At 60.9% G+C, this 56,342-nt stretch carries 52 protein-coding genes, 1 tRNA gene and 1 other annotated feature (1 of these 54 cut by a window edge); of the genes, 27 read left to right on the plus strand and 26 right to left on the minus strand.

What is annotated here, in order from left to right:
- Window positions 1-185: 185 nt before the first annotated feature.
- From N8A98_RS17420 to N8A98_RS17430, 3 genes are all read right to left on the minus strand, one after another.
- Window positions 186-809 (minus strand): transglutaminase-like cysteine peptidase, encoded by a 624-nt coding sequence (locus N8A98_RS17420; protein ID WP_262167183.1) that lies wholly within the window; start codon window positions 807-809, stop codon window positions 186-188.
- Window positions 810-1,144: 335 nt separating this feature from the next.
- On the minus strand, window positions 1,145-1,777 hold the full coding sequence (locus N8A98_RS17425) for a PilZ domain-containing protein (protein ID WP_113124051.1): 633 nt from the start codon (window positions 1,775-1,777) through the stop codon (window positions 1,145-1,147).
- Window positions 1,778-1,897: 120 nt separating this feature from the next.
- Window positions 1,898-2,554 carry a PAS domain-containing protein gene (locus N8A98_RS17430; protein ID WP_262167186.1) on the minus strand — a complete coding sequence of 219 codons (657 nt, stop codon included), beginning with the start codon at window positions 2,552-2,554 and terminating at the stop codon, window positions 1,898-1,900.
- Between the two features lie 186 nt (window positions 2,555-2,740).
- Between N8A98_RS17430 and N8A98_RS17435 the strand changes: the two genes are divergently transcribed.
- Both N8A98_RS17435 and N8A98_RS17440 read left to right on the plus strand, forming a co-directional pair.
- A complete protein-coding gene (locus N8A98_RS17435; protein ID WP_262167188.1) occupies window positions 2,741-3,469 on the plus strand; it encodes a rhomboid family intramembrane serine protease in 729 nt (242 codons plus the stop codon).
- Between the two features lie 195 nt (window positions 3,470-3,664).
- Window positions 3,665-3,823, plus strand: coding sequence for a hypothetical protein (locus tag N8A98_RS17440; protein WP_262167190.1), 159 nt, complete (start codon window positions 3,665-3,667; stop codon window positions 3,821-3,823).
- 255 nt (window positions 3,824-4,078) lie between these two features.
- On the opposite strand, the gene hisI is transcribed toward N8A98_RS17440, so the two are convergent.
- The 3 genes from hisI to folE all read right to left on the minus strand — a co-directional run bounded on the left by hisI (window position 4,079) and on the right by folE (window position 5,715).
- Complete coding sequence (gene hisI, locus N8A98_RS17445) at window positions 4,079-4,525, minus strand: phosphoribosyl-AMP cyclohydrolase (RefSeq protein WP_262167192.1); 447 nt, start codon at window positions 4,523-4,525, stop codon at window positions 4,079-4,081.
- A gap of 9 nt (window positions 4,526-4,534) precedes the next feature.
- Complete coding sequence (locus N8A98_RS17450) at window positions 4,535-4,975, minus strand: DUF1801 domain-containing protein (RefSeq protein WP_262167194.1); 441 nt, start codon at window positions 4,973-4,975, stop codon at window positions 4,535-4,537.
- A gap of 116 nt (window positions 4,976-5,091) precedes the next feature.
- Entirely contained in the window at window positions 5,092-5,715 is a 624-nt protein-coding gene (folE, locus tag N8A98_RS17455; protein WP_262167196.1) for a GTP cyclohydrolase I FolE, read from the minus strand.
- Between the two features lie 147 nt (window positions 5,716-5,862).
- On the opposite strand from folE, the gene N8A98_RS17460 reads away from it, so the two are divergent.
- Window positions 5,863-6,315 (plus strand): iron-sulfur cluster assembly scaffold protein, encoded by a 453-nt coding sequence (locus N8A98_RS17460; RefSeq protein WP_262167198.1) that lies wholly within the window; start codon window positions 5,863-5,865, stop codon window positions 6,313-6,315.
- Window positions 6,315-6,626: a membrane protein insertion efficiency factor YidD gene (gene yidD, locus N8A98_RS17465; RefSeq protein ID WP_262167200.1), complete on the plus strand. Its 312-nt coding sequence runs from the start codon at window positions 6,315-6,317 to the stop codon at window positions 6,624-6,626. Before N8A98_RS17460 ends, yidD begins: the two co-directional genes overlap by 1 nt.
- Window positions 6,627-6,634: 8 nt before the next feature.
- Here the strand turns inward: yidD and N8A98_RS17470 are convergent, their stop codons facing one another.
- A complete protein-coding gene (locus N8A98_RS17470; protein ID WP_262167202.1) occupies window positions 6,635-7,084 on the minus strand; it encodes an invasion associated locus B family protein in 450 nt (149 codons plus the stop codon).
- Between the two features lie 302 nt (window positions 7,085-7,386).
- Here N8A98_RS17470 and thrS point away from each other — a divergent pair, with 302 nt between their 5' ends.
- The 5 genes from thrS (at window position 7,387) to N8A98_RS17495 (ending at window position 12,578) form a co-directional block, all read left to right on the plus strand.
- Window positions 7,387-9,369, plus strand: a complete 1,983-nt coding sequence (thrS, locus tag N8A98_RS17475) for a threonine--tRNA ligase (RefSeq protein ID WP_262167204.1) — start codon at window positions 7,387-7,389, stop codon at window positions 9,367-9,369.
- Window positions 9,369-9,599, plus strand: coding sequence for a hypothetical protein (locus tag N8A98_RS17480; RefSeq protein ID WP_113124148.1), 231 nt, complete (start codon window positions 9,369-9,371; stop codon window positions 9,597-9,599). Before thrS ends, N8A98_RS17480 begins: the two co-directional genes overlap by 1 nt.
- Before the next feature lie 142 nt (window positions 9,600-9,741).
- Complete coding sequence (gene arfB / locus N8A98_RS17485) at window positions 9,742-10,179, plus strand: alternative ribosome rescue aminoacyl-tRNA hydrolase ArfB (RefSeq protein WP_262167206.1); 438 nt, start codon at window positions 9,742-9,744, stop codon at window positions 10,177-10,179.
- Window positions 10,169-11,179: an NAD-dependent epimerase/dehydratase family protein gene (locus N8A98_RS17490; RefSeq protein ID WP_262167208.1), complete on the plus strand. Its 1,011-nt coding sequence runs from the start codon at window positions 10,169-10,171 to the stop codon at window positions 11,177-11,179. The genes arfB and N8A98_RS17490 overlap by 11 nt, the downstream gene beginning before the upstream one ends.
- Before the next feature lie 16 nt (window positions 11,180-11,195).
- Entirely contained in the window at window positions 11,196-12,578 is a 1,383-nt protein-coding gene (locus N8A98_RS17495) for a phosphohexomutase domain-containing protein (RefSeq protein WP_262172052.1), read from the plus strand.
- A gap of 55 nt (window positions 12,579-12,633) precedes the next feature.
- On the opposite strand, the gene N8A98_RS17500 is transcribed toward N8A98_RS17495, so the two are convergent.
- Window positions 12,634-14,421 carry an aq_1923 C-terminal domain gene (locus tag N8A98_RS17500; RefSeq protein WP_262167210.1) on the minus strand — a complete coding sequence of 596 codons (1,788 nt, stop codon included), beginning with the start codon at window positions 14,419-14,421 and terminating at the stop codon, window positions 12,634-12,636.
- Between the two features lie 187 nt (window positions 14,422-14,608).
- Window positions 14,609-15,397, minus strand: a complete 789-nt coding sequence (locus N8A98_RS17505; protein ID WP_262167212.1) for a sugar transferase — start codon at window positions 15,395-15,397, stop codon at window positions 14,609-14,611.
- 456 nt (window positions 15,398-15,853) lie between these two features.
- On the opposite strand from N8A98_RS17505, the gene N8A98_RS17510 reads away from it, so the two are divergent.
- The 6 genes from N8A98_RS17510 (at window position 15,854) to N8A98_RS17535 (ending at window position 22,497) form a co-directional block, all read left to right on the plus strand.
- Window positions 15,854-17,305, plus strand: coding sequence for an oligosaccharide flippase family protein (locus N8A98_RS17510; protein ID WP_262167214.1), 1,452 nt, complete (start codon window positions 15,854-15,856; stop codon window positions 17,303-17,305).
- A gap of 202 nt (window positions 17,306-17,507) precedes the next feature.
- The gene (gene rfbF, locus N8A98_RS17515; RefSeq protein ID WP_262167216.1) at window positions 17,508-18,284 is read left to right on the plus strand and encodes a glucose-1-phosphate cytidylyltransferase; all 777 of its coding nucleotides are present in this window, start codon (window positions 17,508-17,510) and stop codon (window positions 18,282-18,284) included.
- A 90-nt stretch (window positions 18,285-18,374) separates the two neighbouring features.
- Entirely contained in the window at window positions 18,375-19,682 is a 1,308-nt protein-coding gene (locus tag N8A98_RS17520; protein WP_262167218.1) for an NAD(P)H-dependent oxidoreductase, read from the plus strand.
- A 14-nt stretch (window positions 19,683-19,696) separates the two neighbouring features.
- Window positions 19,697-20,245 carry a dTDP-4-dehydrorhamnose 3,5-epimerase gene (gene rfbC, locus N8A98_RS17525; RefSeq protein WP_262167220.1) on the plus strand — a complete coding sequence of 183 codons (549 nt, stop codon included), beginning with the start codon at window positions 19,697-19,699 and terminating at the stop codon, window positions 20,243-20,245.
- A 3-nt stretch (window positions 20,246-20,248) separates the two neighbouring features.
- Window positions 20,249-21,370: an NAD(P)/FAD-dependent oxidoreductase gene (locus N8A98_RS17530; protein ID WP_262167222.1), complete on the plus strand. Its 1,122-nt coding sequence runs from the start codon at window positions 20,249-20,251 to the stop codon at window positions 21,368-21,370.
- A gap of 83 nt (window positions 21,371-21,453) precedes the next feature.
- Window positions 21,454-22,497 (plus strand): NAD-dependent epimerase/dehydratase family protein, encoded by a 1,044-nt coding sequence (locus N8A98_RS17535; RefSeq protein WP_262172053.1) that lies wholly within the window; start codon window positions 21,454-21,456, stop codon window positions 22,495-22,497.
- Here the strand turns inward: N8A98_RS17535 and N8A98_RS17540 are convergent.
- Genes N8A98_RS17540 through N8A98_RS17555 form a run of 4 tightly spaced genes read right to left on the minus strand, consistent with a single transcriptional unit; the run spans window position 22,494 to window position 28,635 of the window.
- Complete coding sequence (locus tag N8A98_RS17540) at window positions 22,494-24,020, minus strand: oligosaccharide flippase family protein (protein ID WP_262167225.1); 1,527 nt, start codon at window positions 24,018-24,020, stop codon at window positions 22,494-22,496. The genes N8A98_RS17535 and N8A98_RS17540 overlap by 4 nt on opposite strands.
- A gap of 36 nt (window positions 24,021-24,056) precedes the next feature.
- Window positions 24,057-26,183, minus strand: a complete 2,127-nt coding sequence (locus N8A98_RS17545; protein ID WP_262167228.1) for a right-handed parallel beta-helix repeat-containing protein — start codon at window positions 26,181-26,183, stop codon at window positions 24,057-24,059.
- A gap of 42 nt (window positions 26,184-26,225) precedes the next feature.
- Window positions 26,226-26,630, minus strand: a complete 405-nt coding sequence (locus N8A98_RS17550) for a hypothetical protein (protein ID WP_262167230.1) — start codon at window positions 26,628-26,630, stop codon at window positions 26,226-26,228.
- Window positions 26,631-26,685: 55 nt separating this feature from the next.
- Window positions 26,686-28,635: a tetratricopeptide repeat protein gene (locus tag N8A98_RS17555; protein ID WP_262167232.1), complete on the minus strand. Its 1,950-nt coding sequence runs from the start codon at window positions 28,633-28,635 to the stop codon at window positions 26,686-26,688.
- A gap of 220 nt (window positions 28,636-28,855) precedes the next feature.
- Window positions 28,856-28,911, plus strand: a sequence feature (sul1 is cis-regulatory element that is thought to sense ions involved in sulfur or methionine metabolism; They are found in Alphaproteobacteria).
- A gap of 253 nt (window positions 28,912-29,164) precedes the next feature.
- Between N8A98_RS17555 and N8A98_RS17560 the strand changes: the two genes are divergently transcribed.
- Complete coding sequence (locus N8A98_RS17560; RefSeq protein WP_262167234.1) at window positions 29,165-30,130, plus strand: glycosyltransferase family A protein; 966 nt, start codon at window positions 29,165-29,167, stop codon at window positions 30,128-30,130.
- A 39-nt stretch (window positions 30,131-30,169) separates the two neighbouring features.
- Here the strand turns inward: N8A98_RS17560 and N8A98_RS17565 are convergent, their stop codons facing one another.
- The 4 genes from N8A98_RS17565 to N8A98_RS17580 all read right to left on the minus strand — a co-directional run bounded on the left by N8A98_RS17565 (window position 30,170) and on the right by N8A98_RS17580 (window position 36,386).
- Entirely contained in the window at window positions 30,170-31,585 is a 1,416-nt protein-coding gene (locus N8A98_RS17565) for an O-antigen ligase family protein (protein ID WP_262167236.1), read from the minus strand.
- A gap of 145 nt (window positions 31,586-31,730) precedes the next feature.
- Entirely contained in the window at window positions 31,731-33,908 is a 2,178-nt protein-coding gene (locus N8A98_RS17570) for a GumC family protein (protein ID WP_262167238.1), read from the minus strand.
- A gap of 419 nt (window positions 33,909-34,327) precedes the next feature.
- Complete coding sequence (locus N8A98_RS17575; RefSeq protein WP_262167240.1) at window positions 34,328-35,686, minus strand: O-antigen ligase family protein; 1,359 nt, start codon at window positions 35,684-35,686, stop codon at window positions 34,328-34,330.
- Window positions 35,676-36,386: a hypothetical protein gene (locus tag N8A98_RS17580; RefSeq protein ID WP_262167242.1), complete on the minus strand. Its 711-nt coding sequence runs from the start codon at window positions 36,384-36,386 to the stop codon at window positions 35,676-35,678. The genes N8A98_RS17575 and N8A98_RS17580 overlap by 11 nt, the downstream gene beginning before the upstream one ends.
- A 107-nt stretch (window positions 36,387-36,493) precedes the next feature.
- On the opposite strand from N8A98_RS17580, the gene N8A98_RS17585 reads away from it, so the two are divergent.
- Together N8A98_RS17585 and N8A98_RS17590 are read left to right on the plus strand one after the other, a co-directional pair.
- A complete protein-coding gene (locus N8A98_RS17585; protein ID WP_262167244.1) occupies window positions 36,494-37,036 on the plus strand; it encodes a transglutaminase-like cysteine peptidase in 543 nt (180 codons plus the stop codon).
- A 138-nt stretch (window positions 37,037-37,174) separates the two neighbouring features.
- The gene (locus N8A98_RS17590) at window positions 37,175-37,654 is read left to right on the plus strand and encodes a hypothetical protein (protein ID WP_262167246.1); all 480 of its coding nucleotides are present in this window, start codon (window positions 37,175-37,177) and stop codon (window positions 37,652-37,654) included.
- A gap of 16 nt (window positions 37,655-37,670) precedes the next feature.
- Here the strand turns inward: N8A98_RS17590 and N8A98_RS17595 are convergent, their stop codons facing one another.
- Window positions 37,671-38,147 (minus strand): hypothetical protein, encoded by a 477-nt coding sequence (locus N8A98_RS17595; protein ID WP_262167248.1) that lies wholly within the window; start codon window positions 38,145-38,147, stop codon window positions 37,671-37,673.
- Window positions 38,148-38,481: 334 nt separating this feature from the next.
- On the opposite strand from N8A98_RS17595, the gene N8A98_RS17600 reads away from it, so the two are divergent.
- Complete coding sequence (locus N8A98_RS17600) at window positions 38,482-39,729, plus strand: glycosyltransferase family 4 protein (RefSeq protein ID WP_262167250.1); 1,248 nt, start codon at window positions 38,482-38,484, stop codon at window positions 39,727-39,729.
- Here N8A98_RS17600 and N8A98_RS17605 read toward each other — a convergent pair.
- Window positions 39,719-40,831: a glycosyltransferase gene (locus N8A98_RS17605; protein ID WP_262167251.1), complete on the minus strand. Its 1,113-nt coding sequence runs from the start codon at window positions 40,829-40,831 to the stop codon at window positions 39,719-39,721. The two genes, N8A98_RS17600 and N8A98_RS17605, sit on opposite strands and share 11 nt — an antisense overlap.
- 577 nt (window positions 40,832-41,408) lie before the next feature.
- On the opposite strand from N8A98_RS17605, the gene N8A98_RS17610 reads away from it, so the two are divergent.
- The gene (locus N8A98_RS17610; RefSeq protein ID WP_262167252.1) at window positions 41,409-42,755 is read left to right on the plus strand and encodes a UDP-glucose dehydrogenase family protein; all 1,347 of its coding nucleotides are present in this window, start codon (window positions 41,409-41,411) and stop codon (window positions 42,753-42,755) included.
- A gap of 29 nt (window positions 42,756-42,784) precedes the next feature.
- On the opposite strand, the gene N8A98_RS17615 is transcribed toward N8A98_RS17610, so the two are convergent.
- Both N8A98_RS17615 and N8A98_RS17620 read right to left on the minus strand, forming a co-directional pair.
- Window positions 42,785-44,341 carry a GMC oxidoreductase gene (locus tag N8A98_RS17615; RefSeq protein ID WP_262167253.1) on the minus strand — a complete coding sequence of 519 codons (1,557 nt, stop codon included), beginning with the start codon at window positions 44,339-44,341 and terminating at the stop codon, window positions 42,785-42,787.
- A gap of 248 nt (window positions 44,342-44,589) precedes the next feature.
- Window positions 44,590-45,567, minus strand: a complete 978-nt coding sequence (locus N8A98_RS17620) for an RgsD C-terminal domain-containing protein (protein ID WP_262167255.1) — start codon at window positions 45,565-45,567, stop codon at window positions 44,590-44,592.
- Between the two features lie 215 nt (window positions 45,568-45,782).
- Here N8A98_RS17620 and N8A98_RS17625 point away from each other — a divergent pair, with 215 nt between their 5' ends.
- The 3 genes from N8A98_RS17625 to N8A98_RS17635 all read left to right on the plus strand — a co-directional run bounded on the left by N8A98_RS17625 (window position 45,783) and on the right by N8A98_RS17635 (window position 48,886).
- Window positions 45,783-46,367 carry a nitroreductase family protein gene (locus N8A98_RS17625; RefSeq protein WP_262167257.1) on the plus strand — a complete coding sequence of 195 codons (585 nt, stop codon included), beginning with the start codon at window positions 45,783-45,785 and terminating at the stop codon, window positions 46,365-46,367.
- Window positions 46,368-46,503: 136 nt separating this feature from the next.
- Window positions 46,504-47,235 carry a lysozyme family protein gene (locus N8A98_RS17630; RefSeq protein ID WP_262167259.1) on the plus strand — a complete coding sequence of 244 codons (732 nt, stop codon included), beginning with the start codon at window positions 46,504-46,506 and terminating at the stop codon, window positions 47,233-47,235.
- 460 nt (window positions 47,236-47,695) lie between these two features.
- Window positions 47,696-48,886 (plus strand): DUF2336 domain-containing protein, encoded by a 1,191-nt coding sequence (locus N8A98_RS17635; RefSeq protein WP_262167260.1) that lies wholly within the window; start codon window positions 47,696-47,698, stop codon window positions 48,884-48,886.
- Window positions 48,887-49,037: 151 nt separating this feature from the next.
- Here N8A98_RS17635 and N8A98_RS17640 read toward each other — a convergent pair whose 3' ends face one another.
- From N8A98_RS17640 to N8A98_RS17650, 3 genes are all read right to left on the minus strand, one after another.
- Window positions 49,038-49,811: an NAD kinase gene (locus N8A98_RS17640; protein ID WP_262167262.1), complete on the minus strand. Its 774-nt coding sequence runs from the start codon at window positions 49,809-49,811 to the stop codon at window positions 49,038-49,040.
- An 84-nt stretch (window positions 49,812-49,895) separates the two neighbouring features.
- Window positions 49,896-50,699, minus strand: coding sequence for a metallophosphoesterase family protein (locus N8A98_RS17645; RefSeq protein ID WP_262167263.1), 804 nt, complete (start codon window positions 50,697-50,699; stop codon window positions 49,896-49,898).
- A gap of 103 nt (window positions 50,700-50,802) precedes the next feature.
- On the minus strand, window positions 50,803-51,360 hold the full coding sequence (locus N8A98_RS17650) for a hypothetical protein (protein ID WP_262167264.1): 558 nt from the start codon (window positions 51,358-51,360) through the stop codon (window positions 50,803-50,805).
- Window positions 51,361-52,022: 662 nt separating this feature from the next.
- On the opposite strand from N8A98_RS17650, the gene N8A98_RS17655 reads away from it, so the two are divergent.
- The gene (locus N8A98_RS17655; protein WP_262167265.1) at window positions 52,023-52,355 is read left to right on the plus strand and encodes a hypothetical protein; all 333 of its coding nucleotides are present in this window, start codon (window positions 52,023-52,025) and stop codon (window positions 52,353-52,355) included.
- A gap of 3 nt (window positions 52,356-52,358) precedes the next feature.
- Here N8A98_RS17655 and N8A98_RS17660 read toward each other — a convergent pair whose 3' ends face one another.
- Together N8A98_RS17660 and N8A98_RS17665 are read right to left on the minus strand one after the other, a co-directional pair.
- A complete protein-coding gene (locus N8A98_RS17660) occupies window positions 52,359-53,318 on the minus strand; it encodes an endonuclease/exonuclease/phosphatase family protein (RefSeq protein WP_262167266.1) in 960 nt (319 codons plus the stop codon).
- A 471-nt stretch (window positions 53,319-53,789) separates the two neighbouring features.
- A tRNA-Thr gene (locus N8A98_RS17665) sits at window positions 53,790-53,865 on the minus strand.
- A 310-nt stretch (window positions 53,866-54,175) separates the two neighbouring features.
- On the opposite strand from N8A98_RS17665, the gene N8A98_RS17670 reads away from it, so the two are divergent.
- The 3 genes from N8A98_RS17670 to cysN all read left to right on the plus strand — a co-directional run.
- Window positions 54,176-55,036, plus strand: coding sequence for a WecB/TagA/CpsF family glycosyltransferase (locus tag N8A98_RS17670; protein ID WP_262167268.1), 861 nt, complete (start codon window positions 54,176-54,178; stop codon window positions 55,034-55,036).
- Between the two features lie 232 nt (window positions 55,037-55,268).
- Entirely contained in the window at window positions 55,269-56,177 is a 909-nt protein-coding gene (cysD, locus tag N8A98_RS17675) for a sulfate adenylyltransferase subunit CysD (protein ID WP_113121959.1), read from the plus strand.
- Window positions 56,178-56,191: 14 nt separating this feature from the next.
- A protein-coding gene (gene cysN, locus N8A98_RS17680; protein ID WP_262167270.1) for a sulfate adenylyltransferase subunit CysN crosses the window boundary here: on the plus strand, window positions 56,192-56,342 show its 5' portion. 1,724 nt of this gene lie beyond the right edge of the window; only the first 151 of its 1,875 coding nucleotides appear in the window; its start codon is at window positions 56,192-56,194; its stop codon lies off the right edge, out of view.

The raw sequence follows: 56,342 nt of genomic DNA on the forward strand, positions 1-56,342 counted from the left end.
ACCCGGATCGTGCCACGACCTCGTCCTTCGACAAGCTCAGGATGAGGTCTACTGAGGTGAGCGCCAGCTTTGCGATTGCCAAAAACAATGAAGCCAGCTTCTTGCGAAGCTGGCTTCATTCTTCAGACCCCTATCAGGGTTAGGCGTGGATCTTGCGATCCGGGGCGGGGTCCGGAAAGCGGTGATTAGTTGATGCCAGCGGTGGTGGCGACGACGATCTGGCGGCTGTCGATCATGTCGACCCACTGGCCGGCATTGGCCTGGGACTGGCGCTTGACATAGTGGTAGGGGGTGTCGCTCCAGAGGCGCACGGCGCCGTCCTGGTTGTCGAGCACGAGGTCGCCGCGGTCGGTGCGGACGATCAGTACGGCATGGCCTTCGCCATTGGCCTGCTTGACGATGGCCATCAGCAGGGTGCTGACCGGCCAGCCGGCATTGATCAGGTCGCGGCGCTTGGCCAGCGCGATATCTTCGCAATCGCCATAGCCATTGGGATAGGTCCAGAATTCGTCGACCTGGTAGAGGTCGAGGTCGGAGACCGGGGTGACGTTGCCGTTGACGTTGGCGTTGATCTGCAGCAGTTCGGACCAGCGGGCTTCGTCCAGCGGCACAGCGGACACGACATTGTCGTTGCGGCGGCATTCGGCGGGGCGGGCCTTGCAGAACTCGGCATGGCCGACCGGGATGCTGGCGGGGGCATCGACGACCTGCACGAAGGCGACATTGGTCAAGTCGAGGGCCTGGGCCGGGGCGGCGATGGCGGCGAGGGCGAGAAGTGCGCCGAATATTGCCTTGTTGGTGAAAAACATTGTGTGGTCTCCCTGATGGAAACCACGTTACGGACTGCCGATTTCGTCGATCCGAAAACTGCAATGCAGTTTTTATGCAAGTTTTATCGAATGGATTCAGGGGTGGTTTACTATGCGGGGGTGGTCCGCTGCATGGTGCCTGTGGCGGGCGCGGCACCCTCGCCCCGGCCCTCCCCACAAGGGGGAGGGAGAAGGGGCATTGAAGCATGGGAGGGGCTGGGCCATTCGAGCGTAGCTCTCATGGCCTTCTCACCTCAAATCGCTCCACTGGAGCGATTTGCCCTGCGGGACGGATCGAAGTCCCACAAGGGGCGAGGGGAGGTTCAGTGCAAGCCCTAGTTCATCCGCAGGTTTTGCTGGACGACGGTGAGCATTTCCTGGGCGGAGGCGAATTCTACTGCGACGCCATTCTGGAAGTGGCGGACCACGCGGGCGCGCATGCGGCCCAGGGTGACGGGCGTGCCCATGGCGGGGCGCACGTCGAGTTCGATGGCGGCGCCGGAAAGCGAGATGTCGATGATCTTGCAATTGTAGCGGCGGCCATCGTCGAGGACGACGGTGGAATGGCGGATATCGGGGACGACGCGCTCGTGGCGGCGGTCTTCCGGCAGGTTGAGGATATCCTTATTGGCCAGCCAGGTGAGCTGGGCGGCCATCTTGTCGCGCTTGCGCGGGGAAGCGGCGATGTCCATTTCAAAGCCGCCATCCATCTGGGAGAGGATAGTGCCCTCGATGCGGCCGACATGGTCGATATAGGCGATGACGCGCTCGCCGACGACGCCGGCAACGGGGGCGATGACCATGGCGTCACCGGGGGACATTTCGATGACCTGGCAGGGAAATTCGCGGCGGTCGGCCAGCATGTAGCGGCCCAGGACCGAGACTTTGACGCGCTGAAAACGTGCCGAGTCGGCGCGCGTACGCGCGGGGGCAATGAATCGCGGTGATTGGATGTCGTCGCTGAGCATTGCCGCCGGTCGCACTGTGTTTCCACAATAAGCTAACCGGGTTTGGTTAACGCTTGGTATTGTGATTTGTCGCCAATACCAAGCCAAGTGGGCTAAAATGCCGGCAAAAGCCTTGGCAGTTTACTTACTGCGGCCGCCATCGATAACGGCGAGGTGCGCGTAGCGCCGGGCGCTGCGGCCATAGACCGTGGCGGGCATGGGCATGTGGGGGCTGACGCCCATGTAGCTCATGTCATTGCCCACATTGGTGGCAACTTCGCGCACGGTTTCTTCCATGGCCACATCATCGGGCCAGATCAGGCGCAGGCCGGTAATGCGCTGCTCGAGAATGGGCTGGACGCCGAGCCAATAGGGCTCTTCGAGCGCCGACATGGCGCCGAGCAGGCGGGTGTGGGTGGAGCCATTGTGGCGCAGCGGCATCAGGATGGTCTCGAAGGACACCTTGGTGTGCAGCGCTGTGGTGCCCTGGAAGGTGACCAAGGCCACGGCGTGATCCTCGGTGACGGCGCGGATCAGGGTGTCCATGGCGTCGCGGTCGCGCTCATGCCAGAGATCGTTGAACGAGCGGCCCTTGAGCTCGCGGCAGTAACTTGTGCACAGGTGCGAGCCCGCGAGGCGGAAAGAGAACTTCTCTGCCTGGTCGAATTCGAGAATAAAGGTATTGGCGAGCGCTTCGCGGATGCGCGTGGGGTCGATATCCTTGCGGTCCGGTGCGCTGCGGGACCCCCGGATGGCGTTCCAATAATCGTAGAGGGTCCGAGTGCTGGTCTGCTGCATTGCTGTTGTTCCGCCGATGGCCATGCGACCGCTCCCCGCCTTTGAGAAAAGGCACAAGCCGCGACTCCACATTCGCAAATGGCTGGGGCAAAAGCGCCCTTAAAGGATAGTTAAGGTTAACGCGGCTGTCCCAATGTGGAAAAGAAGAGCCAAAGCGGCGCGGCGCCAGCGAGTCGGGGTGAAGTGATGGTCGAACAAGGGCAGACACCAGGCCAGCCGGGGCGCGAGCCGGTGTTCCTGTTGCCGGGGTCGGTGACGGCTTTGGTGGGGGTGATGGTGGTGATTCACGCCGCATCAACCTTCGTGCTTAACCAGCAGGGCTATAACGACTTCATCCTGTGGTTCGCATTTTTGCCGTTGCGGCTGGTGGTGGCGGGGAGTGATCCGGCGCAGGCCCTTCCCCTGATCTGGACCCCGTTCAGCCATGCGCTGATGCATGGCGGATGGGATCACCTGCTGATCAATGTGGCGTGGTTGGCGATTTTCGCGACGCCGGTGGCGCGGCGCTATGGGGCCGGGCCGATGCTGACGATCTTTTTCATCTCGGCGGCAGCGGGGGCGGCGTTCTTTGCGGCGACGACGCTCTATTCAGGGACGTATCTGATCGGGGCCTCAGGGGGCGTTTCCGGGCTGACCGGTGCGGCGGTGCGGTTCATTTTCCAGCCGGTGATCGTGGCGCAGCATCCCGAGACGGGGGAGCGGGTGATCGTAGGTCGGCATCTGGCCAGTTTTGGCGACCTGATGAAGGATGCGCGGGCGCGGATGTTCGTGGTGATCTGGGTGGTGCTGAATGCTGCGGTGCCGCTGCTGCCGGTGCTGACGGGCACTTCGATTGGCGTGGCGTGGCAGGCGCATCTGGGCGGGTTTTTCGCCGGGATTTTGCTGGTGGGGTTGTTTGAGCGGAAGGGGCGGTAGAGGGGCGAATCTAGTGCTCGGTTTGCTGAGGTCGAATAGAAGGGGGATGCACGCCGAATTTTGGTATTCCCCGTTATCCCCATAGTTCACATGAGAGCCGCTGACAGCGTTAACTGGCTGCGCGATAGGCAGAGACAAGGCCGGCGAACCGGACTTATCAACAGGTCATCGCGGGTTTATCAGGAGCAGCTCAGCATGAGTGATCTCATTTCCATCGACCGACTAGAACAACTATGGCGGGCCTATCGCGCTGCCCGAGCCAAGGCAGAGGCAACTGGCGAAATCAGCGACGGTATTGCTGCGGGCAAGGCGTGGGCCATCTGGCTCAAATTGTTTCTGGGGCGGGCGGCATAAAGTTCGCACTTAGCTGCTGCCAGATGCCACGACCTCGTGGTTCGACAAGCTCACCATGAGGTCTACTGGGCAATATCCAGATCGCGGACCATCCACGGTGGCACCCCGGCGCAGGCCGGGGCCCATCCTGAGATCGGGGCATGCGGAGAAAGGGTGGCAGCGCGATCACACACCCGCACCTTGCGGCAGATCTGCCACCTCGAGATGGGCCCCGGCCTGCGCCGGGGTGACACCGTGGGTGTGGAGGGTACTGCGCTAGTAAACCTTGGCCGGATCGAACAGGCGGGGCAGGCCGGTGTCCTTTAGGGCTGCGGTTTCGCCCGTTACTTCTACCTGGCGATAGAAGCAGGATTTGCGGCCGGTGTGGCAGGCGGCGCCGCGGCCGGTTTGTTCGACACTCATGACCAGGGCGTCCTGGTCGCAATCGGTGCGCAGCTCGACCAGCTTTTGCAATTCGCCCGAGGTTTCGCCCTTTTTCCAGATTTTGCCGCGCGAGCGGGACCAGTAATGGGCGATACCGGTTTCAAGCGTCAGGGACAAGGCCTCGGCGTTCATATGGGCGAGCATCAGCACGTCCTTGCTCGAGGCCTCGATGGTGACGACGGTGACCAGGCCCGCAGCGTCGAAGCGCGGGGCGAAGAGGGTGCCTTCTTCCAGTTGCTCGTGGGAGAGGGCGGCGGGATCGGCGAAGGTGATGCTCATGCCCGGGTTTTAGCGCGGGCGCGGCTTTTGCGCTAGGTGATAGGTCAAGGCGGCGCGGAGGCAAAGGGCGAGCGGGGTGGCCGGGAGGGGCGAGGCGGCGGGCAGGAGGAGCGCGCGATTGCCGTCAAAGGTGAAATCGTCAGCGAAATGGGCGCGGAAGGTGTCGATCAGGGTCGTTTGGCAGTTGAACAGGACTGCGCATTTGTCGGGCGCCGAGCGGACCATGCCGAGGCGGATGGTGGAGCCGCTGCGACTGGCTTCGGTGAGATAGGCCGGTTCGCCCCATTTGAGCGTTTCGGTGAGGGGGCCGACGCCATTGGTTTGAGCGGCGATGGTGAAGATCAGCTCGCGGATATCGAGGAGGCGCTGGCGCATTGGCTCGGAATAGCGCGCGAGGGCCTGCACTACCGGTTCGGGCACTGGCGGAGCGCTGACTAGCTGTTCTGGCATGGTTGATCCCTCGGGCACGCAAGCATAATGAGCGCGGGGGAAACAGGCAAATCCGGTCGGCGGCTGCTTCAGCACCCCCACCCCGGCCCTCCCCACAAGGGGGAGGGAGAAGAGGGCTAGCGCTTGCCGACCATGGCGAAGAAGCGGTCTTGTTCTTGGCGGTCTTCGGCGAAGACGCCGGTGAAGCGGTGGGTGATGGTGGAGACGCCGTGGGCGTGCACGCCCCGCATGGACATGCACATATGCTCGGCTTCGAGCATGACGGCGGCGCCGCGGGGGCCCAGATTTTCGTTTAGCGCGTCGATGATCTGCGCGGTGAGGTTTTCCTGGGTCTGCAGGCGCCGGGCAAAGACCTCGACGAGGCGGGCGAGCTTAGAGAGGCCCACGACACCGTCGTGCGGCAGATAGGCGATGTGGGCCTTGCCGACAAAGGGCACCATGTGGTGCTCGCAATGGGAGCTGAAGGGAATGTCGCGGACCAGCACGATATCGTCATAGCCGCCAACTTCCTTGAAGGTGCGGTCGAGCACGGCTTTGGGGTCCTGGTCGTAGCCGGCATAGAGTTCGCCATAGGCTTTGGCGACGCGGCGCGGGGTGTCGAGCAGGCCTTCGCGGGTCGGATCGTCACCGGCCCAGGCGATCAGGGTACGGACGGCGGCTTCGGCTTCTTCGCGCGTGGGGCGAACCGGGGCGCTTGCCATGCGAGGCAAGGGAAAGGGCGGCTTGACGCTGGCATCCATCTGGTCGGCTCCTTGTGGCACCGCATTGAAAGGCTGCAATAGCGACTTTTGGACCAGTGGGACGTGAGCGATGTCCTGACAGCCCGGGTGCGAGCACCTATATAGGAGGCTGGACACAGGCCGACAAGAAACAGAATTGTTCGTTTCATGGAACTCAGCGATCTCTATTCCGATAAAATCCTCGATCTTGCAGGAAATGCCCGCCAGCCGCCGCGGCTGGCGGCGCCTGATGCGAGCGCGCGCAAAACCAGCCGGGTGTGCGGCTCGACCATCGAGGTGGACCTAGTGGTGCGGGACGGGGTGATCGAGGATTACGGGCACGAGATTTCGGCTTGTGCGCTGGGGCAGACTTCGGCGGCCGTGGTGGCGCGGGAGATTGTGGGGACGCCCGTGGACGAGTTCCGGACGGTGCGGGGGCAGATGCATGCCATGCTCAAGGCGAATGGCACGCCGCCGGCGGGCAAGTGGAGCGATCTGAAATATCTCGAGCCAGTGCGGGACTATACGGCGCGGCATATGTCGACGCTGCTGGTGTTCGATGCGGTGGAGGCGGCGCTGGAAAAGATCGAGTCGGCTGAATCGGTTGCGGCCGGTTCTTGATGGATCGAGTCGTTTCGGGATTTTGGCGCGTGGTGGATTTGCCGTTCAAGATTGCGGCGGTGTTTTTGATCACGGTCTATCGGTACACGCTGTCGGCCTTTATGGGGCGGACCTGCCGGCATTTGCCGACCTGCTCGGAATATACGCGGGATGCGATCTGGCGGTTTGGATTCTGGCCGGGGGGCTGGATGGGACTGGCGCGGTTTGTGCGCTGCCGGCCGGGCGGAACGCATGGTTATGATCCGCTGCCGGAGGCGGTGCCGGTGGGGGCGCGGTGGTATCAGCCGTGGGGGTATGGACGGTGGAAGTAGGGGGCGCCCTACTTCCCGTCGTATGCGGCGGTAAAGCCAGCAAGGCTGATGGTGGTGACGTGCCACCGTCCGCCTTTGTAGACACTCAGACGTAACTTGGAGCCGTGCCGCAGCATGTTGAGATAATCTTCGTTGGCGATAAACTCGCTCTGGCAGGTGCCGTTCTGGCACCTCATGAAGGGCACCCGGATCTCTTTTTGGCCGTCGATCTGCCATGTTACGCCAAACGGAAGATCAGCGTCTGGCGTGGTATCGGCTTTCAGAAGGGGGCCGTTAGATTTCTGAACGATCTCGAATGAATTCACACTTCCGTTGCCTGTCTGGAAGCGTACGCAGTGATCTGCGCACGACTTGTACCACTGACCAACGGGCCCTTCTGCGAATGCCGGCGATGCCAAAAGGCCTGTCGCAACCAGGAAGACGAACGAAACAATAAAACCCGCAATTTTCGGTGGCATTTATCTTCCTGATTCCGCTCTACAATTTCGATGACAGTGCCTAGGGTTCACGTCGAAGTAAAGCGGCCCGGCAATTCTTTAGTGTGCCGGAAGCGCCAGTAAACAGAGGTTCCCGCTTATGCGGGAATGACACCGTGGGGCTGGGTCGCCGAGCTGACTGTTGTATCTCAGGGATAGACCCGGCGTTCGCCGGGGTGACATTGAGTTTTTGAGGCGTGCTGCTGGAAATGCACGTGATACGTGCTAGATAGGCGCCCTTGCCGTGCTTTTGCGGCAAGTTACCCAATTTCTGGAGACCTAAAATGACGATCAAGGTGACGTTCCCCGACGGTGCAACTCGCGACTATGCGCGTGGCACCACTGGGACCACCGTGGTCGAGGGTATCTCCAAGAGCCTGGCCAAGAAGACGGTGGCTATGCGCTGGAACGGCGTGCTCAGCGATCTCAGCGATCCGCTGGAGGAAGACGGCCGCATTGAATTTGTCACGCGCGATAGCGGGTCCAAGGACGTGCTGGAGCTGATCCGGCACGACACGGCGCACGTTCTGGCGGAAGCCGTGCAGGAGCTGTGGCCTGATACGCAGGTGACGATCGGCCCGGTGATCGAGAACGGCTTTTACTACGACTTCAAGCGCGATACGCCGTTTTCGGAAGAGGATTTCCCGGTCATCGAGAAGAAGATGGCCGAGATCATCGACCGGGGTGCGGCGTTCACCAAGGAAATCTGGACGCGCGACCAGGCCAAGGCCTTCTTCAATACGCGTGGCGAGGCCTTCAAGGTCGAGCTGGTCGATGCCATTCCGGCTGACCAGTCGCTCAAGATGTATAAGCAGGGCCAGTGGATCGACCTTTGCCGGGGGCCGCATATGCGCTCGGTCAAGGATATCGGCAATGCGTTCAAGCTGACCAAGGTGGCCGGCGCCTATTGGCGTGGCGACAGCAATAATCCGGTGCTGAGCCGCATTTACGGCACGGCCTTTGCGAGCAGGGAAGAGCTGGACGCGTATCTGCACATGGTGGAAGAGGCGGAAAAGCGCGATCACCGCAAGATCGGGCAGGAGATGGACTTGTACCACTTCCAGCCCGAGGCGCAGGGATCGGTATTCTGGCACCCCAAGGGCTATGTGCTGTTCAACCAGATGGAGGCCTATATCCGTCGGCGGCTGAATTCATCGGGCTATGTCGAGGTGAAGACGCCGCAACTGATGTCTTCCAAATTCTGGGAGGCTTCGGGGCACTGGGGCAAGTATCGCGAGAACATGTTCGTGGTGCCTGACGAAGTGCCGGGAACGGAAGAGGAAGGGCCAGTTTTGAGCGGCAAGGGCGACCTGATGGCGCTCAAGCCGATGAATTGCCCGGCCCATATCCAGATCTTCAACCAGGGCATCAAGAGCTACCGCGATCTGCCGCTGCGGATGGCGGAATTTGGCTGCTGCCACCGCAATGAGGCCCATGGTGCGCTGCATGGCCTGATGCGCGTGCGGCAGATGACCCAGGACGACGCGCATATTTTCTGCCGCGAAGACCAGATCCAGGCCGAGACCGAGCATTTCGTGCATCTGCTCTATTCGGTTTATGAGCATATGGGCTTTGCCGATGTGGTCATCAAGCTGGCGACGCGGCCGGAAAAGTTCGGTGGCACGATCGAGCGCTGGGATGCGGCCGAGAAGGCGTTGGGCGATGCCCTGCGCGCGACCGGCTATGACTTCGAGATCGCGGAAGGCGAGGGGGCGTTTTATGCACCCAAGCTGGAATTCCACCTCAAGGACGCTATCGGGCGCTCCTGGCAGGTGGGGACGCTGCAGCTGGACTATGTGCTGCCCGAGCGGCTGGACGCGACCTATGTCGCCGAAGACGGCTCGCGCCAGTATGCGGTGATGCTGCACCGGGCGATTTTGGGATCGCTGGAGCGGTTTATCGGCATGATGATCGAGAACTATGCCGGGCGGATGCCGATGTGGCTGGCGCCGACCCAGGTTGTGGTGGCGACCATTGTGTCGGAAGCCGACAGCTATGCCGAAAAGCTGGTGCGCCAGCTCAAGGACGCCGGTATCCGGGCCGAGATCGATGTGCGCAACGAGAAGATCAACTACAAGGTGCGCGAGCACTCGGTGGGCAAGGTGCCGCTGATGTTCGTGGTGGGCAAGCGCGAGGCCGAAGAAGGCACCGTGTCGGTTCGCCGGCTCGGAACCGAGGGGCAGAAGGTCATTCCGTTCATGGATGCCCTGGTGTCGCTTATGGCCGAAGCTACCGCGCCTGATCTCAAGGCGAAGGCTGCTGCCTGATGCCGCAGCGGCCGTCCAATCGGGAAATCAAGGCGCTGACGCATCTCGGAGAAGAGAATGCGTTGGGACCCGGCGATTTCAAGGATATCGGCGAGAAGGTTTTCGCCGGTATGCTCAAGAAGGGCTGGGTTGTGCCGGCCGAGGGGCTGCCCGGTAAATACCGGGCGACCATCAAGGGGCTGACCATCCACGAGGGTGAGATCATCTTTGCGGGGCGGCTGCGCAAATAAGTATACCGGAGGTCCTCGCGAAAGCGGGGACCTTTGTTTGTAGATGTGCAAAAGATAAACAGAGGTTCCCGCTTTCGCGGGAATGACACCGTGGTGGATGTGGGCGTTCGCAGCAGGACGCTCTTGCGGTAGAGTTGAGACAATGCCTGATCCCATCGTCATCACCCGCACTGTGAGCATCGATCCCTCGGAAATCGAGGAGACTTTTGTGCGCTCGGCAGGGCCGGGCGGGCAGAATGTCAACAAGGTGTCGAGCGCGGTGCAGCTGCGGTTCAACCTGATGGCGTCGCCCAATATTCCCGAGGCGATGAAGCGGCGGGTCGCTGTGCTGGCCGGCAAGAGGCTGACCAAGGATGGCATTATCGTCATCACCGCCAATGCCTATCGCGACCAGCCGATGAACCGGGCGGATGCGCAGCAGCGGCTGGTGGATCTGCTGGTGGCGGGGGCGCATGTGCCCAAGGCGCGGGTGGCGACGCGGCCGACATTTGCATCCAAACAGCGGCGGCTGGAGGGCAAGGCCATCCGCTCGAGCACTAAATCCCTCAGAAACAGAAGGCCGGACCTCGATGGAGCCTAAGCGTATCTTCGTGACGGGAAATGCGGGGTTTATCGGGTTTCACCTGGCGCAGCGGCTGCTGGCCGATGGGCATGTCGTCACCGGCTATGACGGGGTGACCGATTATTACGATGTGAGTCTGAAGCGGGCGCGGCTGGCGCTATTGGCGGAGCAGCCCAATTTCACCTTTGTCGAGGCCATGCTGGAGGATGGGGCGCGGCTGAAGCAGGCGCTGGCCGAAAGCGGGGCGCAATGGGTGTTTCATCTGGGGGCGCAGGCGGGGGTGCGCTACAGCATCGAGCATCCGCAAAGCTATGTGCAGTCGAATCTGGTGGGGACGTCGAACCTGCTCGAGGCGGCGCGGGAGACGCCGCCGGAGCATCTGATTTTTGCCTCGACCAGCTCGGTCTATGGCGGCAATACCAAGATACCCTTTGCCGAGACCGACCGGGCCGATAGCCCGGTATCGCTTTATGCCGCGACCAAGAAATCGGGCGAGGCCATGGTGCATTCCTATTCGCATCTATGGGGCATTGCGGCGACCAGCGTGCGGTTTTTCACGGTTTATGGGCCGTGGGGCCGGCCGGACATGGCGCTGTTCAAATTCGTTTCGGCGATGCAACAGGACAGGGCTATCGACATTTATGGCGAAGGCAAGATGCGGCGCGACTTCACCTATGTCGATGATCTGGTGGATGCGCTGGTGCGGCTGGCGGGGGCGCCGCCGGTGAAGGGGCAACCGGTGAAGGGGGACAGTCTTTCGGCGGTGGCGCCCTATCGGGTGGTCAATATCGCGGGGGGCAAGCCGAGTGAATTGATGGCGTTTGTCGCAGCGGTCGAGAACGCCATGGGGCGCAAGGCCAAGCACAATATGCTGCCGATGCAGCAGGGCGATGTGGTGGCGACGCAGTCGGACACGGCGCTATTGCATGAATTGATTGGGGTGCTGCCGGAGACGCCTATCGAGGTGGGTGTGGCGCGGTTTGTCGAGTGGTACCGGCATTATTACGGCGTGAATTGAGAGAAGCGATTTGACTATTTTCAGCCTGAAATTTGGGACGAGCGGCCTGCGTGGTCTGGCGGTGGAACTGGAGGGGCAAGCGGCGCGGCGTTATGTGGCGGCGTTTTTGCGGCATGCTGGGGCACTGGGCCAGCTGGGCGGCGGCAAGGTGTTTATCGGGCGGGACTTCCGGCCTTCGAGCCCCGCTATTGCCAAGGATTGCGCGGCGGCGATCGGGCTGTTCGGGCTTGAGGCGGTGGATTGCGGCGAAGTGCCGACGCCGGCACTGGCGCTGCATGCAATGGCGGCGGGTTGTTGCGCCATCATGATTACCGGCAGCCATATTCCCTCGGACCGGAACGGGCTGAAATTCTATGTGCCGGGCGGGGAAATCAGCAAGGCGGATGAAGCCGGGATTGTTGCGGCGTTGCGGGATGAGGTCGTGCCGGATAGCGCGGCGGGGATGCGCGATGAATTTGATCTCGTCGTGGAGCGCTATGTCGCGCGCTATGCCGGGCTGTTGCCGGAGGGGGCGCTGACGGGGCTGCGGGTTGGGGTGTTTGAGCATTCCAGCGTGGCGCGGGATGTGTTGGGGCAGGTCATGCGGCAGGCGGGCGCCGAGGTGGTAAGCCTGGGGCGCACGGAGGAATTCGTCGCGGTCGATACCGAGGCGTTTGGCGATGCGGTGTTTGGCCCGCTCAAGGGGTGGATCGAGAGCGAAAAGCTCGATGCGATCGTGTCCTCGGATGGCGATGGGGATCGGCCGCTGCTGATGGATGGCAGGGGTGAGTTTGTGCGCGGTGACGTGCTGGGGCTGCTGGCGGCGCAATTGCTCGGGGCAGGGACGGTGGTGACGCCGGTGACGTCCAATTCGGCGCTGGAACGGACGGGGTTTTTCGAGACGGTGCTGCGGACCAGGGTGGGCTCGCCCTATGTGATCGAGACGATGGAAACGGCTGATAGCGTGGTTGGCTTTGAGGCCAATGGCGGCACGTTTGTCGGCAATGGAATTGCAGGGCTCGACCCGCTGCCGACGCGGGATGCGGTGTTGCCGCTGCTGTGTGCGCTGGGGCTGGCGGCGCGGCGGGGCGTTGGGGTGGACGCGATCGTGGCGGAGCTGCCGCTGCAATATGCGCTGGCGGATCGGCTGCAGGATGTGCCGGCGGAGAAAAGCGCGGCGTTCTTGCGGCGGCTGGGTGAGGATCGCGCTTTTGCCGAAGCTTTTTTTGCGCCGCATGGGATTGCGAGCCTGTCCACGATCGATGGCCTACAGTTCCGCACGCTGGCAGGTGACATGGTGCATTTCCGGGCGTCGGGGAATGCGCCGGAGCTGCGGTGTTATGTGGAGGGGAGCACGGCCGAGGTGGCGCGGGGGCTGCTGGATTGGGGAATGAAGGCGGCGGCGGAGCAGGTGCGGTAGAGCTTTTGGGTGTCACGGAAAAAAGGCCGCTCCCTGGGGAGCGGCCTTTTTGTTTTTATTTGGCGACGGCTTCGATGTTGACCTTGCCGATGAGGGAGGCGGGGTCGTCTTCGGCGGCTATGAAGTCGAACAGGCCCAGGCCCGGGTCGGCCTTGGCGGTCATGTCGATGGTGAGCTGCTTGGCCTTGCCGCTGACGAAGCTGTTGATGGCGGCGCCGACTTTCTGGGCCTCGGCGGCGCCGGCGAGGAAGCCGACTACGGTGCCTTCGGCCAGCCCGGCAAAGATCGGACGCATGGCGGCGGGGTCGGTGCCTTGTTCCTTGGCGACGGTGGCGAGGATGATGTCGGAGAGGCCGGCATCGGTCACGTCGACCCGCAGGTGATTGATGGCCAGGGCCATGGCCGCCGTCATGGCCGCATTTTCGTTGAGGCCGAACAGGGCTTCGGTGGCGTTGGTCAGGGTGCCGGTGAGCAGGACCGTGGCCAGATCGGCGCCGGTAATCGAGACCTCGTCAATGTCGATCGTGTTTTCGGCCTCGTTCCATGACGCGTCGACAGTGAAGCCGGCGTCTATCGTGGTGACGCCCAGCTCGGCCAATTGGCGGATCTGCTCATCGTCGCTGTCCTTGGGCAGATCGACGACGATATTGCTGGCCGAGGTGAGCAAATCGGTGGGGATGCCATTGCGATAGGCGCCCAGTGTGAGATCGAAGGCGCCGATGCTGGCGGCGATGCGGCCATCGGCATTTTCCGGATCGGGCACGTCCACATCGACATCGGCAAAGGAGAAGCCGGTGAAGGCGGGGATCAGTGAGCGGCCATTGGCTTCAAGCCAGGCCTGATCGATGGTTTCGGGCGCGGCCTGCACCACGGCGATGGGGCCGCTGAGATCGGTTTCCTTGATCGCGATGGTGCCCACGCCGACCTTGCCGTCGCCCTCGACGGTGATGTCCAGCCCGCTCAGGGTGATCGCCGGATAGATGCCGGGGCTCATGCCGGCCATGGTCATGCTGTCGAGCGAGAAGTTTATGGGGCGATCCTGCTCATCGACGCCGCTGCACTCGAAGCCACCGAATTCCACCGGCGAGGATTCAAAGGCGGTGAACATATCGGCATAAAGATGCATCAGCTTGCCGATGGTCTCGGGCGAGGGTGTTTCGCCCTCGTTTTCCGCGGCTTCACTGAGGGCGATGAAATCGGCAAAGCTGAAATTCAACGGGCGCGCCTTGAATTCGGCCGCCGTCATCGGGCCGAACGTGCAGGACATATCGGACGCCGCGACAGTACCGCCCTCGAATTTGAGATCGGTATAGATGGTCTCCAGTTCCGTCTGGTCGGCAGCGTCGACCAGGCCATACATGCCCAGGACGCCTGAGATATTGAAATTGCTGGCGGAGAAGGGGCCCATATCGGCCGAACCCTTGTCGCCGCTGTCAAAGCCGGATTCGGCCAGCTTGACCGAGCCGGCAACGCCGTCCGCGACGTCGCTCAGCACCAGATCGGTGAAGGTGATGACCGTGTCGTTGGTTTCTTCGCCAATAGTGGTGGTGACGTTGACCAGGATTTCGGGAATGGTGATGCTGGTGGCGCTCAGGCCCGCCAGTTCCTCGGCGTGATCGGTGACATTGCCGCTGAAAATGTCGCGCAGAATGGCTTCATCGAGATTGGAATCGATGGCGTCCACGGTGGGGATTTCCACGGTAAATTCGGTGACGGGCGCGGGAGCCGGGGCTGGGGTCTTGACCTTCTGCGCCCAGGCGGTGCCAGCGGGCAGGGCCACGCTCAGCAGGCAGGCTGCGGCCACGGCGCCGAGGCGCTGCCGGGAAGTCGGGCTTATCATCATCAATCTTCTCGCGGTTCGTTTGGCGCGCAATCTGCGGCATTGAGCCGATTGCTTCAATAGCCAAAGGAGAGGCGAATTGTCCGTTGCGGGCGGCCAGTGTCATGGCGGCGACACCTGCTTCAGGACTGGGAGGCCATGCGGCCTAACCGAGCGCGGCAGATCGCGCCCGGACGAGATCGCAGCGGGCTCAGGAGCCCGTGCCGCGCAGGAATTCGCGGTGCATGGTGATCAGGATGATGCGCAAATCCAGCAGCAGCGAGAAATTCTGGATATAGGCGACGTCGTGATCGATCCGGCCAATGGCCTGCTCGCTTTGCGAGGTGGGGCCGCGATAGCCATTGGCCTGCGCCCAGCCGGTGAGGCCCGGACGCATGTGGCGGCGATAGCTGTAATAGGGCACCAGATGCTCGTAGGGCAGGCCGGCGGCCAGTTGCCCCTCGACATGGGGGCGTGGCCCCACCAGGGACATGTCGCCCCGCAGCACGTTGAGCAATTGGGGAAGCTCGTCAATGCTGGTGCGGCGCAGGAAGCGGCCAAGCGGCATGATGCGCTCGTCTTCGGCCACGGTCTGGTCGACACCATCGGTATTGCAGCGCTCCATATACATGGAACGGAACTTGAAAATCGTGAAGATGCGGCCGCCCTGGCCCACGCGTGGCTGGCGGAACAATGCCGGCCCGGGATCGGACAAACGAATGGCCAGCGTTACCATCAGCAGCAGGGGCAGGAGGAAGGCGAGAGCCAGCAGGGACACAACAATGTCGAATGCGCGCTTGAGCGTCAGCTCAAGCTGGCGGCGCGACGTCATCGTCAGGTCAGCCGGATACTTGCCTGTCCAAAACGAGCGCAAGCCATTGGCAGACCGCTCGCTCAGGCGCGCGGAAATCTGAGGATAGGGAAGTGCAGGCACGTCATTATTATTTGCAGAAGCGGAATAGTCTTGCAGCAGATGCGGATTGCTACTGTCGAACGACATAGTCTTCACCCTCACGAACCCGCCATGCGCCCGCCGCTGCGGTGGCATTAATAGTCTGTTAATGATCGCATGAGGCTTGAATCCTGGCAATAGGGGGAGCGCAATGTGAACACTTCGTCATGCCGTTGATGTACTTAGGAAAATTTCCTGAACACGCGCAATTGTGTTGCATGAAATCAACATTGTTTGTCTCAATATTTGTCCTTCTGGTTCATTTTTTCTTCGGCAGGCTCGTAACTGGCAAGAATTTGGCTCGTGATGATTCTGTATTGTAGGTTAACTTCAGTTATGCATTCATCATAAATAAAACGCGGCTTCTTTGTTCAGTGCGCAGGTATTTGCTGTGTTTCCCTTTTCCGATCGAGCTCGGATGCTCTTGATCTCGCTGATCCGCGGGTGTCGATCAGCTCAATTTCTGCATCATCGATGAGCTATGCCGGGAAATTTCGCCGAGGCGTGGCGTGGTCGACACTGGGGAGTGTCGGCAACAACCTGGTCAGCTTTCTGGTTTTTGCCCTGGTGGTTCGGGTCGTCGAGCCACGGGTAATCGGCGTCATGGCCGTGGCGTTGATCTTTGTCGAGATGGGCAAGATCTTCGTCTATGCGGGGGTTCCCGATCTTATCGTGCGGCAAAAGGTATGGAGCGATGGCTTTGCCATGATGTGCTTCTGGCTGAACCTTGCAGCAGCTGCAATTACGGCGCTCCTGGTTGTCGGCATTGTCGGGCCGCTGGTCGATATCTACTTCGCACAGGGCACCGTGGTGGTGTTGGCGGTGCTCTCGTCCTGCTTCATTATCGATAGTGTTCGCGTGGTGCCGGAGGCCAGGCTGCGGCGCGATCTGGATTTTAAGACGCTGGCCCGCCGCGGCGTAGGCGCCAATGTCCTGTCCGGCATATTGGGTGTGGCCATGGCGCTGACGGGCTGGGGCATCTGGGCGCTGGTTGCCCAGCGGATCTGCAGCTCGTTGCTGACGACAGTCTTTACCCTGGTGGCCGCCCGATGGGTGCCCACCACCTGGGGCAGTGTGGAGGGACTATGGAGCGTGATCGGCCATTCCGTGGGGCTGGTCGGGGCGGCGCTGCTGAAATTGCTGTCGGAGCGACTGCCCGACCTGATGCTGGGCCTAGCGCTGGGGCCGGTGCCCGTGGCGGTATTTCGGGTCGGTTCGCGCGGCTTCGACGCGCTGGTGCAATTGACCATCAATCCGGTGCGATCGACCTCGCTATCGGCCTATGCCCAACGCGCCCATACAGGGCGGCTTGGGGAGAGTGTGATCAATTCGCTGGCCGTCATATCCATGCTGACATTCCCGCTGTTTTTCGGCGCGGCCAGTGTGGCGCGGCCATTCGTGGTGCTGATCTTTGGCGAGCAATGGCGTAGTTCGGCGGTGATCATGCAGGTCTTGTGCATGGCAAGTCCGCCCTTGCTGCTTGGGGCTATGCTGCAATCGGCGCTGTCGGCCAACCATGATACCAAGCTGATTTTTGGCCTGAACGCGGTGGCGGCGGCCACGACCTTTGTAACCTTGCTGGTTTGCGTGCCGCTGTTCGGGCTGGTAGGGGCGACTGTTGCGCTCGCCATCCGCAGCTATCTGGGCATGATCTTCAATATCGCCGTCACCAGCCCGGTGATCGGCATGCGGCCCTGGCCGGTGATCGTGGTGCTGCTGCCGGCGCTGGCGGGAAGTGCGGTGACGTTGACGTCGGTGCTGGCGCTCGATCGCTATACGCTGTCGGGGTATCCCGAGATCATCGCGCTGGGGATTTCGGTGGCATTTGGCGCGGTGCTCTATCTGTTGATCATGGTCGTAATATTCAGGGACCACACCACGCAATATATAGGTGATTGGCTCGGAAAGCTGCCGAAATTTCCAAAATTGACTTTGGTTCGACATGTTAATCGATAAGTATGCAATTGATCTGACAGAAAGTACTGTTGTTTTGTATTGCAATAGCGATCGGATGCGCTAGTTTATCCTCAAGTGTAAATAGCCCTTAAAATAAAAGGCACCGCGCCTGGCGAGCTCAGATCTTCGGCGTGATAGGTTTTGTGCGTTCTTTTGTGGGCTGCAAACAAGAATGAAGATTGCGTAGTAAGCGGGTGGGGGCATGAAAGTAGCAGTTCTTGCGGGTGGTTTCGGCACGCGTCTCAGCGAGGAAACCGCCATCCGGCCCAAGCCCATGGTCGATGTGGGTGGCTACCCGATCCTCTGGCACATCATGAAGATCTATGCCCATCACGGGCTGACCGACTTTGTCATCCTGGGTGGATACAAGGTCGACGTGATCCGCGATTACTTCCTCAATTATCGCGCCAAGCTGACCGATTTTACGGTTTCCCTGCGCAGCGGTGACGTCAAATGGCTAGGCAAACCCGTCGAAGACTGGACGATCACGGTGCTCGATACGGGTGATGACGCAATGACCGGCGGCCGCTTGCGGGCGGCGCGGGATTATCTCTCCGATGGCACATTCTGCCTGACCTATGGCGATGGCGTGAGCAATGTCGACGTCAATGCGGTCATCGACCTGCATAAGCGGCAGAACAATCTTTGCACGCTGACCGCCGTGACCCAGCCGGGGCGCTATGGCGCGCTGCGCATGCAGGAAGACGGGCGCGTGGACGGGTTCCGCGAGAAGGGCGCTCACGATGGCGGGTTGATCAATGGCGGATTCTTCGTATGCGAGCCGGAAGTGTTCGACCTGATCGACGGGCCGCAGACGGTGTGGGAAGGCGAGCCGATGGACCGGATGATCGCCAAGGGCAAGCTCGGCAGCTACCACCATCAGGGCTATTGGCAATCCATGGATTCCCTACGCGATCGCAAGATCCTGGAAGAGGCCTGGGCGACCGGCAAGGCACCGTGGAAGGTTTGGGCCGACTGATTTGGTGAGGGGGTCTGCAAATGGCGGTCTTCTGCGCTCCATTTTGGCTTCGTCCCAATCTAGTTTTGTGCGCGTTAGGGAAGACATTGCATGATTATCGTCGATACAGCGCTGGCTAAGCGGGAGTCCGAGGGACGGCCGATCAAGGTTGGGCTGGTAGGAGCGGGCTTTCAGGGCGCGGGCATTGCGCTGCAGATTTTGACGGCGACCAAGGGCATGGTGCTGTGCGCCATTGCCAACCGGCGGATCGAGCCCGCCATTGCCGCTTTCGGGCAGGCGGGGATTACGCCAAAGGTGGCGCATAGTGCGGCCGAGTTGAACGCCGCGATTGCCAGCGGCACGCCGGTGGTAACCGAGGATGCGGTGGCGTTGGCGGAGGCGGATGGGCTCGATGCCATAGTCGAGGTGACGGGTTCCATCGAGCATGCGGCGCAGGTGGTGCTGGCGGCAATCGAGAGCGGCAAGCATGCGATCCAGATGAATGCCGAGCTGGATGGAACCGTGGGGCCGATCCTCAAACGCAAGGCCGACGCCAAAGGCGTGATCTATAGCTTTTCCGACGGCGACCAGCCGGGCGTGCAGATGAACCTGATCCGGTTTGTCGCGGGGCTCGGGGTGAAGCCGGTGCTGGCGGGCAATATCAAGGGTTTGCACGATCCCTATCGCAACCCGACGACGCAGAAGGCGTTCGCCGAGAAGTGGGGGCAGAAGCCGGCCATGGTGGCGTCGTTTGCCGATGGCACCAAGATTTCCTTCGAGCAGGCCATCGTGGCCAATGGCACGGGCATGAAGGTGGCGCGGCGCGGCATGCTGGGGCCGGATTTTTCGGGCGGCGATCCGACGGCGCCGCTCAAGCCGCTGGAAGAAACCGTCGCCGCATTCAACGAGCATATCGACCCGGCGGGGCCGGGGCTGGTGGACTATGTCGTCGGCGCGCGGCCGGGGCCGGGCGTGTTCGTGCTCGGGGCCATCGAGAACGAGCGGCAGAAGCATTTTCTCAATCTCTACAAGCTCGGGACCGGGCCGTATTACTGTTTCTACACGCCCTATCATCTCTGCCATTTCGAGGTGCCGACCTCAGTGGCGCGGGCTGTGTTGTTCAGTGATCCGGTGCTGACGCCGGCTGGTGGACCCAGCGTGGGGGTGATCGCTGTGGCCAAGAAGGACCTAGTAGCCGGCGAGGTCATCGCGGATTTCGGCGGCTATGAAGTCTATGGCGTGGCGGAGAATATCGAGCCGATCCGGGCCGAGAAGCTGCTGCCGATCGGGCTGGCCTTGGGCTGCTCGATTGCCCGGCCGGTGGTCAAGGATACGCCGCTGACCTGGGATGACGTGGTGTTTCCGCAGGGGCGTTTAGTGGACCGGCTCTATGCGGAACAAGAAGCGGCCTTTGCATAGTTGGAACGACGATTATGATCTTTCATGAGACGAGCCTGGTCGATGCCAAGCTGATTGAGCTGCAGATGCGCGGGGATAGCCGCGGTTTCTTCGCGCGGACCATGTGCAAGGATGAGTTCAAGGCCCAGGGCATGGATCTGGACTATGTGCAGCAAAACATGTCGGTGTCCGCTCACAGGGGCACATTGCGCGGCATGCATTATCAGCTGGCGCCCAATGCCGAGGCCAAGCTGATCCGCTGCGTGCGCGGGGCCATTGTCGATATCATCGTCGATTTGCGGCCCGGTTCGGCCAGTTTCCTCAAGCATGAGGCGTTCGAGCTGAATGAAGACAACAAGCACGAACTCTATGTGCCGCGCGGCTTTGCCCATGGCTTCCAGACACTGACGGATAACGTGGAGGTTACCTATCTGGTGTCGGGCTATTACACGCCCGCGGCCGAGCGGGGGCTGCGGTACAATGACCCGAAGCTCGGGATTTCCTGGCCGCTGGAAGTGACCACACTGTCCGACAAGGACGCTGCATGGCCACTGATCGACGACTCGAGCAGAATCGAGATCTGAGCCATGCAAGCGGTCGGCGCCATTGTCATCGGGGCAGGGGTGGTCGGACTGGCCGTGGGCCGGGCACTGGCCATGGCTGGGCTCGAGACGGTGATTGTCGAGGGGGAGAGCCATTTCGGCACCTGGACAAGCGCGCGCAATAGCGAAGTCATTCACGCCGGCATTTATTACCCCAAGGGGTCGCTCAAAGCCTCGCTCTGCGTGGAGGGGCGGCACGAGCTTTATGCCTATTGCCGGGCGCGGGACCTGCCGCACCGGCAATGTGGCAAGCTGATTTTTGCGCATACGGCCAATGAGACGGGCGAACTGGACAAGATTGCGCGCAGCGCTGTCGATGCAGGGGTGGATGATCTGGTGCGGCTGAGTGGTGCCGAGGTTTCCGCGATGGAGCCCGCGCTGAGGAGCTATGAGGCGCTGTTGTCGCCTTCGACGGGGATCGTGGATTCACATTCCTTCATGCAGTCGCTGCTGGCCGATGCGGAGGCGCATGGGGCGATCTATGCGGCCGGTAGTGCAGTGACGCGGATTTCGCGCCAGAAGGAGGGGTGGGCCATTCATGTCGGCGGTGATGAAGAGCCGGTGGTGGTCGCGCCGTTCCTGGTCAATTCGGCGGGGCTGACGGCGCATGAGGTTGCTGGGGTGGTCGAGGGGCTGGACGCAGCATTTGTGCCGCCGCTGCATTATGCGCGGGGCGTTTATTTCAGCTATTCGGGGGCGAGCCCGTTTTCGCGGCTGATCTATCCGGTGCCGGAGCCGGGTGGGCTGGGCACGCATTTGACGCTCGATCTGGCCGGGCAAATCCGCTTTGGGCCCGATGTCGAGTGGATATCGGGCATCGACTACAAGGTCGATCCGAACCGGCATGGCAAATTTTACGCGGCGGCGCAGCGCATCTGGCCGGAGATCGATCCGGAGCGATTGCGGCCGGGCTTTGCCGGGATCAGGCCGAAACTGTCGGGGCCCGGGGAGCCGGCGGCGGATTTCGTCATTTCGGGGGAGGGTGAGCACGGCCTGTTCGGGCTGGTCAATCTCTTCGGCATTGAATCGCCGGGGCTGACCTCTGCGCTGGCGATTGCGCGGGTGGTGCGCGAGATGTTTCTGAGCGACGCGCGAGTTGCAGCCTGAAAAAGAATAAATCTTCTGCGCTGTGCATCGGTGCGGTAGAACAGAAATAGCGGCGCCAAGACCAAAACCGGAATGGTGATATGATGAAGATCTTGATTGTCGGCAATATGGGTTACATCGGCCCGGTCGTCGCCCGGACATTACGCGCGAAATACCCCGACTATATTATCGATGGGTTCGACAATGCTTATTTCGCCCATAGCCTGACCTCGCGTTCCGGCCTGCCAGAGCGCCATCTGGACAGCCAATTCTTTGGCGATGTGCGCAGCATAAAGCCGGCGCAGCTTGAGGGCTATGATGCGGTAGTGGAGCTGGCCGCGGTGTCCAACGACCCGATGGGGGACCGCTATGCGGCGGTGACTGCCGAGATCAACCAGGGGGCGACGACGGCGGTGGCCGAGATGGCCAGCAAGGCGGGGGTGAAGAACTTCGTCTTTGCCTCCAGCTGCAGCGTCTATGGCGTTGCCGAAGGCGGGCCGCGCAAGGAGACCGATGCGCTCAATCCGGTGACGGCCTATGCCAAATCCAAGATCGGAACCGAGGAAGCGCTGAGTGCGCTCGATACCGATATGGTGGTGACCAGCCTGCGGTTTTCGACGGCGTGCGGCATGTCGGACCGGTTGCGGCTTGACCTGGTGCTGAACGATTTCGTGGCCTGTGCGCTGAGCCAGGGCAAGATTACAGTATTGAGCGACGGCACGCCGTGGCGGCCGCTGATCGACGTGCAGGACATGGCGCGGGCCATGGATTGGGCGATCCACCGCAGCGCCGATAATGGCGGGCAATATCTGGTGTGCAATACCGGCTCGAATGACCGCAATTATCAGGTGCGGGACCTGGCCAATGCGGTGGCTAAGGCCGTGCCGGGCACTGAAGTCAGCATCAATACCGACGCGCCGGCGGATAGCCGCTCCTATCGGGTCAATTTCGACAAGTTTGCCGGGCTGGCGCCCAAGCATCAGCCGCAGGTGACGCTGGCGCAATCGATCGAGCAGCTGGTGAGCGGATTGCGTGGGCTCGACTTTTCGGATGCCGATTTCCGCAGTTCGCAGTTGATCCGGCTCAAAGTCTTGGAGCGGCATATTGCGAACAAACAACTGACCGATGGATTGCGCTGGACCAACTAGCTGCCGAGGCCGGCTTTGTGGCCGCGCAGATGGGCGCGGTCCAGCAATTTGGTCCAGGCGGCGGGGAGTTGCAGCTTGGCGAATTGGGGGAAGATTTCCGCTGCGCCGGAGAGGGCTGCCAGGGTTGAGCGGCGGAAGATTATGCCCATCATGAATGCGTAGATGGCGATGCCGGCGGCAATGAGCAGCGGGATCTGCACCAGCATGTGCTGGTTTTGCAGGAGCGTTGACAGGGCCAGCAGGGCGCCGAGCATGATCCAGCTTGAGAGCAGGGACGGGAAGGCGGCCCGGAGCGCCTTTGTGGCGGTGATGCCGATGGTTTTGGCCGCGAGGATGGTGCTGAAGACGGTACCCAGATAGCTGCGGATTGCCAGGGCGGCCGCCGACCAGACGAGGCCGTGGAGGGGGATAGTCACGAGCAGGACGAGCACGGTCGAGGCCGCCGAGACGACATAGAGCGAAAAGATCAGCTTGGTATTGCGGGCGGCGGACAGAGCGGCGTGGAGCAAGGTCGAGACCATTGCGGCGGGGGCGGCGGCGCACAGAATGCCCATGACCACGGCGGAATCGTCCCAATTGGGGCCAAAGATCAGGATCACGAAATGCCCGGCCAATGCTGCGGCGCCGAGGAAGACCGGGAAGATGAGGATGCCGAGCACCCGGAGCGTGCTGAGATAGGCTTGCCCCAGAATGCCCTCATGTTCCTTTTGCGCGAAGCTGCTGAGGGACACCGAGCTGATCGGGTTGACGGCCAACTGGAACAGGGCCTCGAAGCCGCGGGCGCCGACGCGGTAGAGCGCGACGGGGACGGGGCCGAGGAACAGGCCGAGCATCAGATCGGGGAGGCGGGTGGTGAGGAGCTTCAGCAGTGACGCGCCAGCCAGGCCCATGCCGTGGGCGGTGGCGCTTCCGGCGCCTGTGAACGAAACTTTGAAGTGCGGGGCCCATCCGGCGGCGGCCAGGGTGAGGATTGTGGTGAGCAGGGAACTGGACACACGCTGCGCGACCAGCGCCCAGATGCCCCAGCCGGTGAGGGCCATGCCGATGCCAAGCACGCCCGAGAGGATATTGGCGATGAGGCCGCGCCGGGCCAGGGCGCGATAGTTGAAGTCCCGGCGCAGGCGGGATTCCGGCACGACGCGGGCGGCGTCGATGAGGAAGCAAGTGGCGAGAACGGCCAGGATCGGCGTGGTGCCGGGAGCGAAATTGATGTCGGCGAGGGGACCAACAATGAACACGACGACCAGGGCCGATAGCGCGCCCACGAGCATGTTCAGCCAGAAACACATGTTGGCGTAGCCGTCGCTCCACTCTTTCTGGCGCACGATTAGGTCGGGCACGCCGGCAGAGACGAAAATCTTGCCCATGTCGACGAAGACCACGGCAAAGGCCAACACCCCAATTGCCGATGGCTCGACCAGCCGCACGATCACTGCAAAGACGGCAAAGCCGACCAGATTGTTGGCGGCATTGCCCAGCATGGACCAGGCGACGCTCGTTACGAAACGGCGATGCGAGCTCATGCGATCCCGATCATTGCAAGGTTAGGTCGCCCGCTTTCAAGCGGGCGGCTGATAGCTGTGGCCACGATAGACATCGAGCGCATAGAGCGTGCCTTTCCCTGCGGCGTCTCCGCCGGCGCGGCCGGATACACGCAACGGGGCGGGGCTGGCATTGAGGGCTTCGACGGGACTGGGCGAGCGGCCGGCGGTGACGCCATCGACGATCAGCTCGATATAACCATCGGCGGATTTGCTGACGACCACGTCATAGACGCGCTCAAAGGCGAGTTGGGGGCCGGCTATGACGTTCTCGTCCTGCGAGCGGCCGTTGGTCGACCAGACAAAGCTCAGCTTGCGCTCCTGATCCAGGCGGAACAGGAAGGCGCGCTGGTTGGACGAGGATTGCCATTTGCTCAGGACATTGAGCTCGTCCGTGCCGTTGTCGGCATCGAGGCTGAAGCGCAAATGGATGTAGAAAGGGCCATCGAGGGTGAAATTGGCGGAGCTCGGGATTTCGAGATAGGTGTCCTTGCCGGAAAAGCGCAGGCCGCCATCCTGGAAATCGGCCGTGCCGGTGAGGACAGGCTGATTGAGGCCGACGGCATCGGTGACGGCGTCGATTTGTGCGCCCGGTGCGAAGGCCAGGGCAAGGACTGCGCCAGCCCCGACGGGGTTTTCCTTGGCCTCGACCGTCAGCTCTTTTTCGATGGCAATGCCGCGGCTATCGCGGGCCTGCAGGATCAACTGGCCGCCCCGACTGCCATCGGGCACGTCGAGGCTGACGGTTTGGCCGTCGAGCTCAGGGAGCAGGCTGCCGTCTTTCTCGGCAACGCGCCAGGTGACGTCGCCATCGGCCTTGAGGGGAATGGTCAGATGGGTGCCGGCAATGGCGAGGATCGGGCTTTCGGTCAATACCTGATCGACACCGGTATCGGCAGCGGAGCCAACGACGATTTTGGAGCTTTCCGCGGTGGCGGAGAACAGCTTGGTGGATTTTGACAGGCGGGACGTGTCGGTATCGACCAGGTGGACGGCGACGTTGGCGCCTTCGGCATAGATGGCGATGTCGTTGCTGCCGCCGGCAAGCACGCCATTAGTCCACAGGACGCTGGCGGCCCAGCGTTCACTGCCCTCGGCGCCGCGCAACCACATGTGGTGAGTGTCGCCAACGCCGCCACGATTGCGTGGAGCTATGCTGGAGCACCCCTGCAATTCTACGGGCCGGCGGCCGGTACCGCCCCAGATGCGGTAATTGCGCTTATTGTCTTGGGAGACGCAATTGACCAGTTTGGTGCCTTCAGATTTCAGATCATAGCCACCATCGGAATTGCCGTAGGAGCGGTGGTTCTGGATCAGGATGTTGGAATTGCCACGTTCGCTGGCGATGCCGTCACCATTCCAGTATTTGTCGCCGTCATTGTGTTGTTCCATGCAATTGGCGGTGAAGCCGCCGACGACCCGCAGGCCATTGGCGCTGTCATGGCATTCGATGCCGACGGCGAAGCTGTCGCCATATTGCTGGCCGCTATCGAGTTCGCAGTTTTCGATGGACCAATTCGAGCAGCGGCCGTGGAAGCGAATGGCTTTTTTGGAAAAGCCGCGGCCGCTGAAATTGCGGATGGTCACATTGCTGATTGACGAGCCGCCATTGGTGTAGATGCCGTCGCGAATATTGGTGAAGGCGACGTTTTCGATTGTAATGTTGCGAGCGCGGCGATCGCTCATATCGAGTACGCGGCCAACATTGCGGATGTCCAGATTAGCCAGCCGCAGATTGGAGCCATTCTGGCCGAGTTCGAACAGGGTATTGCCGCCAAACTGGGAGGCGTTGACCTTCCCGGAGGTCCAGCCGCGGCGGGTGCCGACAATGCGGGCGGTGCGTGGGCCAAGATTTCTGCTGGAGCCGAAAATGGTGACTTCGCCGCCGCTATCCCCGAAAATCTCAATGGGTTTGTCGACCTTGTATTGTCCATCGGCGAGCAGGGCGATGAGCCCGCCAGCGCCGACCATTTTAATCAGCGCGGGCAGGTTGGTGATACTGGCCGCGTCTTCCCATGAGGTGCCGTTGCCTTGGCCGTTCGGTGTGACATAGGCAACGTTGCTGGCGGCCAATACGCGGCCTGCGGCCTGGCTGGCGACAAGGCCGGTGGCGGCAGCCAAAAAATGCCGGCGCGTCAAATTCATAGCGATAGCTCCAAGTCTTCGTCCCAGGCACGCAGGCTGAGCTTATTTGAGGGTGATATAGATGCTGCCGGCGTTCATGTCCTTGCCGGGGCTGGGGCGCGTATTCTTGACGTCGTCGAAGCTGAAACTGGCGGCACTGCCACCACGCACGACAATGTCTCGGGCCGCCCTGCAGGTGAGCGCGGCCGCGTCACGGCCTGGCTGGGTGTCATCGGCGCGCGGGCAGATGACTTCGACGGTGCAATTGCCGCGCTGGGCCATGAGGCCGGCTGCAGCGAATTGTTTGGACATGCTGGGCAGGAAATCCTTGCTACCCAGCGTAATATTGCTGAACGCATAAGTGCCGGGACTAGCGCAGGTAGATGCTTGCGCCATGGCGGCAGGGGCGGCCAAAAGGCTGAGGCCAAGGGCGATTGTGGCGGCGTGACGCGGCGAAATGCGTGTCATAGTCGAACCCTCCTTGTTGCAGACATGCTGGCATGGGAACGGGACCGCCCCAATGTCAGGTCGCGGGTTGCAGGACGTAATTACCCAAGGTCAGCAACGCGCCGCGCGTTAGGGGACCTGGGGCACAGGCACGTTCGGCATTCAGCGCGGAACAGACGGCGTTGAATGCCCGGATCGTGGTGGCGTCGAGTGTGCCAGAAAGCGGGCCGCTATATTGACCACGGCTCGAAAGGCCTTGTTGCAGGACATAGACATAGGCCCGCGCATTCTTCCGGCGCAGGATATCGAGCACCTGGATGGCGCTGGCTTTTGACAGGGTGGAGATCTGCTCGCTGACGCTGGCCAGAGTGTCGACATCTTCGTTTTTGAGAGCCTCGAGATGGATGCGCTCGACGGTGGTCGCTTCGGGGCCGATGCTGGCCGCGACCGAATTGAGGAAGTCGTTGGCGGCAGCCGGATCGGGCGGCAGCAGCAAGCCATAACCGTCGCGGTAAAGGCCGATCAGGAAGCGGGCGGAGTCGTTATCGCCGCTCTTGGCGGCATTGTTGAGCATGCTGATAACGCCGCCAACGCCTTCGGCAGGGAAGGCGCCATCAAGCTGCAGGCGCGCCAGTGTGGCGGCCGCGCCGGGCACGCCGCCATCCATTGCTCCGTTTAGCAAGAGGCGCGCATCTTCGCGATGGGTGCGGGCCAGCGGGCCGGTGGCAATGGCAGAGGCGACCTCGAGGGCCGCACCGGTATTGCCGACAGCCAGCGCCAGATCGAGATAGGTTTTGACTTCGTCATAATTGGCGGGGAAGGGGTCGTTGGTGGCGTAGAGTACGGCCAAGTCCTTGGCCGCCTGGCCATCGCCCAGACGGGCCGCGTCTTCGAGCAGGGCTATAGCGCGTCGTGGGTCGGTGGTGCCGAATTGCCCTGTGAGGAAAGCCCGGCCCAGAGCGCGTTTGGCTGATGTGTTGCCCAACTCGGCGGCACTGGCATATAGGTCCATGGCCTGGCCGATATCGACGGGCGTACCCGGCAGGCCATTGATGTAAAGCTCGGCCAGCCGGATCATGCCGGTGGTGTTGCCCAAGGCCTGGGCGCTTTTGAAATATTCGATCGCGCGGGCGCCGTCGGTGGCGACGAACTCTCCGCGCGTGAAGATATCGCCCAAGGCTATATAGGAATTGGCATCGCCTTTTTGGGCCAGATCAGTCAGCATGGCGATGGCTTGGGGGACACTTTGCGTCACGGCCTCGCCGCGCAGATGCATGTCGGCAATGCGGCGGCCAGCGCCGAGATCGCCTTGCTTGGAGGCGCGCTCGAAAAATTCCATGGCGACTTGGGGATTGGGTTGCAGATTGGCGGCGCCACCGCGCAGTACATCGCCCAAGGCAACGATCGAATTATTGCTGTTGGAGACGAGGCCAACGCCGAAATAGTGCAGAGCCTTGCTGGTGTCGATGGGTACGCCCTTGCCCTGGAGATAAACGTTGGCCAGTGCGTTGGCCGCTTCGACACTGCCTTCATTTGCAGCGGCGGTCAGCAGTTCGAGGCCGCGCTTGCGACCTTCGGGAGTGAAGTCGCTGTCGAAATAAAGCGTGCCCAAGGCAACTGCCGCCTGGAGGGAACCATCCTTGAAGGCAGCCTCGAGATAGGCCTTGGCGCGAACCAGATCGGGGGCGGCGCCATAGCCGCCGCGGCGATAGATATCGCCGAGCAGCAGATTGGCCTCGACAGCGCCGAGCTCGGCGGCCTTCTCGGCTAAGGGGATGCCCGTGACCTGAATAGCAGGATCAGTGGAGGAAAAGGCTACCCGGGCCAACGCCATATTGGCCATGGCCCCGGAGTCCGCGGCGCTGGCCTCAAGATCCTGCGTGGCAGATTGCAGCAAGGCATCGAACGAGGTCACAGCCGGTATTTCGCCCCTGGTTTGGGGCGTTGTTTCCTGCGCAATGCTCCATTCTGGACCAACAAACAGGCAAAGCACTGTAACGAAAGCGATTTTTGCTGCAGAACTCATGCAAGTATTCCTATTTCAGAGGCATAAATCTACGCAACTTGAACCGTTTATCTTCTTAAGAATTTATGGTGGCGTATGATTAGTCAACACACAAGTTGTGTTTCCTTGATGAAATTGTCTTTTGAGTATTAATGCCGGAACTGAAGTGAACTTGATGGTTGATTTTCTCGAATTTGGATGCTTGATTTTTTTGCTCAATGGTTCAAGCTGATATCAATCGCACGGACCCGGTGAAAATCCGGGTGGCTATTTCGGCCGCCGATCCGCCGAACAATCCACCGACACCAGCCTGCTTGCTGCTCCGGCCACGATAATCAACAACATCATGAATCTGTACACGCTGCAGCCAAGCTGCCTGGCCCGGAGAAACCACGCGGCTCGGGGTGGCAATGTGTTTGGCATCAACGCTCGTCGTAGACCAGGCTGGGGGCGCTGGGTGAGACGTTCTGACCGCGTATTGCCGCGCCGACGCTTCCTCTGGCGAGGATTTCACGCGATACTTGGCTCAATTTGGTTACGGGTGAAACAGGTGGTCGCTACTTTTTCAGTTGTCGTGCCGCTTTACAACAAGGGCCCGCATATCGAGCGAGCGCTGTCTTCCGTATTGGGGCAAACTCTTGCGCCGGTCGAGATCATCGTGGTCGATGATGGCTCGAGCGACGGCGGTTATGAATGGGTCAAGGCGCAGTCCAATGGCCTGATCCGGCACGAGCAGCGCGGTGCGCCGGGGCCCGGCGGGTATGCTGCGCGCAACCGAGCCATTGACATGGCGCATGGCGACTGGATCGCGTTTCTTGATGCGGATGACGAATGGCGCGTCGATCACCTGGCGGCCTTGGCCGCCGCGCTGGGGAAGGCAAAGGAGCCGGACCGGGTGGTGACGCTCTTTTCCGGTTATGAGGACATCTATCCGGGCGACCGGCACGAGATCGATCCCTTTACCCGCCATTTTGCCGGCCGCGCCGTGGAGATGGATTTTCGCGCACTGCTGCAGCATTGGGTAGCGCTGAACGCTTCCCCGATCTGGACCTCGGCCACGGCCTGCCGGCGGGTGGCGTTGCTGGAAGCCGGGCTGTTTCCCGAAGGGCGCTGCCGGCGTGGCGGGGACAAGGACACCTGGTTGCGCGTCGCCCATCTGGGGCAGGCAGTTTATACGGGTGCCATTACGGCTAATTACTACCGCGATGCGGTCAACATGACGACCAAGAAGGGCTATGCGAACACCGTGCCTTGCATCGTGCAGACCGTGGACCAGATCATGGCCGGCGAACCGCCGCGCATTGCTGGATTGCTGCGGCAATTGAAGAACCGGGAAATCTTCAACTACGCCATGGTCAGTGCCAGAACCGAGGGACTCAAACCCCATAGCTGGGCAGACTTCGATGGCGATACCGATCCGTTCCGGTTCTTCATGCTGCGGGCCTTGTCCAACCGCGTCGGTTCGGCGGTGGCGCGCGGCGTGCATAAGTCACGGGCGTTGCTGCGCGGACGCTAGCGCCCTTTCAATCAGTTGCGCTTCTGTCAATTCTCGATGTTAGCGTACGGGCGTGCGTTTGCGCGTATTGGTGGGTGCAACCGGGCGCGTGCCGTCGGGCAGACCACGCGGGCGACGCAGAGAGCGGGCACGGGCGAGGCGGAAAGGCCGGACATTGTTGCGCGGCATGACGTGCTTGGACTGCACGCGTTCGGCCAGGTAATAGTAAAGCGTGTAGCCGCAGATGACGGCGTAGAACAGCACGCCTTCAATGGAAAATGTGGGCATGGTGCCCAGGCACAATACGCCATAACAGAGATGTGCACCCACCAGGTACCAGCGTTTGTCCGGGCGGGCCGAAAAGGCCAGCCACAGGAAATGGCCGAGCATATAGAGAAAAAGCACGGTGCCGACAAAGCCGATCTCGTAGATGTACGAGATATAGACGTTGTGGGCATAGATCGAGAAGACCTGCTGCCAGGAATCCGGGCCGAAGCCGAAAATCAGGTGCGATACGTCCGAGCGGAGCGTGGTGTAGATATAATCGCTCCAGATCAGGATGCGGCCCGATAGCAGGCCGCGATCCTCGGTGCCGAACTCGGACGGTGGTTTGATGAGGCCCCCGCCAGAGGTGAGCAGGGTACCCAGATCTGCCATGCGCTGGGACAGCAGGACGGCCATCAGCGCGCCAAAGATGACCGCGAGCATAAACGCGCCGGCCCGCACATAATTGGCGAGACCCGCCCGGGCCGTGTTGGCGCTGCCAAAGACAATGTGCATGAGCAGTATCGGCGCCGCCGCGATCACCGAAGTGCGGTAATTGGCAAGGAACAGAGCCACGAAGATGACCGCCATGTAGACGGTGCGGCGCTTCCAGGTGAGCCCGCCCGACAAGGCGATGATGGTGAGGGCTGTCAGCAGCAGGATCGAGAATACGCCCTCATGGACATAGCCGCCCATATAGCTGATCGAGCCGTCGCTTTCGGAGGCTTTGCCGAGGCGGAACACCACCGACATCAGCTGGTAGCAGAGGGGAACCACGAACGCAGCCAGCATGAGACGGCTGACACTGCCATCATTGGGTTCGGCATCTATGGCGGTGGCGACCAGAATCATCAGGCCCAGGAATAGGAACTGCCGGATCAGTGCGTTGAGAGTACCGGTGAAATCCATGTTCAGCAGGCCGCTGACCAAGAGGGCGACGATTACCCCATAGACCGGCAGGATGGCCCGATAGCGGATGAGGTCGCGGCGGGAATAGAACAGGCATGCCGCCGTGATGCCCAGCGTGACGAAGGAATTCAGGCTCTGTCCGCCAAAGAGCGGACGGGTGGTATAGTCATGGTAGAAGGTGACCAGGTAGCGGGCCGAGAGCACCATAAACAGCAGCGCGGCCGGGCCACGCAAGCGTGGCAGCAGGATCCAGACCAGTACCAGCCAGATGCCCGTTCCTACCACCAAAAGGGGCAGGGGCATCCCCGGGGAGTCCTCCAACATGGCTTTTGCCCTTTCGCTGGTTACGTTGCGTGGGCAGCGAGGTAACGGCGGCCTGCCGATGGCGACTTTCTGCATTTGCGGTGCTCGCATAGCCAAAAGTACGCTGCGCTCCGGCTCTCAAAAATCACCATTTCGACACCCTTGCCCAACTGTTAGCCCTGGACGTAGTAGCTGCCGAAGCGCCGGCGGGTTTCCGTCTGGGATTGCGGTTCGGCATTGAGCAGGGCGACGACTTCGGCATTGTCCTGCTTAGCTTCCACCAGTTCGCGCAGGGTGGCGCGTACCTCCTTCTGGGACGTGGTGCCAAAGCGAACGACATTGACGATGACGTCGACATGCTGGGCGAGATAAAGCGCATCCACCAACGCCCCGACCGGGGGGTATCGACGATGACCACGTCAAACAGGCGCGAGGCATTGTTGAGCAGCTTGGCGAAACGTTCGCCGGACACGACCTGGCCTGCCGCGGCGCCGCGGATATTGCTGCCGATGATGAACTTGGCCTTGCTCAGCCCGTCGGTGAGCATGAGCGGGGCAATGTCGTCTCCCGGCGTACCAGCCGATGCCAGATAATCGGCGAGCGCATCGGAGGGTTCAAGGCCAAGTTCCTTGTGAACGGCGGGACGGCGCAGATCGGCATCGATCAGGATCGTCGATTGGCCTGAAATCGCATAGGACCGCGCCAGCGACACCGCCACAGTGGTCTTGCCCTCGCCCGCGTTAGCCGAAGTGATCATGATGATCGAGGCTGCATCGGACAGATCATCGCCGCGCACCCGGCGTAGTGCCTGATCGGTGCTGATCATGAGGCGGCGCACCGCTTCGGCAAACCGGGAATAGGGCTGGGTAGCTATCAACTCGGTGAGGCTCTTGACCGCCTTGCCCTCCTGGTTGCGACCCAGCCGTTTCTGGCTGGGCAGGCTGGTAACCAGGGTCGGGCCGACAATGCCCTCAAGCTGGTCGGTGCTGATGATGCCGCCTATGAATTGCTCGCGCAGGAAAGCGGCCGTGAGGCCCAGCAGCAGGCCGAGAATGCCGGCGACCATGAACAGGAAGCGCGTATTGGGGAAGGCGGGGCTGGATGGCGGAGTTGCCTCGGAGACGATGCGGCTGTCGGCAAGCTGAAGATAGGCCTGGGCCTCGATATCACGTAGGCGCACGAGCATCTGCTGATATTGCGTGCGCGCAATCTCGGCGTTCTGTTGCAGCTCATACATGGTCGCCAGGACTTCGGGCGGCAGGTTGCTGGTGAGGATATTGGAGCGGAGCTGCAATTGCAGGTCGGTTTCGACGGCGCGGTTGGCGGCGATCTCCTGGCGCAATTGTTCGAGCTGAGCATTGGCCTGGGTACGGAAATTGTCGAGCACGCCGACCAATTCCGCGCGCAGGGCATCGGCCTGTTCGGAGCCGTCGACGACGCTCGTCAGCTGCTCGTTGATTTCGCGCTCGCGCTGCTGCAAATCCCGCAGCGTCTGGGTATTAAGGGTATCGGCGACCTGGGCCCAGTTGTTCTGCGACAGGCCGGTTTCAGCCAGGGTCAGTGCGCTGGATGCAGTTTCGCGATCGCTAACGACCTTTTCCAGCTCGATCCGCATCTGGTCGATATCGGTGCGACCGGACTGCTCGGCGATGGTGCGGGCGCTGGAAATGATGAAGTCATTAAACGAGCGCTCGGCGCCGACCAGGCCAGTTCGCGTCTCGTTGACACGCTGCTCCATGACGTTGCGGCCCGAGAGCACGCCGTTGATTTTGGACTGCAGTTGCGACTGGATATATTTCTCGGCCATCGTATTGGCGATCTGCGCCGACTTTTCCGGAGAATTGGCGTTGGCGGAGATAGTAATCAGATAAGTCAACCCCTGGCGTTCGACAGTAATGGATTCCTGCAACTTGCCGATGGCGACCTGGCGCAGCTCCTCGGGCGTGTAGGTCTCCGGCGGGGCAATACGCAGCAAAGTGGCAGCACGTTCACGAAGACCCGGCTGTGGCTGGAAAGAGGGGTCCTCCGTCAGCCGCAATGCGTCGAGGACGAGTTCCACGGTTTTTTCGGATTGGGCGATGGAAACTTCGCTCTCAACCCGGGCATTGTCCGAGGCCGAACTCGAGTTGGAATTGGTGGGGTTCAGTAGATTCTTCTCGGATGGGTCGACAAGAATCAATGTCGTGGCGCGATACATCGGCGTGAGCGAGATGATCAGGAGCGCAGAGATTCCCAATACCAGTATCAGGATTGCAAGGATTAGACCCAATTGCCGACGAATGGTGCCCAATATATTGCGAAGGCCGAATTCTTGCTCGTGCATGTACCACCAGAAATATTCAATGTACTGAACGCGTTATTGAGCCACACAATAGAGCATGACAATTCACTCTACACTTGAACCAAGACAATTGGCTATGTCGGATTTTTCATTTTTAGCGAGTATCCGACGTGCTGGTTAAATCGATCGGCAATGACCGGCGGGTCGTCGGTTCTTGGTCAACTGAATTTTTCTTCATTTGTAACTTCAACGATGAGATCATTTGAAGTACTTAAGTAAAATCATGCAACTAGGAAGATAGAGTGTTGAGTCATCCTGAGTCTTTCGAGTTTCCACAATTGTTTCTTTAAGGTTCTCGTTTGTTCTTTGAATTTTTTGCGTAGTCGTGGCCATGGCGCTATTCGGAAATACCGGAAGTCTCACTAAGGCCATGTTTTGTTCTTTGTATGTTCGAGGTGGTCTCAGGTGCTGACGGACTGTGGCAAGCATTGCGCGCTCGCCGCGGCCAGAATGGCCACCAACCAGAAAGCCACTGCTTGAATCTCCATGCTGAAATCAACCAAGGCGTGCGTGGCGACGGCGATGAGGCAGCCAAGACCGGTTGCAGCGGGTAGCCAGAGGCGCCGGTTTCGGCGCAAGGCGGCAGAGAGTTTCCACCCGATGACGGCCAAAAGCAGCGGAATGAGGCTCCCGGCGATCACGCCCAGCTCAGACCATAGTGTCAGATAACTGTTATGTGCTTTGTCCCATAGCCGGTCCGTCCCGACGGGCGGCGCGTGAACGGTGGGGAAGACGATTTCAAAGCTGCCGCCACCGAAGCCGGTCCAAGGGCGCTGGGCGATCAGCTCCAAAACCTGGTGGTAGAGGGCGGCCCGGATGGACCAGGACTCCTCTACATCCAGCATCCGATTCAGCAATTGCTCGCCATAGAGCCAGCCGATGGCGAGGCAACTCGCCAGTACTACGCCGGCAGCAACGAAGAAGGTACGCTTGCGCTGGGATGTCGCCAAGAGGGCGAAAAAGACGGTGGTGAGTGTGCCCAGGGCCGCGGCCAGCGCGCCCATGCGGGATTGGCTGGCGACCAGCGCCGCCATGACGATCATCAAGGCTGATCCTATAAGCGCCAGGCGCAGCCAATAATAATCGTAGCGGTAATCCTCGTTGCGCTTTTCCAGCAGGGCCCGGATCAGCAGGGCGGCGCCCAGGCAGCAATTGAGGGCCATGAAGGTAGCAAAGGAGTTTCGATTGACGAAAGTGCCGGTGGCCGAGCCCAGATAGGCCCATTTCTCGTAGCCGAGCAGCGTATCGCCCATACGCAGCATAGCGAGAGCGCCGGCGGCGTGCAGTGTGCCGATCGTTAGCATGCCGGTAAGAAACAGGTTGAACCGTTCGCGGTTTCGCGTTGCCTGCAGCACGAGAAAGAACAGCATGCCATAGGTCACCAGTCGCAGCAGCATCCATAGTGTGGCGCCCGGCGCCATGGAGATGGGGTCGAGCCCGGCAATCGGAAAACGGATGAGCTGAATAATGAGATAAAAGACGAGCAACACATAAAGGACGGGCAGGGGCGCGAGCTGATCCAAACTGACCCGGGGCGCGCTGCCTCTGCGGCCCAGCCAGCCGAAATACGCGGCGCCCGCCGCACCAACCAGAACGGTATTCATGGCCCAAAATATGGCCCGGTTGCTGCCCATAGGCACGGGCACCCAGGCCAGAAACAACATCAGGCCCCAGCACAATACGTAGCCTGAAAGCGAACCGCGCTGGGCGGGCTGATCTTGCTCATCAGCGTTGTCGTCTAACCAGGTATCAGCGGCCATTGCTGCGCGACCGTTCCACGGCCAGCCGGGCCGTAATGCTCTGGAACCGGGTGCGGTCGTCCGCCGCAAGACTGGGCAGTAGCCCATCGATGCGCGCCCGCAGATCTGCCAGGGCATGATAGCGGGGTGCGAGAAATTGCCGGCCGCCATCAACTACCAGCAGCAAGAGCAGGTCGCGGTCATTGCTTGGCAGCAGATCCGGATCGAGCCGATCCAGGTTGGCTTGCGCCAGATCGATGCGGCGCTCGGCCAGCCATTGCTCGTTGCGTCCGGTATTATAGGACTGGCGCAGGCGCCAGTTCATACCGGGCCAATCTTCCATGGCGGCAGCAGCAAGCGCACCCGTGTGCCAGGCCGCCGAAAATGTGGGCGCCGAATTGGTAATCTGATCGGCGCCGTCGCGGCATTTCTGCGCAGACTGTTGCCGCGCCTGCGTGGGTTGTGCCCGGCCGGACAGCGACGTTAGGGCAACCTGGCAATTGAACAGATAGCTCAGTTGCGACTGAATGGAGGGCGCCGGACGGATAGTGTCGGTCTGCACGGCGGCGATAATGGTGCGTTCGCTCCAGCCGTCAGCGAAAAACGGCGGTGCTTCCTGGGTGGCGCCCCAAAGCCCGACAATGATCAAGGCGACGCCTGTCGCGGCAAATATCCAGGGATTGGTGGCGTTAGCCTGATCCAGATGTTGAGTGCGGGGCATGGCCGGATCCCTAGTCCTTACTCACCGAGCCGCCGCCGGCAAACCTTATCGAATTATTAATTGGTTGATGGTGAGAGTTATGCGGAATTCTTGCCGAGTCAATACAAATGAAAAATGTAGAAATTCGCAGAAATAGTATGCTCGCAGCGTGCTTTGCGACATTTGTTCTTGGTTTTGTTGTTTCGGTGCCAGTGCAGGCCGCAGGGTCGCGACCGCCATTGGGCCTGCAATTGTTTTGCTTGCAACATAGCGAGCAATGCCAGGCAACAGGGCAGAGCACGGTTGCTGCCTCGCAGGGGCTGGTGCAGCTGGTGCAGACCGTCAACCGGCGGGTAAACCGGGCCATCACGCCGCGCTCGGATGGAAGCCTCGATCGCTGGGGGGCTACGGGCAGTTCAGGCGACTGCGAGGATTATGTCCTGGCCAAGCGGGCCGCGCTTGTCGAGCAAGGCGTACCGAGCGGGGCGCTGCGCATCGGCTATACCAAGACGCGGCAAGGGGAGGGGCATGTGGTGCTGATCGTGCAGACTGGCGCAGGCGAATTCGTACTCGACAATCTTAGCACCAGTGTAAAGCTGCTGGCGGATACCGGTTACCGCATCGAAAGCAGTTCGCGCGGAGGGCTGCTTAATTGGTGGACCTTTGACTAATCCGAGTGAATTTTGCTTTGTACAAGCACTTTAACACTGCTGTTTACCAATAGTATTTACTTAACGAAGTATTATTCGTTTGACTAACTACCCGCGGAGGAATTTAATATTCTTGCGGCTAGTAGTAGGACAAATGTGATGAGAGTATTGGCGTTGGCTGCAGGCGTCGCGCTGTTGAGCGCGGGCGGAATGCAGGGGAGTATGGCGCAAGAGTTTTCCACTCGGGATGCGGTCGTCAGCGTCTGCAAGGACGTGGTGCGCATGGAGCGCGACGAGCAGGTCAGCCAAAACGGTGCCTGTATTGGCGCAACGGCGCAGTATCTGTCGGTCTTGCAGCGTGCTCCGGGTATCGACTTTGATCAATCGGTCGCTGATCTGGTCGTCGATTTGACGAATCTGCTGTTCACCCCCTTCTGCAGGGTTGAGAGCGAAGTGGCCGTGGCTATACGGCTGGCCGGCCAATCGGCGCGCACCGATGCACAGCAAGCCCAGATCCGGTTGATCTACCAGACCGTCAATGCGTGTGACTTCGTGGTTACGGCAGCGATTGCCACGCCCAACAATGACAGCTTGTTCTCCGGAGGAGATTCAGACGGTCCGCGGGCCAGCGAGAACTGAGGACGATCGGCACCCGCTACTTCAGCAGTGAAGGGCGGGGCGACGCCTTCAGCGCGGTGCGGATTTCGGTCATGGAGCTCTGGCGGCGGGCCTTGGCGATATTGGCAGCGCGCTCGAAATTGTAGACGCCCTTGTATGATCCGAAGGATTTGTACTGGGGGACGTTGGTATAGTGACCACCCACCAGCCGCTCGAGAAACTCCCCCGCCAGTTCGCTGCACAACAGATCGTTCTCGTAATCGGGCGAGCGTAGCAGGTCGCGTTCCCATTCCTGCATCTCATCGATGGTGCGGCCGAGTTGGCTGGCGATCTCGTGTTGGGCGGCAAAGCGCCGATAGCCCTGGCCCATAAGCAGCCTAACCTGCCGGACTGCCTCCAGGCGCCAGCCAACAGCGTTGCGATGGACGGGATGCGTCGAGCGCGGCTGGTTGGACAGGAAATCGTGCGGCGACTGCTGATTTTCGCCGCGTCGCGTTATTGGCTTCGCCAACATGTGCCTCCAGATGATTTGGATTATTGATCATCGCCGTCATCATAGGTTTTAAATAACTGGTTTGTCCATTTGTTCGTGAAATATTGTTATGTTTTAAAATGATAGTACAGGCAGCCGTAGCAGATCTATCGTAAGTTATGTTTGGTTCATTTTATGCGCGATATACAGTTTTGGAGTGTCTGATATGTCGATGTTGCCGAGATTTATTGTCCGTTCGTGAATTGCTATGTGAGAGTACCTTGCGTATTAGTTGGAGGTTCGACCTGTGCAGCGGCGCCAGCAGATCGAGTTTCGAGAGACTTGCTTTTACACTGCTTGACTGAGGGAGACGGTAATGGCGCCTTTTTTGACCCCACTCCGGTGGGTGCAGGCGAGGCATGGCGGGGACGCCACGCAGCGCGGCGCGGCGGTGGGAAGCTGGAAACGCTTTGAACTAGGCGCGGTGGATGTGATGTTCATCGGGCTTCGGTCAGTCAATGGCGCGCAAGGCGGGGTCGAGCGACATGTCGGCGCGCTCGTGGAGGAATTTGAATCGCTGGGTCTGCGCACCTGCACGGTCGTGCGGCACCGCTACGCGCCGGAAGGCTCGGTGCAATTCGGCAGGAACAGTTTTACGCGGGCCATGTGGGCGCCGCGGAATGTGTCGCTTGAGGCGCCAGTCCATAGCGTGCTCGCGACGTTGTGGGCGGGGTTAGTGCGCCCCAAAGTGCTGCATGTGCATGCCATTGGCCCCAGTATGGTGGTGCCGCTGGCCCGCGCCATGGGCCTGCGGGTAGTCTGTACGCACCATGGCAGCGATTATGACCGGGAAAAATGGGGCGGCATGGCCAAGGCGGTGCTGCGGTTTGGCGAGTGGTGCCAGGGACATATGGCGAATGGCCGCATCTGCGTGTCGCGCGGATTGGCGCGGTCACTGAGTGATCGGTTTGGCCGCCAATTCAATTACATACCCAATGCTGTCAACCTGCCTCAGGCAACGCGCAGCCGGGAAGCGCTGGACAAGTTCGGGCTGGAGGCGGGCCGATATATCGTTCACGTGGGGCGGCTGGTGCCGGAAAAGCGGCAGGACGACCTGATCCACGCTTTTGCCCGGCTGCAGCGGCCGGACCTAAAGCTGGTACTGGTGGGCGGCGTGGACCATGCCAGTGCCTATTCCAAAGAGCTCAAGGCGCTGGCCGCCGCGACGCCGGGTGTTGTCATGACCGGCTTCCAGAAGGGCGACGCGCTGGTGCAATTGTTGGGCAATGCGGCGGTGTTCGCGCTGCCATCCAGCCACGAGGGCATGCCGATCGCTGCGCTGGAGGCTATGAGCCTGGGCCGCCCGGTGGTGCTCAGCGACATCGCTGCGAATATGGACCTCGATCTTCCCGCGAACTGCTACCACAAGGTGGGATCGGTGGAGGATCTTGCGGACAAGATTGCGCAGTCATTAGATGGCCACGGCCACCAGGATGTTCCGGCACATGACTGGTCTGAAGTCATGTCGAGCTATAGCTGGCCCATCGTGGCGCAGCAGACGCTGGATGTTTATTGCGAAGCGGCGCCAGCGTTGCAGGCGCGGATGGCCGTTCTCAGCCCCTGATCGCCTGCCAGTATTGCTTGATAGTGGCATCGAGCGCGTAGCGTCGGGCGCCTTCCAGCGCGAGGGTACGGCGGTCCCGTTGCTGGCCGGGTTGCAGGGCGAGCTTCATCGCTTCGGCCAGACTTGCCGCATCATTGGTTGGAACCAACAGGCCATATTTGCACTCGGTGGCGCTCTCGACCGGGAAATAGGGGCGGTCGTCCAGGATTTCCGAGGGGCCGGAATGGCAATTGGTGGAAATGACTGGAGTGCCCAGGCACATGGCCTCGACCAAACCATTGGGGAAGCCCTCGCCATTTGAGGGCAGGACGTAGCAATCGGCTGATTTGATGACGCTAAAGGGATTTTCGCGGAAGCCGGCGAAGATCACCTGCTTGGCCAGGCCGAGTTCGTTCGCTTGCCTCTGCAAATCCGCGAGCAGGGGGCCTTCTCCCATGATGAGCAGGGTGCCGCTGGCACCAAACAGTCCGAAGGCCTCGATCAGCATGGCGAAATTCTTATTGGGCACCAGGCGCCCCATGCCCACGATGAGCGGTCTGGCATAGGGCAGGTCGACCGGAACATCACCGTTCCTGCGGATCATTTCACCGTCGATCGGGTTTGGAATGGCCGAAATATTGGCGATGGGTACGGCGTAATTCTCCGAAAGGTCCTTGGCGATACCGGAGGACACCGCGATCACGCGATTGGCGTGGCGATAGCCGACATAGGTGAGGAAGCGAGCCATGTAGCCGGCTGCGTTGTGGGGGTGATGGCTGGTGGTATTGACGCGCTCGCTAATGACGCAGCGGATGCCCTTGAGGCGGCAGATCAGGATGGACAGCAGGTTGGAGCGGGTGAGAAAGCTCACGCAAATATCAGGCGCCAGCGTATTGATCTTGCGCCAGAGGGGTACCAATCCGCCGATCAGCGAGCCTTTGGTGTCGAGCTGGTGGACGATGATGGAGGGGGGCACCGGATAGGCGGCGGGCTCTACATCAAGCAGGATCAAGTGCAACTCGGCGCCTTGGGCTTCTGCGGTGGAATTGCCGAGCAGGCGCGTCATAATGCGCTCCGCACCGCCCCCGGTCAGCGAATTGATGACAAAGACAACCTTCTTCATCGCGCTCTCAAACAATAATACGTCATGCGTCCGGTGGTCTTTTATGGACTGAAATATGAACGGCGCGGCAATCGGCGTATACAACGCCTATGTTAGTGTTTCTGTTGCTTAAAATAGTATTGCACTATCTCTGCACGGTAAATAGGCGTCGGAAAAGTGTATTACTGGCCTTTTTATGGTCACTAATTGGCATTTTTGTAATCTCAGCTTGCTGAGAAAGAGAGTAGTTCGATGCATGACCTCGATGTGCATAGCGAGGGGCTGACCCTGAGCGCGCGAAGGATATCGCGACACAAAGCCGAGACGCAACGGAGTGTGACGCCCTATCGCCGCCGCGGTCCCATGATCCTCATTCTGGCATTGGCGGCGTGGGGCGTGGTCTTGGCGTTGTACTATCTTGCGCGGCTGTATTTGTAGTCTTTGTGCGATCTGTCACAATTGTTAAATATTGGAATTTGGCAGATCGTTGCGATCTTAAGTATTGCAAAAATGTTCACTGTACAGGTGATGGTTTTGGGCTAAGGTCGACTTCGTCCGGCAGTGAGGCATAACAGTTCGCGGCGAAGGAGATTGAACGATGCGGGTAACAATGATCGGGTCCGGCTATGTGGGCCTCGTCAGCGGGGCTTGTTTTGCGGATTTCGGACATGACGTGGTCTGCGTCGATCTCAACAAGGCCAAGATTGCGGCGCTGCAGCGCGGCGAAATTCCGATTTTCGAGCCGGGCCTCGATGCACTGGTCGCCAACAACGCGAGCGCCGGAAGACTCAAGTTCACCAGTGACTTGCCCTCCGCCGTGGCCCAGGCAGATATAGTCTTTGTCGCGGTGGGCACGCCCTCGCGACGCGGCGATGGCCATGCAGATCTGAGCTATGTCTATGCCGCCGCGCAGGAAATCGCGCAGGCGGTGCGAGGCTTTACCGTTGTAGTCACCAAATCCACCGTGCCGGTGGGTACGGGCGACGAGGTGGAACGCATCATCCGCGAGACCAATCCGGATGCCGATGTGGTGGTGGTGTCCAATCCTGAATTCCTGCGCGAAGGCGCGGCGATCGAGGATTTCAAGCGCCCCGACCGCATCGTGGTAGGACTGGAGGACGAGCGCGCCCGGCCTGTGATGGAGGAGGTCTATCGGCCGCTCTATCTCAACCAAGGGCCGCTGATTTTCACGGGGCGCCGCACGGCCGAGCTGACCAAATATGCCGGCAATGCATTCCTCGCCATGAAGATCACTTTCATCAACGAGATTGCCGATCTGTGCGAGCAGACCGGCGCCAATGTTCAGGACGTGGCCCGGGGAATTGGCGCCGACAACCGCATTGGCAGCAAGTTTCTCCATCCCGGGCCGGGCTATGGTGGCTCGTGCTTCCCCAAGGACACGTTGGCGCTGGCCAAGACCGGGCAGGACTACGGCACGCCCCTGCGGCTCGTCGAAACCACGATCGCCATCAATGACCAGCGCAAGCGAGCCATGGGCCGCAAGGTGGTGGCAGCACTGCAGGGCAAGGCCCGCGGCAAGACGGTGGGCGTGCTGGGGCTGACCTTCAAGCCCAATACCGACGATATGCGCGATGCGCCCTCCATTGCCGTCATTCAGACGCTGGTGGATGCCGGGGCCCGTGTACGTGCCTATGATCCCGAAGGCATGGAAGCGGCCAAGTCCGTGCTGGACAATGTAGAATATTGCGAGGATGCCTACGACGCGGCCAGGGGCGCGGATTGCCTAGTACTGGTGACCGAGTGGAACGCGTTCCGCTCGCTCGACCTCGCGCGGATCAAGGATTTGATGATCAGCCCGGTTCTGGTCGACCTGCGCAATGTCTACCGCCCGAGCGAAGTCGAAGCGGCCGGATTTGCCTATTCAAGCGTCGGCCGGCCCAATGACGGCGAAACGATCGAAGTCATTTCCACCGCCGCCGAATAATGGTTTGATCGAGATGGGCGGCCTTGCCGTCACATCTGGTCGGCCATTCGATAGGCCAGGCATAGCAGGGTCAGCATTGGATTGGCGCTGCCGGAGCTAGGGAAGACCGACGGCGACAATATCCGCACATTGGGGAAGGCGTGGCAAAGCAATTGCTCGTCGACCACGCTGTCGGCGGCGCTCAAGCCCATACGCGTGCTGCCCGAGGGGTGGAAGACGTCGCGGAAATCGCTTTCCCGCAGAGGTGCATCAGGGGGCACGGACCATTCGATCTGGCATGCACTCTGCAGATCATGTCCCTCCCACATCCGGCGGTAGATGGCGAGGGCCTGATCGGCGGTCCTGAGGTCGCTATCGAGAATCTGCCAATCGAGTTTGGCTCGTGGGACACCGAAGGGATCTGTGCTCCGGGAAAGGCTGATGCGGCTGGCGGCGGCCGGGAGCTGTTCGGTGCGGATTTCGGCGTGAATCTCCACTGAAGGCGGCAAGAGCCAATCGAAATGCGCCAAACGCCAGGCGGCGGCATGGGCAATCTTGCGGCCCGAGGCCAGGGTAGAGCCGAGACTGGCGTCGGACTTGTCGAGCCGTCGGCGCAGGTGGTCGCGTACCACGTTGACCTCCTCGTCCTTCATGTCGAGGCGGAGGCAAAGATAGGCCGAGCCGATGCCGCCGGTCCGCTGAGGGGCCGGCAGCAGCTCGAAATGGGTGGCGTGGCGCTGTCCTTCGGTGCGCGCATGGCCGACGAGATAGGCAATCATATTGGGGGTGAAGCGAAACACCCTGCCGACATTGGCTGCTAGGTGATCGACGAAATGTTCACCAATCGGTCCGGTGGAGCTGGCGTCGGCATTGGCCTTGCGGGCGAGTAATAGCAGTAACCTGGTGCTTTCCAGCGTGCCGGCGGCAAAGACGAACTGATCGGCTTCGATGGAGACGCTGTGGCCGTGAAAGCCGGTGGCGCGGACCAAAGCGATGCGATTGCCCTCGGGTGACAGGTCGAAATCCACTGCCGTTGCATTGGAGAGGACGGTGATATTGCTATTGCGGGCGATCTCGGGAGCCAGTTGCAGATAAACGTTTCGGTTGCGGAACGGGACGATCTTGGGCAGCCGACATTCGACCCCATCGACCCGGCCGATGGAAACCAGGCTCTCTGGACGGCCCTGGGGCAATTGTTCGAAGTCGCGATGCGGCATGTCGAAGAGATTTTCGACATCACGGGTATAGCGATAGATATCGTCATAGGCGATTGGCCAAGCGGGGACGCCGACATAGTCGCGGGCAGTAAGATCATGCCGCGTCAAGGCGATAAGCCGGCCGCCCCAGAGATCTGAGGTGCCGCCCAGACCACGCTGACGCCCCCTTAGCGCACCGCCATAGTCGGTGGCCGGGGTCTCAATGGAATTAAGGGCTGCCGCCTCCGGGGTTGGCGCGGAGTGCCCACTTTCGAGAACGATGACGCGTTTGCCGCGCTGGGCCAGCCGCGTCGCTGCGGCTATGCCCGCCGGGCCGGCGCCGATGACGCAAACGTCCCATCGTGCGCCAAAGTCCGCAGCATTTGCTGCGCTAAGATCGACATGCGGCACACTTTCGCTCCAGATGCGACAATGATGTCAATTCTGTATTATTGTGGAGGTTGAGGGATGTACTTCCACTGGAAGACAATTACTTCCTTGTAACGTAGGTTGATGATGGCATTTCATTTTGGGTTTTGCCATGAAGAATTTCGATCTTGCCGTTCTTGCGACAAGTTTTTTTATCTCGGAAAGTAATTTTCTAAAAGTACAAGTCAACGCCGGTGCGGACTTGCCGCTGAAGCGGCGGGATATTCCGATCAGAACGCCGTCGTCAGAACTTCAATGTCCTGCGGCGGGCCGGGTTTGACCTCGAATTCGCGGTTGAACACCTGGTCGCCTTGCTTGGCGAGGACGAGATAGGTGCCCTCGGCGAGCACAGTGGTGGGGAAGGCGCCCAGTTCGGTGAAGATGGTGGCGCCGTCGCTGGTCTTGATGGTCCAGTCGACATCGGCGATGGCCTCGCCGCCGGCTTCGGACACCAGCTTGAACGAGACCTGACTCGCCAGGTGATAGAGCGTGGCATCGGTCAATTGGCCCGGCTCGACCTGCAGGTCGGCGCGCACCACGGCATTGATGGCGCCGAAGTGGGAGACCACGTGGTAGGTGCCCGAATTGATCGTGACGATTTCATTGGGCTGCACGCCTTGCGCGACCGGGGTGCGGGTGGCTTCGTCGCTGGAGGTGAAGATTTCAAAGCTCAGCAGATCGGGCGGAATGGGAATGTCGCCGGTGACAGCCGCGTTGAGGCGCAGGGCGCCGGCTTCCAGGATGTAGGTTTTCTGATTGTCGCCGGGGTTGACGGTGAGCGTATCGCTGATCTGCGCGCGGCCATAGGCGATGTGCACGAGATATTCGCCGGGAGGCAGGGAGAGCCTGGCGGTGCCATCCTCGGATTTGGCAGCCATGGCGATTTCGCCATTGGCGGCGGGTGTCGCATCGAAAATGCGCCAGACCAGCCCCTCGGTGATGGGGGCGCTGTCGGGCGTGATGAGCGCGGTGAGCGTCACCGGCTGGGGTGCCGAGGTAATGGCCGTGATGGCTTCGGTGGCGGGATTATCGGGCGAAACCTCGGGCGGCGTGATGGCCGGGCGGCCGTCGCGATCCGGCCGTGGTCGCGGCATGGGCGGTATTTCGGCGTGGTCTTGGGCGTAAACCGGTGCGATGGCGAGCGGCACAATTGGCTGCGCCAATGCGAAAACACCCAGCAGGATCGCCATCAATGGCCCAAAACGCATATCGAATACCCCAGCAGCGGTCAGCAAGGCGGCGTAACTTAGTGCGCTGCCACCGACTCGCAATCGGGCCGTGATAGGCAGCGATTGGGGAGAAGCTGTGTCACAGCCCAGTGCAATTGGGAACCGGCGAGGCTCTGCGCCAAGCGATTTTATGTGAATGGGCTGGCCGCGACGGGCTGCGACTTGTATTGCTCCGGCACGATCAGGAGATGAACATGCCTGCCAATGCCGCCCTTGTTGACTACCTGTTGACGCGCCGTTCGGTCGGCCCGGCCTTTCTGGTCGAGCCGGGGCCGAGTGCGGACGAACTCAAAACGCTGCTGACCATCGGTACGCGCGTGCCCGACCATGGCAAGCTGGCGCCGTGGCGGCTGGTGCTGTTCGTGGGCGATGAGCGGCGGCGGGCAGGGACCGTGCTGGCCGATATCGCCAAGACCAAGAATCCTGCCCTTACTGACGCTGAACTGGATGTGGAGCGGCAGCGCTTTCTGCCGGCGCCTCTGACGATTGGGGTGATTTCGGCGGCGGCAGAGCACCCCAAGATTCCCGAATTCGAGCAACTGATCTCGGCGGGCAATGTGGCGTTCAATCTGGTGCATGCGGCCAATGCGCTGGGCTATGCGGCGCAATGGGTGACCCGTTGGTATGCCTATGATGCCGAGGCCGCGCAGGCGCTGGGGGCGAGGCCAGGCGAGCGGTTTGTTGGATTTGTGCATGTGGGTACCCCCACGACGCGGATCGAAGATCGCCCGCGGCCGGTGCTTGACGATGTCGTGACCTATTGGTCGGGCCAGCAATAGTTAACGCGACATTAACCCGAATTAGCGCTTTCTAAACGCGAGCGATTCCCCGGGTGAGTTTTGGATGGGCGTGCAACCCATTTCAGTGCCGCAAAGCCTGGCCTATGTCCTGACCGCTGCGGGCGACAGGAATGGGGTGGATTTCGACTATCTGCTGCAGACCGCCATGCGCGAAAGCAGTCTCAACCCGCAGGCCAAGGCGCAGACCTCTTCGGCGGTCGGGCTGTTCCAGTTTCTTGAATCGACCTGGCTGCAGGTGCTCAAGCAAGAGGGGCCGCGGCTGGGCTATGGCCAATATGCCAATGCCATCGAAGTGAACGCGAACGGGGATTACACCGTGCGCGACCCGGCGCAGAAGGCGACCATTCTCAAGCTGCGCGAAGATCCACAAATGGCGGCGGATCTGGCGGCGGCTTTCACCAAGAGCAATGGCGATTATCTGAGCGCACGGTTCGGGCGGATGCCGAGCGCAGGCGAGCTGTATATTGCGCATTTTCTGGGGGCGCAGGGGGCGGAGCGCATGTTTACCGCCGGGCTGCAGAACCCGGACCAGATTGCGGCGCAACTGTTTCCCAAGCAGGCGGCGGCCAACAAGGCGATCTTTTACAGCGATGGAAGAGCGCGGACGATCCGTGAGGTCTATCAATCGCTGGTGGCCAAGCATGACGGTAGCCAGCCGGCGGCGACATTTACCGCGCAGCAGATGAGTGGGGCTAAGCCGGACGCGCCGGTTGTTGCCTCGCGGTTCTCGCCGGAGAACATGTCGTTTACGGGATTATTCCGCACCGAGGCAGAGGGAGCGGCGAAGTCGCCGCTGAATTTGCCTGAGGAAGGGGCAGCGTTTTTCACGCAGCTTTATGCGCGGTAGGGATAAGCCCGCCTGACCTGCCGAAGCCAACGCCTCGAATCAGCGGCATATAATAGCGGAACAGGTCCCTGGTTGGTGCATTTAGAATTTGTCAGTCATTGGGGGTGAGAGTGATTGCACTGCAATCCGGTTGGGATGAATCTGCTGTAGCTGAGCGATTCTAAAACAATTCGGGCGCTAGCGAACCGATGGATCGAAAGATGGCCAGATCGACTACTCGGGGGGAAGTCGAAACGGGGCGCGGCATACCAAGAGGCTGGATGATCACCGGAATGGCAATTGCCGCCTGGTTGTTCGTTGTAGCCGCAGGATATACCGCGAAGAGCCTGTTCGACTTGGCCTCCAACATTCTCTGATTACCGATATTATCTTGGGTGTTTGAACGCACCAGCAGCGTTATGGTGAACCGTTCCTTAAAACTTGCCGCTTAATCTTGGCCCGAGTTGCTCCGGGGTGTGGCATGGTTGAGTATAACGAGTTCCTCTGGCTGGCGCAGTCGCCCGATAGCGAAGAGCGCGGGCAGGCGGCCTATATGGCGGCGAGCGCCTATCTCAATCACCATGGTCCTGCCGATGAGCATGCCGCGCTTTATGCCGTGCTGTTCCGGTTTCTCGAAGACCCCTCCGTCAAGGTGCGTGCCGCGCTGGCCTATGGCCTGCTGCATTCGGCCGAGGCGCCGCGCCCGATCATCATGGCGCTGCTGCAGGACAGTGGGGTGATTGCCCGGGCCGTGCTGCAATATTCGCCGGTGCTGATCGATGCCGACATGATGCCGGTGGTACGCCAGGGGGAGGCGGACCTGCTGATCGCCATCAGCCAGCGGCAAAAGCTCAGTACGCGGTTGGTCGATGCGTTGATCGGTCGCGAGCATCGGCAGATGACACTGAAATTGCTGGCACGGACGGATTTATCGATTGGCGCGGCGTGCCTTGACCGGCTGGTGACGGCTCATGGCGCAGATGCGCAGATGCGCGGGGCTTTGCTGCGGCGGCAGGACCTGCCTGCGGGGGCGCGGCTGCTGCTGGTGCAACAGGCCATGGAGGCCATGCGCGGCGCCCGCATCGTCAAGGGCGCGGTGGCGCCGGAAAGGCTCAATCGCCTGCTGCGCGATAGCGTCGATACGGCGATTTCGGCCATTGGCGAACGCGAGGCGATCAATCCGGGAACCGGCTATGCCGCCGAGCTGATTGCCAGCGACCGGCTCAATATGCGCGTGCTGCTGCATACCATGGTCACGGGGCATGTGATGTTCTTTGCCAATTGCGTGGCCGAACTCAGCCAATCGCCGCGCGACAAGGTGTTTAGCGTGCTCGAGGCGGGGAGCCGGGGAACGATCAATGCGCTGCTGGTGCGCTGCGGCATGGGGCCGGCGATGCGGGAGCTGGTGATAAGGCTGATCGGGCATGCCCGCGCGACGGACCTAGCCGATGACGCGGCGGCGCGGCACCTGGTGGTATCGACGCTGACCGAGGGGCTGATTGCCGAATATGGCGGGGTCATTCCCGAAGAGTTGGAGGAGGCGTTTGCCTATCTCAGCGAGCAGAATGTGGCGCTGGCCCGCAAGGCAGCAGAGGGCGTGATGTCGGCCTTTGCGCAGGAAGCGGGCGAACGGCGCATGGTGGCGCTGGATTGGGATGAGCAGGTGGCTTAGGACCAGTCGCTATTCAGCTGATGCTGGCCTGCAAGCGGCGGTTTTCTCCGCTTCCGGTGCTCACGTACTGATGTACGCTGCGCTCCGGTTCTCGAAAACCGTCACTTTCGGCTCAGCCTGAGCTGAATATCGACTGGTCCTCGTGCCCTCGCTAGTACCGGAACTGTTCGCTCAGTACGCGCTCTTCGAGGCTGGTGCCGGGGTCGAAGAGCAGGGTGACGCCAGAGTCGCGGTCTTCGCGGATGGTGACTTCGAGGACGTTCTGGAATTCCACATTGTCGGCGACGGCGCTGACCGGCCGCTTGGCGGCTTCGCGGGTGATGAATTTGACTTCGGCCCGATTGCCCAGGATGGCGCCGCGCCAGCGGCGGGGGCGGAAGGGGGAGATTGGGGTCAGCGCCAGCAGGGGGGAATCGATGGGCAGGATCGGACCGTGCGCGGACAGGTTATAGGCGGTGGAGCCGGCCGGGGTGGAGAGCAGCACGCCGTCGCAGATCAGCTCGTCGAGGCGGGTTTCGCCATCGACCACGATCTGGAGCTTGGCGGCCTGGTAGGTGGAACGGAACAACGACACTTCATTGAGCGCCAGCGCCGTCTGGGTAACGCCCGATGTGCTGAGCACAGTCATGGACAACGGATAGATGCGGGTGGCCTGCGCCACTGCAAGGCGTTCGGCCAGCGTGTCTTCGGAAAAGACATTCATCAGAAAGCCGACGGAGCCGAAATTCATGCCATAGACGGGTACGTTGCGCCCCATGGCCTGGTGCAGGGTCTGCAGCATCAGGCCGTCGCCGCCAAGCGCCACTATGACATTGGCCTCGTCGAACGGGGTAGCGCCGTAGCGCTCGCGCAGGCGCGCGGCTGCCGTGTCGGCTTCGGCGGTGCCGTTGGTTACAAAGCCAACCCGATCTGTCTGGACGCTCAATTCGTATTCTCCGGCAGGGCAGTTGGCGCGTTCGGGCCGTAGCATAGAAGCCAAAACGGTGCCAGACGCAACGCCGATGGTGCGTCACTCGGCCGGGCCGTGCGCGGTGGCCGTGAGCAGGTGGGGGACCTCGCCGGGGACGAGGCGAATGGCCGTCAGCCTGCCGGTGGCATAGGCGCCGGTATCGATGCAGATGCGGCCGGGCGAAATATAGGGCTCGGCGGCGGGCGTGTGGCCGTGCACCACCAAAAGGTTGGGCGGCCAAGGGGCCGTGTTGGTAGGGTCATAGCGCATCCATTGCAGGATATCGTCGCTTTGTTGGTCGAGCGGCAGATCCGGCTTCATGCCGGCATGCACCAGCACGACGCCGGGCAGGCTGAGCGAGACGGGCAGGCTTTCGAGGAATTCCAGATGGCCGAACGGGATGTGGTTGCGCAGGCGGCCGAGCCGCGCCTGCACACTGGCGGTGGTAAAGCCGGCCATAGGCACGCCATAGGATTGCAAGGTTTCGGCTGCGCCCAGCTTGAGCCATTGCGAACCGGCGACCGGATTGCGGCAATAGGCGAGCATGAGTTCTTCGTGATTGCCGGCGAGGCAGATGCGGCGCGTGCCCGGCGGCGGCGGCGAGAGCAGATAGTCGATAACGCCAGCGGAATTGGCGCCGCGATCCACGTAGTCGCCGAGATAAACCAGCCAGATTTCGCCACTGGCACCGGCGGCGTCCTCGAGGATTAGCTGTTCAAGGTGCTGTAATTCGGGCAAGCAGCCATGGATATCGCCGATAGCATAGACGGCACGAGGCCATTGCTGCGCAACCAGGCGCTCACGCCCCTGCGGCGCCGGATCGGGCTGGCGCTGCGGCAGCAGGCGCCGTATCAGCGAAAGCATACTTGTTGCGGCATTGGGGATACACTCCGGCGCGACGCTGGACCTTGACTGCCGAGGAACAAGGATTCAAGCCTCAAACCAAGGTGTGATTAATGTCGGCAGATCAGACCGCCAGGCAGTAGGAATTGCCGGTGCGGCCAGCATTGTCAAACCGGCCGGTATTGGAGACCTGGCGCGGGCTCGGCTTCTCGGTGGGCGCCAGCGATCGCCGAATACGCTGGGCCGCAGCCGCTGTGCGGGCCAGGCGCAGTGCCGACCAGCAATGCATGGCCGCGACTGCCGAAAAGGCGAAGGCTGCGATCCATGCCGGCCAGATTTGCGCACTTACGGCGATGGCCACAAAGACCAGAGTGGCGACCGCGAATGCCAGGAGCCAGGTGATCTTGCGGTTGCAGGCGGAGTACCAGATGGCCGGATCGGAAAAGCTCCAGCCGACGCCATAGATATCGGCGGCCAACAAGGCTCCGCGTCCCATTGCGTCATAAAAATAGAAGGTCCCGGAGCGATCGGTCGCAACAAATTCAGCCAGCGCGGAATCGGCGGCGACGCGACGGAAACCATCGCCATCGGTGAAGCTGATCTCGGTGAAAACCCGATAGAGCTGTTTTTCAGCGCTCGGCTGGGCGGCTTCGATCGTTCCGTGCTTGATCGTGAAGTTCAAGCCTGCATCAAACGCTGGCGCCATCGCAATTCCACCGTGACAAGAGCCAGATTGGACGCGTCAGATAAATCTGACGGCGGCGCGTCTGACAGCTTCGTAGAGATTGCTGTGACATTATCCAAACAAGGCCCCGGCACAAGCACAGCGGGGGCTCGAGGATGGGATGTCCAATGGAATTTTTGTGAGCGAGGTGCGCGTGAATACCAGGTCTCAACCGGCAGATAAGTAGCGCTGCGGCGAAAACAGCGGCGCCATGTCGTCGTGGACTGGGAAAAGAGGCGGGCAGCACCCGTTGCGGCGGAAGAATGCTGCCCATCGACGTCCCGTCGATGTCGATACTGATATCGAGCCCAGCAAATACGATACAGTAAGTGGGTTGAGGCGGCTATATGACGTTCGATCTATTTATCTGCGTTATCGGAATATCTAAGATGCGCGGATTTTATTGTAAGCATATCGTGATTTAGAATATCCGGTATTATTGCCTCTGGATTTATATGAATACAGTATGACTATTGTTGTTGGAGCCAATGTGGGTATTTCTGAGCAATGGGTCGCGAAAAACACTAATCCGCTGAACAAGGTGCAGGGTTGCTGCGCGATGTCGCTTGGTCTGCCGGCGGGCGTTGCGGCATCCAGAGTCTGCAGAAGGAGGATCGCGATTGGCTCGTGGCTATGCCTGGACCGATGATGAGGACCATGTCGCCGTGGACGCTGTCACAGTCAGTATCGGCAGCGACACGCGTATTCTCAAGATTGCCGGACTGGAATTCGGGACGCCCAGCGCCTGGGTCTATTGGCCGGCGACCCTGCACCAGGGCGAACCGATCGAACCGCGAACGGAGGGACCATTCGAGGATGTCGGTGTGGCGCTCGACTATGCCGAGCAGATGTCGGATCTCTACGGTTTCAAGCGCGTTGTCGTCGTCCTGCAGGACACTGCTTTGTGGCGGCAGGAATGGGGCGCGCTGGACGGACGGCTCGATGGGTGCTGACTGTCAGTTTGCGGGCGTCGCCAGTTCGGTTGCGAAGCCGACACGGGCCAATAGGCCGCGATGGTTTGAGCCTAAATTGGATGGCATGGCGCCTATCTCGTCGATGCGCAATCCGCCGCGGGTGAACATGTTGTCGATCGGTATACCCCATTCGCCCAACCGCACTGGCCAAGTCGAAGGATAGCGGGGCGGGGGCATTAATTGGTTGCGGTTGACGAACTGACGGACGCTGCGCGACCAAGACGCGCTGTTAAAATCGCCGGTCAGCAGCATTGGGCCGTCGATCTGTCGCAGCACGTGGCTGATTTCCCAAAGTTCATCGATGGAAATGCCATCGAAATAGGGTTTGCTCAGGTGCAGTGCGATGATGGTCACGGAGTGGCCGTTGATCGTCGTCCGGGCCGTTATCAGGCGCTCGCGCTGCATGGGGCCGAGCAGGTGCATCTGGCCATTGACCAATGGCGTGCGCGAAAACAGCGACAAATCGCAGGTCAGGGTATCGGTGCAGCCAATGCGATAAGGGAAAGTGGTGGCAAGGCGCTCCAGCGAACGCTCGATGCCAGGGGTCTCCATGATCACGGCAATATCGGGCGCTCGCTCGATCATGTAATCGGCAACGTCCTGGCCGCGTTCCGATGTTGCCAGGACATTGAAACTCATCACTGTAAATCCGTTGGGATCAACGGCTTCGGCCAGCAGCGACCGTGTTTCCTGCTGCTGGTGGATGAGATAGGCGCCTTGGCCGATGCTGACGAGGATCAGCGCGAGCACCGCCACGCCGCGCCAGCGGGCGCCCAGCATGAAGAGCGCGATCGGCAGGGCCAGACACGCCGCCGCCAGATGAAAGCGCAGCGATTGCAGCACATCCGGATTGGGCACGGGCAGGTCAAAGCTCGCCGCGACGAGGCCAAGCATGGCCAGAACCGCCAGTATGGTGACGGCACCGCGAAGCTCAAGTTTCATCGTGACCGCTCGGGATTGCACTGGGATATATTCACCGCGCCAATAGCGGTGCTTTGCCCGTGCCGGTCAATACACTTGGCGCTACTGGCTAGGTAGGCCGAGGGGGCAGCGCTTTCCGCCGCAGGGACACTGCCCCTCTCCGCCGCTCATCCCACATGGACAGGATGAGGAGCCCGGTCGTTTTCCCAGACTGCTGCTGTTGCCGGAGAAAAGTTATGTTCAACTGCGGCAATAAAGATCAGGAATAATTGGCAATATTCTACTGAATATTCAGTTTCATTGGAAGTAAATATTTAAATTTACGCAATTGATTTCGTATAGTTTCGATATTTACTTAATTAAAGCTTTTTGTATTTCGTATTTGTTTCGACAATCTCTCATGGATCGTCCCGGTGCGCGATGGCGGCCGAAGTGTTCGCCAAGCCTTCGGCGTCCAGGCCGTGTGGATCAAGGTGCCAATTGGGGGGGGAATGGTGCCGGCAGCAGGGTTCGAACCCGCGACCCCCTGATTACAAATCAGGTGCTCTACCAACTGAGCTATACCGGCGCGCGATGCCATCTAGCATCGAAGGGGCTCATGGGCAACGGGGTTGATTGGAAGCGCGGCTTGGCGTCGGTGATAGCACCTGGCTCAGATGCAAAAATGGCCGGTTATCCGTGGGGCTGCGTAAGGCATTGCCCGCAGGCTTAACGTAAATAAGCTGTTGAAATTCCTGTTTCTTCTTTTCGGACCTAAGAGTGTAGGCCAGTTCAATTCTGGGTAGTCCGATGTTGAAGCGTTTTGATGGGCGTGGACGACCAATCTGCCGATTCAGAATGACGCGCCGCGCCAGTGTGCGGTCATGAGGCGGCGGATTTTGCGACCGCTCGCTTTCCGGCCGGTGCGGCGTGGGCCGCCAGCTTTGCCGGCGCGGATTTATCCGCGCTTTGAATCGGTGGAAATCGGCGGGCTGCCGGTGGCGCGGCTTGATCGTAAGCAGACCGCGCGCCTGTTGATCGATCTGGCGGTGAAATATCGCCGCCGCGACCGGCCCTGGATTGCCACCAGCATTAATGGCCAGGTGCTGTCAGAGGCGGCGCGCCAGCCGGCCTTGCGTGAGGCGGTGCGTTTTGCCGACGTGATCAGTTGTGACGGGCAACCGCTGGTGATGGCGAGCCGGCGGGTGACCGGCTTTGCGCTGCCGGAGCGGGTGGCGACGACCGATCTGTTTCACGACGTGGTGACGGCGGCGCGTGAGCGGGTGGTCAGCATGTATTTCCTGGGCGGCACCGAGGGTGAGAATGCGCGGGCAGTGGCTGCGGTGCGCGATAGCTATCCGCATCTGCGCATTGTGGGGCAGGGGCACGGTTATCGTACGCATCGGCAGTGGATAAGCGTGGTGCGCGACATCGACCGGCTCGGACCCGACATCGTCTGGCTGGGACTGGGCGTGCCGCGCGAGCAGGAATTCTATATGCGGTTTGCCCATGCCATGCCCAATGTCGGGCTGATCAAGACCAGTGGCGGGCTGTTTAATTTCCTCTCCGCTTCAGCCGCGCGGGCGCCGCAATGGATGCAGGATAATGGCCTGGAATGGGTTTACCGCATGGGGCGTGAGCCCCGGCGCCTGCTGTTCCGCTATCTCACCACCAGCCCGCATGCGGCCATGCTGATGCTGACGCGCCAGAAATGGGGCAAGGGGATAGCCGAACTGGGCGAGCGCATTGACCGCTGGTAACGGTGGCTGGAACTATTTTTCTGCGTTTTCCTGTCGTGGCGCACATTCAAACGCCATCTGATCGCGCCTTGGCTTTTCTATAACGCGTCTTGTTCCCGAGGGAGACGAATGTGCCTCAAGCCCTTGCGCAGCAAGGGTTTCCGCCATTTTCTGGCTTGATGCTGCCGCGTTCCGGGCCTAACCAATCAGCCTAAGCGAGTGCCGTGTTGAGCGGCTATGGAGCATAGCTGCTGTGACCAGCAATCGACTGACGCATCTGCAGACCCTGGAAGCCGAGAGCATCGAAATCCTGCGCGAGGTCGCGGCCAGTTTCGAGCGTCCGGTGATGATGTATTCCATCGGCAAGGATTCCAGCGTCCTGCTGCATTTGGCGCGCAAGGCGTTCTATCCGTCCAAAATTCCGTTCCCGCTGCTGCATGTCGATACGACGTGGAAGTTCCGCGAGATGATCGCGTTTCGCGACAAGATGGCCGAGGATTACGGCTTCGATCTCATCACCCACACCAATGCCGATGGTGTGCGTGACAACATCAACCCGTTCGATCACGGCTCCTCGCGCTATACCGACATCATGAAGACTGCTGCCCTGCGGCAAGCGCTCAACGCCGGCCAGTATGATGCGGCCATTGGCGGGGCGCGGCGCGACGAGGAAAAGTCCCGCGCCAAGGAGCGGGTCTTCTCCCATCGCAATGCTGGCCATGCGTGGGACCCCAAGAACCAGCGGCCCGAGCTGTGGCGGGTGTTCAATACCCGCCTTAATCCGGGCGAGAGCATGCGCGTGTTCCCGCTGTCGAACTGGACCGAGCTCGATATCTGGACCTACATTTATTCGGAAAATATCCCGATCGTGCCGCTCTATTTCGCCCGGGAACGGCCGGTGGTGGAACGGTTCGGCACGCTGCTGATGGTCGATGACGACCGCATGCCGCTGGGCAAGGATGAAGTGCCGCGGCACGAGTTGGTGCGGTTCCGCACACTGGGTTGCTATCCGTTGACCGGCGCGATGCGTTCGACGGCGACGAGCCTGCCCGAAATCATCATGGAAATGCAGGCGAGCCGCACCTCGGAGCGCGAGGGACGCCTGATCGACAGCGATCAGGTCGGCTCGATGGAAAAGAAGAAGCAGGAAGGCTATTTCTGACGATGACCCTGCCAATGGCCACGCCTGACACCGATATCGATCTCTGGCTAGATCAACAAACCGACAAATCCCTGCTGCGCTTTCTCACCTGCGGCAGCGTGGATGACGGCAAATCAACGCTGATCGGGCGGCTGCTCTATGACAGCCAGCTGATCCTCGATGACC

Origin of the sequence: Devosia neptuniae, assembly GCF_025452235.1 — a bacterium.
In the GTDB taxonomy this organism is placed as follows: Bacteria; Pseudomonadota; Alphaproteobacteria; order Rhizobiales; family Devosiaceae; genus Devosia.

Bases quoted from the DNA above. Each gene is read 5' to 3' on its own strand.
- N8A98_RS17420 (WP_262167183.1), bottom strand. From the start codon at position 809: ATGTTTTTCACCAACAAGGCAATATTCGGCGCACTTCTCGCCCTCGCC.
- N8A98_RS17425 (WP_113124051.1), bottom strand. From the start codon at position 1,777: ATGCTCAGCGACGACATCCAATCACCGCGATTCATTGCCCCCGCGCGT.
- N8A98_RS17430 (WP_262167186.1), bottom strand. From the start codon at position 2,554: ATGCAGCAGACCAGCACTCGGACCCTCTACGATTATTGGAACGCCATC.
- N8A98_RS17435 (WP_262167188.1), top strand. From the start codon at position 2,741: ATGGTCGAACAAGGGCAGACACCAGGCCAGCCGGGGCGCGAGCCGGTG.
- N8A98_RS17440 (WP_262167190.1), top strand. From the start codon at position 3,665: ATGAGTGATCTCATTTCCATCGACCGACTAGAACAACTATGGCGGGCC.
- hisI (WP_262167192.1), bottom strand. From the start codon at position 4,525: ATGAGCATCACCTTCGCCGATCCCGCCGCCCTCTCCCACGAGCAACTG.
- N8A98_RS17450 (WP_262167194.1), bottom strand. From the start codon at position 4,975: ATGCCAGAACAGCTAGTCAGCGCTCCGCCAGTGCCCGAACCGGTAGTG.
- folE (WP_262167196.1), bottom strand. From the start codon at position 5,715: ATGGATGCCAGCGTCAAGCCGCCCTTTCCCTTGCCTCGCATGGCAAGC.
- N8A98_RS17460 (WP_262167198.1), top strand. From the start codon at position 5,863: ATGGAACTCAGCGATCTCTATTCCGATAAAATCCTCGATCTTGCAGGA.
- yidD (WP_262167200.1), top strand. From the start codon at position 6,315: ATGGATCGAGTCGTTTCGGGATTTTGGCGCGTGGTGGATTTGCCGTTC.
- N8A98_RS17470 (WP_262167202.1), bottom strand. From the start codon at position 7,084: ATGCCACCGAAAATTGCGGGTTTTATTGTTTCGTTCGTCTTCCTGGTT.
- thrS (WP_262167204.1), top strand. From the start codon at position 7,387: ATGACGATCAAGGTGACGTTCCCCGACGGTGCAACTCGCGACTATGCG.
- N8A98_RS17480 (WP_113124148.1), top strand. From the start codon at position 9,369: ATGCCGCAGCGGCCGTCCAATCGGGAAATCAAGGCGCTGACGCATCTC.
- arfB (WP_262167206.1), top strand. From the start codon at position 9,742: ATGCCTGATCCCATCGTCATCACCCGCACTGTGAGCATCGATCCCTCG.
- N8A98_RS17490 (WP_262167208.1), top strand. From the start codon at position 10,169: ATGGAGCCTAAGCGTATCTTCGTGACGGGAAATGCGGGGTTTATCGGG.
- N8A98_RS17500 (WP_262167210.1), bottom strand. From the start codon at position 14,421: ATGATGATAAGCCCGACTTCCCGGCAGCGCCTCGGCGCCGTGGCCGCA.
- N8A98_RS17505 (WP_262167212.1), bottom strand. From the start codon at position 15,397: ATGTCGTTCGACAGTAGCAATCCGCATCTGCTGCAAGACTATTCCGCT.
- rfbF (WP_262167216.1), top strand. From the start codon at position 17,508: ATGAAAGTAGCAGTTCTTGCGGGTGGTTTCGGCACGCGTCTCAGCGAG.
- N8A98_RS17520 (WP_262167218.1), top strand. From the start codon at position 18,375: ATGATTATCGTCGATACAGCGCTGGCTAAGCGGGAGTCCGAGGGACGG.
- rfbC (WP_262167220.1), top strand. From the start codon at position 19,697: ATGATCTTTCATGAGACGAGCCTGGTCGATGCCAAGCTGATTGAGCTG.
- N8A98_RS17530 (WP_262167222.1), top strand. From the start codon at position 20,249: ATGCAAGCGGTCGGCGCCATTGTCATCGGGGCAGGGGTGGTCGGACTG.
- N8A98_RS17535 (WP_262172053.1), top strand. From the start codon at position 21,454: ATGAAGATCTTGATTGTCGGCAATATGGGTTACATCGGCCCGGTCGTC.
- N8A98_RS17540 (WP_262167225.1), bottom strand. From the start codon at position 24,020: ATGAGCTCGCATCGCCGTTTCGTAACGAGCGTCGCCTGGTCCATGCTG.
- N8A98_RS17545 (WP_262167228.1), bottom strand. From the start codon at position 26,183: ATGAATTTGACGCGCCGGCATTTTTTGGCTGCCGCCACCGGCCTTGTC.
- N8A98_RS17550 (WP_262167230.1), bottom strand. From the start codon at position 26,630: ATGACACGCATTTCGCCGCGTCACGCCGCCACAATCGCCCTTGGCCTC.
- N8A98_RS17555 (WP_262167232.1), bottom strand. From the start codon at position 28,635: ATGAGTTCTGCAGCAAAAATCGCTTTCGTTACAGTGCTTTGCCTGTTT.
- N8A98_RS17565 (WP_262167236.1), bottom strand. From the start codon at position 31,585: ATGCCCCTGCCCCTTTTGGTGGTAGGAACGGGCATCTGGCTGGTACTG.
- N8A98_RS17570 (WP_262167238.1), bottom strand. From the start codon at position 33,908: ATGCACGAGCAAGAATTCGGCCTTCGCAATATATTGGGCACCATTCGT.
- N8A98_RS17575 (WP_262167240.1), bottom strand. From the start codon at position 35,686: ATGGCCGCTGATACCTGGTTAGACGACAACGCTGATGAGCAAGATCAG.
- N8A98_RS17580 (WP_262167242.1), bottom strand. From the start codon at position 36,386: ATGCCCCGCACTCAACATCTGGATCAGGCTAACGCCACCAATCCCTGG.
- N8A98_RS17585 (WP_262167244.1), top strand. From the start codon at position 36,494: ATGAAAAATGTAGAAATTCGCAGAAATAGTATGCTCGCAGCGTGCTTT.
- N8A98_RS17590 (WP_262167246.1), top strand. From the start codon at position 37,175: ATGAGAGTATTGGCGTTGGCTGCAGGCGTCGCGCTGTTGAGCGCGGGC.
- N8A98_RS17595 (WP_262167248.1), bottom strand. From the start codon at position 38,147: ATGTTGGCGAAGCCAATAACGCGACGCGGCGAAAATCAGCAGTCGCCG.
- N8A98_RS17600 (WP_262167250.1), top strand. From the start codon at position 38,482: ATGGCGCCTTTTTTGACCCCACTCCGGTGGGTGCAGGCGAGGCATGGC.
- N8A98_RS17605 (WP_262167251.1), bottom strand. From the start codon at position 40,831: ATGAAGAAGGTTGTCTTTGTCATCAATTCGCTGACCGGGGGCGGTGCG.
- N8A98_RS17610 (WP_262167252.1), top strand. From the start codon at position 41,409: ATGCGGGTAACAATGATCGGGTCCGGCTATGTGGGCCTCGTCAGCGGG.
- N8A98_RS17620 (WP_262167255.1), bottom strand. From the start codon at position 45,567: ATGCGTTTTGGGCCATTGATGGCGATCCTGCTGGGTGTTTTCGCATTG.
- N8A98_RS17625 (WP_262167257.1), top strand. From the start codon at position 45,783: ATGCCTGCCAATGCCGCCCTTGTTGACTACCTGTTGACGCGCCGTTCG.
- N8A98_RS17635 (WP_262167260.1), top strand. From the start codon at position 47,696: ATGGTTGAGTATAACGAGTTCCTCTGGCTGGCGCAGTCGCCCGATAGC.
- N8A98_RS17645 (WP_262167263.1), bottom strand. From the start codon at position 50,699: ATGCTTTCGCTGATACGGCGCCTGCTGCCGCAGCGCCAGCCCGATCCG.
- N8A98_RS17660 (WP_262167266.1), bottom strand. From the start codon at position 53,318: ATGAAACTTGAGCTTCGCGGTGCCGTCACCATACTGGCGGTTCTGGCC.